58 protein-coding genes (1 of these 58 cut by a window edge) are annotated in these 56622 nt (G+C 68.9%); 48 read left to right on the forward strand and 10 right to left on the reverse strand.

Translation table 11 applies throughout. From position 1 onward, the window contains the following. Window positions 1–468: the 5' portion of an NUDIX hydrolase gene (locus A8G18_RS04890; protein ID WP_064062953.1), read on the reverse strand. Its footprint begins 243 nt before the window's first position; 468 of the gene's 711 nt are visible here — the first part of the coding sequence; the start codon lies at window positions 466–468; its stop codon lies beyond the left edge, outside the window. 82 nt (window positions 469–550) lie between these two features. Here A8G18_RS04890 and nadA point away from each other — a divergent pair, with 82 nt between their 5' ends. The 4 genes from nadA (at window position 551) to A8G18_RS04910 (ending at window position 5682) form a co-directional block, all read left to right on the forward strand. Beyond that, window positions 551–1582, forward strand: coding sequence for a quinolinate synthase NadA (gene nadA, locus A8G18_RS04895; RefSeq protein WP_064062954.1), 1032 nt, complete (start codon window positions 551–553; stop codon window positions 1580–1582). Continuing rightward, the gene (locus tag A8G18_RS04900; protein WP_064062955.1) at window positions 1579–3174 is read left to right on the forward strand and encodes an L-aspartate oxidase; all 1596 of its coding nucleotides are present in this window, start codon (window positions 1579–1581) and stop codon (window positions 3172–3174) included. The genes nadA and A8G18_RS04900 overlap by 4 nt, the downstream gene beginning before the upstream one ends. Window position 3175: 1 nt before the next feature. Continuing rightward, window positions 3176–4042, forward strand: coding sequence for a carboxylating nicotinate-nucleotide diphosphorylase (gene nadC / locus A8G18_RS04905; protein WP_064062956.1), 867 nt, complete (start codon window positions 3176–3178; stop codon window positions 4040–4042). Between the two features lie 197 nt (window positions 4043–4239). After that, window positions 4240–5682, forward strand: a complete 1443-nt coding sequence (locus A8G18_RS04910) for a WS/DGAT/MGAT family O-acyltransferase (RefSeq protein ID WP_064062957.1) — start codon at window positions 4240–4242, stop codon at window positions 5680–5682. A 52-nt stretch (window positions 5683–5734) separates the two neighbouring features. Here A8G18_RS04910 and A8G18_RS04915 read toward each other — a convergent pair whose 3' ends face one another. From A8G18_RS04915 to A8G18_RS04930, 4 genes are all read right to left on the reverse strand, one after another. Continuing rightward, entirely contained in the window at window positions 5735–6853 is a 1119-nt protein-coding gene (locus tag A8G18_RS04915; protein WP_064063030.1) for an alpha/beta fold hydrolase, read from the reverse strand. A 68-nt stretch (window positions 6854–6921) separates the two neighbouring features. After that, the gene (locus tag A8G18_RS04920) at window positions 6922–7332 is read right to left on the reverse strand and encodes a hypothetical protein (RefSeq protein WP_115311468.1); all 411 of its coding nucleotides are present in this window, start codon (window positions 7330–7332) and stop codon (window positions 6922–6924) included. A gap of 109 nt (window positions 7333–7441) precedes the next feature. Next, entirely contained in the window at window positions 7442–9196 is a 1755-nt protein-coding gene (locus A8G18_RS04925) for a PHA/PHB synthase family protein (RefSeq protein ID WP_245207777.1), read from the reverse strand. A gap of 111 nt (window positions 9197–9307) precedes the next feature. Then, window positions 9308–9691 (reverse strand): helix-turn-helix domain-containing protein, encoded by a 384-nt coding sequence (locus tag A8G18_RS04930; protein WP_064063032.1) that lies wholly within the window; start codon window positions 9689–9691, stop codon window positions 9308–9310. Window positions 9692–9813: 122 nt separating this feature from the next. On the opposite strand from A8G18_RS04930, the gene hisD reads away from it, so the two are divergent. From hisD to A8G18_RS04960, 7 genes are read left to right on the forward strand one after another with little or no spacing between them, the layout of a single operon-like run. Then, entirely contained in the window at window positions 9814–11136 is a 1323-nt protein-coding gene (gene hisD / locus A8G18_RS04935) for a histidinol dehydrogenase (RefSeq protein ID WP_064062959.1), read from the forward strand. Next, window positions 11133–12260 carry a histidinol-phosphate transaminase gene (locus A8G18_RS04940; protein WP_064062960.1) on the forward strand — a complete coding sequence of 376 codons (1128 nt, stop codon included), beginning with the start codon at window positions 11133–11135 and terminating at the stop codon, window positions 12258–12260. Before hisD ends, A8G18_RS04940 begins: the two co-directional genes overlap by 4 nt. Continuing rightward, on the forward strand, window positions 12257–12871 hold the full coding sequence (gene hisB / locus A8G18_RS04945) for an imidazoleglycerol-phosphate dehydratase HisB (protein WP_064062961.1): 615 nt from the start codon (window positions 12257–12259) through the stop codon (window positions 12869–12871). Before A8G18_RS04940 ends, hisB begins: the two co-directional genes overlap by 4 nt. Window positions 12872–12874: 3 nt before the next feature. After that, entirely contained in the window at window positions 12875–13030 is a 156-nt protein-coding gene (locus tag A8G18_RS22990; RefSeq protein ID WP_016696019.1) for a hypothetical protein, read from the forward strand. A gap of 1 nt (window position 13031) precedes the next feature. Next, window positions 13032–14189, forward strand: a complete 1158-nt coding sequence (locus tag A8G18_RS04950) for an MFS transporter (RefSeq protein ID WP_064062962.1) — start codon at window positions 13032–13034, stop codon at window positions 14187–14189. A 10-nt stretch (window positions 14190–14199) separates the two neighbouring features. Further along, window positions 14200–14835, forward strand: coding sequence for an imidazole glycerol phosphate synthase subunit HisH (gene hisH / locus A8G18_RS04955; protein ID WP_064062963.1), 636 nt, complete (start codon window positions 14200–14202; stop codon window positions 14833–14835). Further along, window positions 14832–15086: a hypothetical protein gene (locus A8G18_RS04960; RefSeq protein WP_064062964.1), complete on the forward strand. Its 255-nt coding sequence runs from the start codon at window positions 14832–14834 to the stop codon at window positions 15084–15086. The genes hisH and A8G18_RS04960 overlap by 4 nt, the downstream gene beginning before the upstream one ends. Before the next feature lie 112 nt (window positions 15087–15198). On the opposite strand, the gene A8G18_RS04965 is transcribed toward A8G18_RS04960, so the two are convergent. Next, on the reverse strand, window positions 15199–16185 hold the full coding sequence (locus A8G18_RS04965; RefSeq protein WP_064062965.1) for a helix-turn-helix transcriptional regulator: 987 nt from the start codon (window positions 16183–16185) through the stop codon (window positions 15199–15201). Window positions 16186–16247: 62 nt separating this feature from the next. Here A8G18_RS04965 and A8G18_RS04970 point away from each other — a divergent pair, with 62 nt between their 5' ends. From A8G18_RS04970 to A8G18_RS04995, 6 genes are all read left to right on the forward strand, one after another. Then, a complete protein-coding gene (locus A8G18_RS04970; protein ID WP_064062966.1) occupies window positions 16248–18527 on the forward strand; it encodes an ATP-binding cassette domain-containing protein in 2280 nt (759 codons plus the stop codon). A gap of 72 nt (window positions 18528–18599) precedes the next feature. Further along, window positions 18600–19334: a bifunctional 1-(5-phosphoribosyl)-5-((5-phosphoribosylamino)methylideneamino)imidazole-4-carboxamide isomerase/phosphoribosylanthranilate isomerase PriA gene (gene priA / locus A8G18_RS04975; protein WP_016934938.1), complete on the forward strand. Its 735-nt coding sequence runs from the start codon at window positions 18600–18602 to the stop codon at window positions 19332–19334. 3 nt (window positions 19335–19337) lie between these two features. Then, on the forward strand, window positions 19338–20180 hold the full coding sequence (locus A8G18_RS04980; RefSeq protein ID WP_064062967.1) for an inositol monophosphatase family protein: 843 nt from the start codon (window positions 19338–19340) through the stop codon (window positions 20178–20180). After that, window positions 20177–20950, forward strand: a complete 774-nt coding sequence (gene hisF / locus A8G18_RS04985) for an imidazole glycerol phosphate synthase subunit HisF (RefSeq protein ID WP_064062968.1) — start codon at window positions 20177–20179, stop codon at window positions 20948–20950. The genes A8G18_RS04980 and hisF overlap by 4 nt, the downstream gene beginning before the upstream one ends. Further along, a complete protein-coding gene (gene hisI, locus A8G18_RS04990; RefSeq protein ID WP_016935787.1) occupies window positions 20947–21312 on the forward strand; it encodes a phosphoribosyl-AMP cyclohydrolase in 366 nt (121 codons plus the stop codon). Before hisF ends, hisI begins: the two co-directional genes overlap by 4 nt. A gap of 46 nt (window positions 21313–21358) precedes the next feature. After that, entirely contained in the window at window positions 21359–21538 is a 180-nt protein-coding gene (locus A8G18_RS04995; RefSeq protein ID WP_016935788.1) for a tautomerase family protein, read from the forward strand. Between the two features lie 122 nt (window positions 21539–21660). Here the strand turns inward: A8G18_RS04995 and A8G18_RS05000 are convergent, their stop codons facing one another. Then, window positions 21661–22146: a MarR family winged helix-turn-helix transcriptional regulator gene (locus tag A8G18_RS05000; RefSeq protein WP_064062969.1), complete on the reverse strand. Its 486-nt coding sequence runs from the start codon at window positions 22144–22146 to the stop codon at window positions 21661–21663. 105 nt (window positions 22147–22251) lie between these two features. Between A8G18_RS05000 and A8G18_RS05005 the strand changes: the two genes are divergently transcribed. The 10 genes from A8G18_RS05005 to A8G18_RS05050 all read left to right on the forward strand — a co-directional run bounded on the left by A8G18_RS05005 (window position 22252) and on the right by A8G18_RS05050 (window position 32719). Further along, window positions 22252–23040, forward strand: a complete 789-nt coding sequence (locus A8G18_RS05005; protein WP_064062970.1) for a dioxygenase family protein — start codon at window positions 22252–22254, stop codon at window positions 23038–23040. Between the two features lie 44 nt (window positions 23041–23084). Further along, window positions 23085–24668 (forward strand): anthranilate synthase component I, encoded by a 1584-nt coding sequence (locus A8G18_RS05010; RefSeq protein WP_177519034.1) that lies wholly within the window; start codon window positions 23085–23087, stop codon window positions 24666–24668. Further along, window positions 24665–25330, forward strand: a complete 666-nt coding sequence (locus A8G18_RS05015) for a TIGR02234 family membrane protein (RefSeq protein ID WP_064062972.1) — start codon at window positions 24665–24667, stop codon at window positions 25328–25330. Before A8G18_RS05010 ends, A8G18_RS05015 begins: the two co-directional genes overlap by 4 nt. Window positions 25331–25421: 91 nt before the next feature. Then, entirely contained in the window at window positions 25422–26231 is an 810-nt protein-coding gene (trpC, locus tag A8G18_RS05020; protein WP_064062973.1) for an indole-3-glycerol phosphate synthase TrpC, read from the forward strand. Window positions 26232–26343: 112 nt separating this feature from the next. After that, the gene (gene trpB, locus A8G18_RS05025; protein WP_064062974.1) at window positions 26344–27606 is read left to right on the forward strand and encodes a tryptophan synthase subunit beta; all 1263 of its coding nucleotides are present in this window, start codon (window positions 26344–26346) and stop codon (window positions 27604–27606) included. Next, window positions 27603–28406 carry a tryptophan synthase subunit alpha gene (gene trpA / locus A8G18_RS05030; protein ID WP_016935009.1) on the forward strand — a complete coding sequence of 268 codons (804 nt, stop codon included), beginning with the start codon at window positions 27603–27605 and terminating at the stop codon, window positions 28404–28406. Before trpB ends, trpA begins: the two co-directional genes overlap by 4 nt. Further along, window positions 28403–29413 carry a prolipoprotein diacylglyceryl transferase gene (gene lgt / locus A8G18_RS05035; RefSeq protein WP_064062975.1) on the forward strand — a complete coding sequence of 337 codons (1011 nt, stop codon included), beginning with the start codon at window positions 28403–28405 and terminating at the stop codon, window positions 29411–29413. Before trpA ends, lgt begins: the two co-directional genes overlap by 4 nt. Then, a complete protein-coding gene (locus A8G18_RS05040) occupies window positions 29410–30324 on the forward strand; it encodes a TM2 domain-containing protein (protein ID WP_064062976.1) in 915 nt (304 codons plus the stop codon). The genes lgt and A8G18_RS05040 overlap by 4 nt, the downstream gene beginning before the upstream one ends. Before the next feature lie 92 nt (window positions 30325–30416). Further along, window positions 30417–31838 carry a pyruvate kinase gene (pyk, locus tag A8G18_RS05045; protein ID WP_064062977.1) on the forward strand — a complete coding sequence of 474 codons (1422 nt, stop codon included), beginning with the start codon at window positions 30417–30419 and terminating at the stop codon, window positions 31836–31838. After that, window positions 31835–32719 carry an acyl-CoA thioesterase II gene (locus tag A8G18_RS05050; RefSeq protein WP_064062978.1) on the forward strand — a complete coding sequence of 295 codons (885 nt, stop codon included), beginning with the start codon at window positions 31835–31837 and terminating at the stop codon, window positions 32717–32719. Before pyk ends, A8G18_RS05050 begins: the two co-directional genes overlap by 4 nt. On the opposite strand, the gene A8G18_RS05055 is transcribed toward A8G18_RS05050, so the two are convergent. Together A8G18_RS05055 and A8G18_RS05060 are read right to left on the reverse strand one after the other, a co-directional pair. Then, entirely contained in the window at window positions 32686–32883 is a 198-nt protein-coding gene (locus A8G18_RS05055; RefSeq protein ID WP_016935355.1) for a hypothetical protein, read from the reverse strand. The genes A8G18_RS05050 and A8G18_RS05055 overlap by 34 nt on opposite strands. Then, a complete protein-coding gene (locus A8G18_RS05060) occupies window positions 32880–33497 on the reverse strand; it encodes a DJ-1/PfpI family protein (protein ID WP_064062979.1) in 618 nt (205 codons plus the stop codon). The genes A8G18_RS05055 and A8G18_RS05060 overlap by 4 nt, the downstream gene beginning before the upstream one ends. A 349-nt stretch (window positions 33498–33846) precedes the next feature. Here A8G18_RS05060 and A8G18_RS05065 point away from each other — a divergent pair, with 349 nt between their 5' ends. Genes A8G18_RS05065 through A8G18_RS05080 form a run of 4 tightly spaced genes read left to right on the forward strand, consistent with a single transcriptional unit; the run spans window position 33847 to window position 37457 of the window. After that, window positions 33847–34875 (forward strand): isopenicillin N synthase family dioxygenase, encoded by a 1029-nt coding sequence (locus A8G18_RS05065; RefSeq protein WP_064063033.1) that lies wholly within the window; start codon window positions 33847–33849, stop codon window positions 34873–34875. A gap of 44 nt (window positions 34876–34919) precedes the next feature. Beyond that, window positions 34920–35756 (forward strand): MetQ/NlpA family ABC transporter substrate-binding protein, encoded by an 837-nt coding sequence (locus A8G18_RS05070; RefSeq protein ID WP_064062980.1) that lies wholly within the window; start codon window positions 34920–34922, stop codon window positions 35754–35756. Continuing rightward, window positions 35756–36775 (forward strand): methionine ABC transporter ATP-binding protein, encoded by a 1020-nt coding sequence (locus tag A8G18_RS05075; protein ID WP_064062981.1) that lies wholly within the window; start codon window positions 35756–35758, stop codon window positions 36773–36775. Before A8G18_RS05070 ends, A8G18_RS05075 begins: the two co-directional genes overlap by 1 nt. A gap of 13 nt (window positions 36776–36788) precedes the next feature. Further along, window positions 36789–37457 carry a methionine ABC transporter permease gene (locus A8G18_RS05080; protein WP_064062982.1) on the forward strand — a complete coding sequence of 223 codons (669 nt, stop codon included), beginning with the start codon at window positions 36789–36791 and terminating at the stop codon, window positions 37455–37457. A gap of 37 nt (window positions 37458–37494) precedes the next feature. Here A8G18_RS05080 and A8G18_RS05085 read toward each other — a convergent pair whose 3' ends face one another. Next, window positions 37495–38508, reverse strand: coding sequence for an iron-siderophore ABC transporter substrate-binding protein (locus A8G18_RS05085; protein ID WP_064062983.1), 1014 nt, complete (start codon window positions 38506–38508; stop codon window positions 37495–37497). Between the two features lie 351 nt (window positions 38509–38859). Here A8G18_RS05085 and A8G18_RS05090 point away from each other — a divergent pair, with 351 nt between their 5' ends. From A8G18_RS05090 to A8G18_RS22995, 17 genes are all read left to right on the forward strand, one after another. Continuing rightward, window positions 38860–39141, forward strand: coding sequence for a hypothetical protein (locus A8G18_RS05090; protein ID WP_245207778.1), 282 nt, complete (start codon window positions 38860–38862; stop codon window positions 39139–39141). Between the two features lie 79 nt (window positions 39142–39220). Beyond that, a complete protein-coding gene (locus A8G18_RS05095; protein ID WP_425337690.1) occupies window positions 39221–39619 on the forward strand; it encodes a PleD family two-component system response regulator in 399 nt (132 codons plus the stop codon). 255 nt (window positions 39620–39874) lie between these two features. Further along, on the forward strand, window positions 39875–40234 hold the full coding sequence (locus A8G18_RS05100; protein WP_016935086.1) for an NADH-quinone oxidoreductase subunit A: 360 nt from the start codon (window positions 39875–39877) through the stop codon (window positions 40232–40234). Between the two features lie 98 nt (window positions 40235–40332). Next, on the forward strand, window positions 40333–40887 hold the full coding sequence (locus A8G18_RS05105) for a NuoB/complex I 20 kDa subunit family protein (RefSeq protein ID WP_059381031.1): 555 nt from the start codon (window positions 40333–40335) through the stop codon (window positions 40885–40887). Continuing rightward, window positions 40884–41600 carry an NADH-quinone oxidoreductase subunit C gene (locus tag A8G18_RS05110; RefSeq protein ID WP_064062984.1) on the forward strand — a complete coding sequence of 239 codons (717 nt, stop codon included), beginning with the start codon at window positions 40884–40886 and terminating at the stop codon, window positions 41598–41600. The genes A8G18_RS05105 and A8G18_RS05110 overlap by 4 nt, the downstream gene beginning before the upstream one ends. Beyond that, window positions 41600–42901, forward strand: a complete 1302-nt coding sequence (locus A8G18_RS05115; RefSeq protein WP_064062985.1) for an NADH-quinone oxidoreductase subunit D — start codon at window positions 41600–41602, stop codon at window positions 42899–42901. The genes A8G18_RS05110 and A8G18_RS05115 overlap by 1 nt, the downstream gene beginning before the upstream one ends. Next, on the forward strand, window positions 42898–45084 hold the full coding sequence (gene nuoF / locus A8G18_RS22310; RefSeq protein ID WP_084421514.1) for an NADH-quinone oxidoreductase subunit NuoF: 2187 nt from the start codon (window positions 42898–42900) through the stop codon (window positions 45082–45084). Before A8G18_RS05115 ends, nuoF begins: the two co-directional genes overlap by 4 nt. Then, entirely contained in the window at window positions 45081–47552 is a 2472-nt protein-coding gene (locus A8G18_RS05125) for an NADH-quinone oxidoreductase subunit G (protein ID WP_064062986.1), read from the forward strand. The genes nuoF and A8G18_RS05125 overlap by 4 nt, the downstream gene beginning before the upstream one ends. Continuing rightward, entirely contained in the window at window positions 47549–48850 is a 1302-nt protein-coding gene (nuoH, locus tag A8G18_RS05130; protein WP_064062987.1) for an NADH-quinone oxidoreductase subunit NuoH, read from the forward strand. Before A8G18_RS05125 ends, nuoH begins: the two co-directional genes overlap by 4 nt. After that, entirely contained in the window at window positions 48850–49395 is a 546-nt protein-coding gene (gene nuoI / locus A8G18_RS05135) for an NADH-quinone oxidoreductase subunit NuoI (protein ID WP_064062988.1), read from the forward strand. Before nuoH ends, nuoI begins: the two co-directional genes overlap by 1 nt. After that, window positions 49392–50186: an NADH-quinone oxidoreductase subunit J gene (locus A8G18_RS05140; RefSeq protein ID WP_064062989.1), complete on the forward strand. Its 795-nt coding sequence runs from the start codon at window positions 49392–49394 to the stop codon at window positions 50184–50186. Before nuoI ends, A8G18_RS05140 begins: the two co-directional genes overlap by 4 nt. Beyond that, window positions 50183–50482 (forward strand): NADH-quinone oxidoreductase subunit NuoK, encoded by a 300-nt coding sequence (nuoK, locus tag A8G18_RS05145; protein WP_016935375.1) that lies wholly within the window; start codon window positions 50183–50185, stop codon window positions 50480–50482. The genes A8G18_RS05140 and nuoK overlap by 4 nt, the downstream gene beginning before the upstream one ends. A gap of 56 nt (window positions 50483–50538) precedes the next feature. Further along, window positions 50539–52431, forward strand: coding sequence for an NADH-quinone oxidoreductase subunit L (gene nuoL, locus A8G18_RS05150; RefSeq protein ID WP_064062990.1), 1893 nt, complete (start codon window positions 50539–50541; stop codon window positions 52429–52431). A 13-nt stretch (window positions 52432–52444) separates the two neighbouring features. Beyond that, entirely contained in the window at window positions 52445–54130 is a 1686-nt protein-coding gene (locus tag A8G18_RS05155; RefSeq protein WP_064062991.1) for an NADH-quinone oxidoreductase subunit M, read from the forward strand. Then, window positions 54127–55731 carry an NADH-quinone oxidoreductase subunit NuoN gene (nuoN, locus tag A8G18_RS05160; protein WP_064062992.1) on the forward strand — a complete coding sequence of 535 codons (1605 nt, stop codon included), beginning with the start codon at window positions 54127–54129 and terminating at the stop codon, window positions 55729–55731. The genes A8G18_RS05155 and nuoN overlap by 4 nt, the downstream gene beginning before the upstream one ends. Window positions 55732–55798: 67 nt before the next feature. Then, window positions 55799–56320, forward strand: a complete 522-nt coding sequence (gene msrA / locus A8G18_RS05165) for a peptide-methionine (S)-S-oxide reductase MsrA (protein ID WP_064062993.1) — start codon at window positions 55799–55801, stop codon at window positions 56318–56320. Between the two features lie 124 nt (window positions 56321–56444). Then, window positions 56445–56585: a hypothetical protein gene (locus A8G18_RS22995; RefSeq protein WP_167352073.1), complete on the forward strand. Its 141-nt coding sequence runs from the start codon at window positions 56445–56447 to the stop codon at window positions 56583–56585. Window positions 56586–56622 lie beyond the last annotated feature (37 nt).

The following is a 56622-nucleotide window of genomic DNA, read 5'->3' on the forward strand; positions in this document are numbered from 1 at the left end:
CGCGATGTTCGTGTACGACAGCTTCGCGGCCAGGCGCGCATGGGCGTTCGTCACCATCACTCCGTGGTCGAAGGACATGTCGGGAAGATCCGACACCGGATGCCAGGCGGTGTCGGACGGCAGTTGAGGATCCGAGGTCAGGGGGATCAGACCGAGATAGGTCGACGCGATGGTGCGCGGACCCGGCACGCGCGTCGGGTCGGAGAAGACCGACAACTGCTCGAGATGCGCGACCTTGCGGACGTCGACCTTCTCCGCCAGCTGGCGCCGGGCCGACGTCGTGAGGTCCTCGTCGCTGCGTAGTCGTCCGCCGGGGAGCGACCATGTGCCGGCCTGTGGATCGAGCGCCCGCTGCCACAGCAACACCCCGAGTTCGGGCTCGCCGCGGAAGGCTCCCGAGGCGTCCGGGAAGTGCCGAACCTGGAACACGGCGATGAGCACTTCGTGACGGGTGTTACCATGTGTCATGTTTTCGATCCTAAGTCGAAAACCTCGAACACGGAAATTCCGGTACAACCCGCCGGGATGACACCCTCGAAGGAGCAAGGCCATGACCACGACCGAGTGGGCGGGAGCCTCCACCATCGTCGACGGCCCCGGCGGTTACACGGGCGTCGAGGCGACGCCGGAGTGGGCCGAGGAGGTCCGTCGGTTGGCCCGTGAGCGCAACGCCACGCTGCTCGCGCACAACTACCAGCTTCCCGCGATCCAGGACGTCGCCGATCACGTCGGCGACTCGCTCGCGCTCTCGCGTATCGCCGCCGAGGCCGAGGAGGACACCATCGTCTTCTGCGGCGTGCACTTCATGGCCGAGACCGCGAAGATCCTCAGCCCGAACAAGACGGTGCTCATCCCGGACGAGCGAGCCGGCTGCTCGCTCGCCGACTCGATCACCGCCGACCAGCTGCGCGAGTGGAAGGCCGACCACCCCGACGCCGTGGTGGTCTCGTACGTCAACACCACCGCCGAGGTCAAAGGCCTGACCGACATCTGCTGCACCTCGTCGAACGCCGTCGACGTCGTGGCGTCCATCGACCCCGACCGCGAGGTGTTGTTCCTGCCCGACCAGTTCCTCGGCGCCCACGTCAAGCGCGTCACCGGTCGCGAGAACATGCACATCTGGGCCGGAGAGTGCCACGTGCACGCCGGCATCAACGGCGACGAACTCGCCGCCCAGGCCAAGGCGCACCCCGACGCCGACCTGTTCGTCCACCCCGAATGCGGCTGCGCGACATCGGCGCTCTACCTCGCCGGGGAGGGCTTCGTGCCCGACGACAAGGTCAAGATCCTGTCCACCGGCGGCATGATCGACGCCGCCCGTGAGACTGGGGCGAAGCAGGTCCTCGTCGCCACCGAGGTCGGCATGTTGCATCAGCTCCGCAAGGCCGCGCCCGGCATCGACTTCCAGGCCGTCAACGACCGCGCGTCGTGCCCCTACATGAAGATGATCACTCCCGCCGCGCTGCTGCGCTGCCTGCAGGAGGGACGCGACGAGGTCCACGTCGAGGCCGACGTCGCCGAGCGGGCCCGCCTGTCGGTGCAGCGCATGATCGCCATCGGCAACCCGGGCAGCGGCGAGTGACCACCTCCATCACGGTCGCGTGGGAGGACCACGCCGACCTGGTGGTCGTCGGGGGTGGTGTCGCCGGCCTCACGGCCGCGCGCGCCGCCTCCCGACGTGGCGCGCGTGTGCTCACGGTGAGCAAGGGTGGCCCCACCGACACGGCCACCCAGTACGCCCAGGGCGGTATCGCCGTGGTGGCGCCGGTGGGCGACAGCGTCGACGCCCACGTGGCCGACACCCTCGCCGCGGGCGGGGGGCTGTGCGAGGAGGACGCGGTGCGCTCGATCGTCACCGCCGGTCCCGATGCGGTCACCGCACTGCGCGATCTCGGTGCGGTCTTCGACACCGGGGGTGACGGCGACATCGCCCGCACCCGCGAGGGAGGGCACAGCACCCGCCGCATCATCCACGCCGGTGGCGACGCGACCGGCGCCGAGGTGCAGCGCGCCCTCGGCGTGGCGGCACAACGCGCTCTCGGCGCGGCGGGCCTGCCCGTCCTGTTCGGTGCCGCCGCTGCCCGCGTGCTCACCGACGACCGTGGTGTCACCGGACTTCTGGTCCTCGACGGCCGCGGCTTCGGCATCGTCCACGCGCCGGCCGTGCTCCTCGCGACCGGGGGCCTCGGGCAACTGTACGCGTGCAGTACGAATCCGCCCGGTGCCACCGCCGACGGTGTCGCGCTGGCCCTGACCGCCGGTGCCGGGGTCGCCGACCTCGAGTTCGTCCAGTTCCACCCGACCGTGCTGTTCGCCGAAGGCGGCACCGGACGGCGGCCGCTCATCAGCGAAGCGGTGCGCGGCGAGGGTGCACGCCTCGTCGACTCCCGCGGTCGCTCGATCACCGAGGGCGTGCACCCGCTCGGCGACCTCGCGCCTCGCGACGTCGTCTCGCGGGCCATCGCCGAGCGTCTCACCGCGCTCGGTGAGGATCACGTCTACCTCGACGCTCGTCACCTCGGCGGGTTCGCTACCCGATTCCCGACCATCACGGCGATGTGCGCCGACGCAGGCCTCGATCCCGCCCGGGATCTGCTGCCCGTCGCTCCCGCCGCGCACTACTCGTGCGGGGGTGTCGTCACCGACGTGCACGGCCGCACCCGCATTCCCGGCTTGTACGCGGCGGGCGAAGTGGCGCGCACCGGCCTGCACGGCGCGAACCGGCTCGCCTCCAACAGCCTTCTCGAAGGACTCGTGCTCGGAGAGAGGGCGGGAGCGGCTGCGGCTCTCGAGCGGGCCGGGCTGCGCTCCGAGTCCACCGGCATTCCCGGTGTCGTCTCGGTCGTGTGCGACCGCGCGCGTCTGCAACACCTCATGACGCGGCACGCGCTCGTCGTGCGCGACGCCGACGGGCTGGCCACTGCCGCAGTCGAACTCGACGGCGCGAGCACGACCGGACCGTGCGCCGACGCGGATCGGCTCGAGGACGCGGCGCTCACCGTCACCGCGCGGGCACTGCTGCTCGCGGCTCGGCGCCGCACCGAGTCGCGGGGATGTCACACCCGCAGCGACCACCGGGACACCGACCCCGCGCAGGCCCGCAGCCTCGAACTACGCCTCGATGGAAACGGCGAGTTGTCCTTCACCACACCGGAACTGACAGGAGTCAACTGAGATGACCACCGTGCTGCCCGACGGACTCGACCTCGCCGAAACCCGCGAGCTGGTCCGGAAGGCACTCGACGAGGACCTGCGCTACGGGCCGGACGTCACCACCGACGCCACCGTGCCCGCCGACGCCGTCGCCACCGCCTCGGTGGTCGCGCGGCAGGCCGGCACCCTCGCCGGTCTCGACGTCGGGCTGCTCGTCCTCGACGAGGTCATCGGCGCCGATCACTACCGCGTGCTCGACCGCAGGTCCGACGGTGAGCGGGTGTTGCCCGGGGATTCGGTCCTGACCGTCGAGGCGCCGACCCGTGGTCTGCTCACCGCCGAGCGCACGATGCTCAACCTCCTGTGTCACCTGTCGGGCATCGCCACGGCCACCTCGCACTGGGTCGATGCGGTGACGGGCACCGAAGCGAAGATCCGCGACAGCCGCAAGACCCTGCCGGGAATGCGCGCGCTGCAGAAGTACGCGGTACGGATGGGGGGCGGTGTCAACCATCGCATGGGACTCGGCGACGAGGCACTGATCAAGGACAACCACGTCGCTGCGGCGGGCTCGGTGGTCGCCGCGCTGCGCGCCGTCCGGGACCATGCTCCCGACATCGCGTGCGAAGTGGAGGTCGACACCCTCGAGCAGTTCGACGAGGTACTCGCCGAGAACGTCGAGTTGATCCTGCTCGACAACTTCCCCCTGTGGCAGACGCAGATCGCGGTGCAGCGGCGCAACACCCACGCGCCGAAGACGCGGCTCGAATCCTCCGGCGGCCTGTCCCTCGACGTCGCCGCGGACTATGCCCGCACCGGCGTCGACTACCTCGCGGTGGGCGCGCTCACCCATTCGGTGACCGTGCTCGACTTCGGGCTGGACATGTAGTGCGTAGATCGCGTGTCGCCGGACGGGCGACTCGGACGCGGCACCGGAATATTCGTCGGTGAGACGGTCCCCTTGCTCGCGTCTTCTGAGGTAGAACTGACACACATCGACGTGCCGGGACCGGTCACGTGGGGGCGGGCTCCGGTGGTGGCCGGTGCCGTGTGGGGGAGGAAGACAGAAACGCGATGCGGTTACCGATGGCACCGACCGACTCGATGTTCCTGCTCGGCGAGTCGCGCGATCACCCGATGCATGTCGGCGGTCTCCTGCTGTTCCAGCCGCCGGAAGGCAAGGACGCGAGCGACCTGCGATCGATGTTCGCCGAGGCGCTCGCCTGTGAGGAACCCGCCGGGCCGCTGTGGTGCAAGCGGCCCACCCGCTCGCTGTTCACCCTCGGGCAATGGGCCTGGGAGGACGATCCGCGTTTCTCGATCGACTACCACGTCCGGTTCAACGCGCTGCCGTCCCCGGGCACAATGGACGATCTGTGGGAACTCGTCTCCCGCCTGCACGCCTCGCTGCTCGACCGCACGCGCCCATTGTGGGAGATGCATCTGATCGAAGGGCTGGCAGACGGTCGCTACGCCCTGTACGTGAAGATCCACCACGCGCTCGCCGACGGGGTGGGGGCCATGCGTCTGATGCGCCGCGCGCTCAGCACCGACCCGGAACGCACCGACATGCCGGCGCCGTGGGCGGTCGACGACGCCCGGTCGCCGAGCCGCTCGGCGATGGGTACCGCGATCGGGTTCCCCGGTGCGGTCGTCCGTGCGGCGACCGGCGTGGTGAACGACGCGGTGAACGTGGTGTCCGAGGCGATGGCTCTGGTCCCGGCGCTCGTCGGCACCGTCGACCGGGCACTGCACAATCGCGGGGGTTCGTTGTCGCTGGGCGCTCCGAACACCATCCTCAACCGTCAGATCTCCGGATCGCGCAGGTTCGCGGCCCGGTCGTGGCCGATCGAACGCCTGCGCATGGTGGCCAAGGCGGCCGACGCGACACTCAACGACGTCGTCCTCGAACTGTCGGGTGGGGCTCTACGGGCGTTCCTCACCGAACACGATGCGCTGCCGGACGATTCGCTGGTCGCCATGGTTCCGGTGTCGTTGCGCCAGAGCACGAACTCGTCGGGCAACGAGATCGGCATTCTCATGTGCACGCTCGGCACGCAGTGCGCCGACCCGGTGGAACGGCTTGCGCGCGTGCGGGGTTCGATGATCGAGGGCAAGCATGCGATGAATTCGATGTCGAAGCTCGGTCGTCTCGCGACGAGCGCGGTGGGCGTGGCACCCCTTGCGGTGGGGGTGCTCACCGGCAACCGGGCGCTCCCACGTCCGCCGTTCAACGTGATCGTCTCGAACGTGCCGGGACCCGATTCGCCGCTGTACTGGAACGGCGCCCGCGTCGACGCGTTGTATCCGCTGTCGGTGCCCGTCGACGGACAGGCGCTGAACATCACGTGCACGAGTACCGACGACGAGATCGCCTTCGGGCTGACGGCGTGCGGCCGCACGGTGCCGGACCTCGCCCGGCTGCTCGATCACCTCGACGACGAACTCGGGGCCCTGGAATCCGCTCTCGGAGTCCGGGTGGAGGTCGACGACGAGGGGAGCGGGGAGGGCGACGCCGGGAACGACTGACCGCGTCGTTTCGAGAATCGTCGCGCCGCATCGCCGAACGGCCCGGGATGAGTCAGGACGTCGCCGCCACGCGGCGGGCGTGCGGCGTCCACACTTCGGTGAGGGTGCGGCGGCCGATGAACAGCCCGATGTGACCGGCATCGGCGACGGTGGCGGTGATCCTCTGCGGCGGGGTCGACACGTACTCCGCGAGCGCGGTGACCTGCCGGGGAGTCGCGATCGGGTCGGCGGAGCCGGCGATCAGATGGACCGGGCAGTCGACGGCCGCGAGATCGACGACGCGTCCCTCGGCCCTCAGTGTGCCGACGACGAGTTCGTTGCCCACGAACAGGTGGCGCATGATCCATGCGCGGAACGCCGAGGGGATCTCCTGTTTCCAGGCGAACCAGTGTCGTTCGGCTTCCCAACGCGCGACCTCGTCGGGGTCGTCGAGCAGGCCGAGCAGCGTCATCGCACGCTCGATCTCGCCGATCGGGTCCGTGGTCGGCATCCCCACGGCCCGCGCCGCCCCGTACCAGAAGTCGATCGTCGAGGCCGCCGCCGTGCGGGGCGCATGGGCCAGCACCGACAGCGCGGGCTGGTCGACGTGGAAGTCGATCGGTGCCCCCGCCACGGTCAACGAGTGCACGGTCCCGGGGTGCAGCGCCGCGTAGACGGTGCCGAGCCACCCGCCCTGGCTGTCGCCGATCAGGTTCACCCGGCCGCCGAGATGAGCGACGGCGTCGGCCACGACGGCCAGATGCTCGTCGATCGAGCAATCGTCCGTGGCGGTGGTCGCCGGCGCCCAATCGAGGCAGTGCAGACGGGTGAGACCGCCGGCTCTGAGGGCTTCGACCTGGCTGCGGTCGGCGGAATGGTCGACGATGCACGAATGGGTGCCGGCCTGCGGCGGCAGCAGCAGGGTGGGAATCTCGTCACGGACTGCGTCGGGTGTGCCACAGTCGCGAAGACCGCCGAGGGGCCATCGGCGCACCACCGGCCAGTTCGTGGTCCAGCGCGGCGGCGTGGCCGAGGTCAGTGCCCGGCTGTACCGGTTCGCGTCGGAGACCAACGTGCACGGTGTGGCGCCGCGTCGTACGAGGCCGGCGAGATAGGCGCTCCAACCGGCGATCGCCGCGGTCCCGAGACGAATCGGGGCCGCGGCGATCCTTGCGGGTGTCAGTGACTGCATGCACTGCACCGGAGAACGCCCGCTGATGCGGTGTTCGGGTTCGACAACTGCATCGAGGGAGTCGTCGATTACTTGAGGAGGTCGCGAGCGGTGCTCGTGACGGTGGTGGTGAGCTCGCGAGCGAAGGAGACCTGAGCCTTGGTGAGCTCGGCGACCCACTCGACGGGGGTGGCCTCGGCGACCTTCTCCTGCAGATCCAGGATGCTCGAGACGGCCTTCTCGTAGGTGTCGACGCCGAGGTTCCCGCTCTGCTTCGCAGCGTCGATGAACTTCGCGTTGAACTCCTGGAAGCGCTCGGTGGCCTCGTCGACGGTCCTGGTGAACTCGGTGGCGGCCTTGTCGGCGACCGCGGCGGCCGTCGAGGTCAGCTTCTCGGCCGACTGCTGGGCCGTTGCGGTGGCCTCGGTGGTGGCCTTGGCCGCGGCATCGGTGGCCTTGGTGCCGGCGTTCGCGGCGGTGGTCTTGGTCGGTGCGGTCATGATGTGTACCTTCCGTGGGCGCTCGTGACGGGAGCGGAACTTCCCCTGTGGGGGTGCGCTCGGATCGGCGCTGTTAGCAGGTTAGCAAGACGATAGCTAACTCGCAATATCACTCGAAGACATAGGTTCCCGGCGCATCGCACAGGGGCGGATGCTGCGCGCTGCCCATCGCCGGCGGCGCGACGAGGTCACCGGCACGCTTCGCCGACCATGCCGTCCAGTCCTCCCACCACGAACCGGTGGTGCGGGTGGTCTTCTCGGCCCAGGCCTTCGGATCCTCGGGCAGCTTCGGCAGCTCGTCTGCGTCGGGGGTGCCGACGGCGTCGAACCACGCCTTCGGACTCGGGGGATTGACCGCGCCGGCCACGTGGCCGCCGCTGGTCAGCACGTACCGGACCGAGCCACCGAGCAACCCCGTGGCCTTGTACGACGAGGTCCACGGCACGATGTGATCGTTGATCGCGCCGACCACGTAGGTATCGCACGTGATGTCCGAGAGGTCGAGGACCTCGCCGTCGAGCTCGTACACACCGCGCGCGAGCTCGTTGCGTCCGTACAGCGACCGCAGGTAGTGCGAGTGCATCTTCGCCGGCATACGGGTGCTGTCCTCGTTCCACGCCAGGATGTCGAAGGCGGCGGGCTTCTCGCCCTTCATCCATCGCGATACCCAGTAGTTGAAGATCAGATCCCGCGCGCGGATCATGTCGAAACTGCCGGCCATCTCGTTACCCGAGAGGAAGCCCTGCCTGCTCATCCGGAACTCGACGCGGTCGAGCGTCGCCGGGTCGGTGAGCAGTGCCAGCTCGCCGACCTCGCTGTAGTCGAGGAGCGTGTTGAGCATGGTGAACGCGCTGATCCGCTCGTCGCCGAGCTTGCCCATCCGGGCCGCCGTCATCGCCGCCATCGCGCCACCGAGGCAGATCGAGAGCACCTCGATTCGTGACGACCCGGTGATCTCCTCGACGACGTCGAGTGCCGCCGAAACACCCTGCCGGTAGTAGTCGTCCATCGTGATCTCGTGCATCGACTCGTCCGGGTTACGGTACGAGATCGCGAACACGGTGCGGTTGTGCTGCACTGCCCACTCGATGAGGCTGCGCTGCGGCGCGAGATCGAGGATGTAGTACTTGTTGATCCACGGCGGCGCGGCCAGGATCGGGATCTCGTGCACCTCGCCGGTCTGGGGCGCGTACTGGATGACCTCGATCAGGTCGTTGCGGAAGACGACCGTGCCCGGGGTCGCGGCCATGTTCTCGCCGAGAGTGAACGCCTCCCGGTCGACCTTGAGCGGCAGGCCCTTCCGGTGCACGACATCCTCGACGGCGTACTTCGCGCCGCGGAACAGGCTCGCTCCACCGGTGTCGAGCGCGCGCACGAGCACACCCGGGTTGATGAGGAAGTTCGACGGCGCGAGCGCGTCGAACATCAGATTCGCGAACTGGCGTGCCTTGCCGTCCTGGACCGGGTCACCTGCGCCGGCGTCGGCGAGATCCTCGACGTATTCGCGGGTGGCGAGATAACTCTGCAGTAGTGAGAAGTAGGCAGGATTCTCCTTCCACGCGGCGTCGGAGAACCGGCGATCCTTCGGATCCGGGGCGACCGGGGCCTGAGGATCGCGGGCACTCCACACGCGCGTCGCCGCCGCCGGGATGTTCGCCAGACGGTGGGCGTAGTCCGTGGTCGCCTCCGCCACGGCCCGCGGATTCTTCACGGCGCGACCGGCGACCGAAGCGACGGCCGGGCCCCAGCCGATCGGGTCGAGCGAGGAAGTGAGCTTCTTCTGCAGATGGTTGAGCACCGAGCAACTCCAGAACTGGGTGGATGGTCCGGAGCCGAGATTGACACCGCCCGCGAGGGCGCGCACCTTACCCCCAGGTACGTGCTACCTGCATGTTCGTCGCACATGCCGCGAAATCGGGCTGACCTGGATTGCTGCGTGAGGAACAGGCCTCGGCGCTACTCGATGTGAAAATGCTCACTCTTGATCGGATTCGGGTCCTCCGCTACGCCGCCGGCGCGCGACGGTCACCTCCCGGAATGCCTCGTACATCTCCTCGAGCGAACGCCGCTGGGCGTTGGTGAGGTCGGGATCCTCGCGAATCGCCCGCAGGACCGCGGACTCCGCTCCGTCGTCGGCCTGCGCGTGGGCCGCGAGGGTGTCGGCGGACAGATGCAACTGGTCGGCGATCGCTTGCAGCACACGCTCGCTCGGCGCCCGCAGGTTCCGTTCGATCTGCGACAGGTACGGATTCGAGATGCCCACCATCGACGCGAGCTGACGCATGGGAAGTTCTGCGAGCTCACGCTGGCGGCGGATCAATTCGCCCAAGGTGCTCGGGCGTGACTCGTCCTCGTCCATGCCGACAGCATAAGCACGGTGATCCGTGTCGAGAGACATCCTCACCCGGGTGCAACTTCGAACGGCACCACTCGATGCGGGATAGTAGGGGGTGATCCCTGTTCTGCGAGAGAGGACACCTCATGCTTGCCCGCACCGACCTGCGCGGTCGTACTCCCACCACTGCTGAGCTCAGGGGCGCGCTGCCCCGTGGCGGAGTGGACGTGGACGCGGTGCTCCATCAGGTCCGTCCCGTCGTCGACGACATCCGCGCTCGCGGTGCCGAGGCCGCACTCGACTACTGCGAGAAGTTCGACGGGGTCCGCCCCGCCACGGTGCGCGTTCCCGCCGCGGAACTCGAACGCGCCCTCGCCGAACTCGAACCCGCGATCCGCGCCGCCCTCGAGGAGGCCGTCGAGCGCACGCGCGTCGTGCACGCGGCCCAGCGCCGCACCGATGTCACCACCGAGGTCGTCCCCGGCGGCACCGTCACAGAACGCTGGGTGCCGGTCGAACGTGTGGGCCTCTACGTGCCCGGCGGCAACGCGGTCTACCCGTCGTCGGTCGTGATGAACGTCGTTCCGGCGCAGGCCGCGGGCGTCGAATCGCTCGTCATCGCCTCGCCACCGCAGAAGAACTTCGGTGGACTGCCGCACCCGACCATCCTCGCCGCGGCCGCACTGCTCGGTGTCGACGAGGTGTGGGCCGTCGGCGGCGCCCAGGGCGTGGCGCTGCTGTCCTACGGCGGCACCGACACCGACGGCGCCGAACTCGCCCCGGTCGACATGATCACCGGCCCCGGCAACATCTACGTCACCGCCGCCAAGCGGCTGTGCCGTGCCGTGGTCGGCATCGACGCCGAGGCGGGCCCCACCGAGATCGCGATCCTCGCCGACGACACCGCCGACCCCGTGCACGTCGCCGCCGATCTCATCAGCCAGGCCGAACACGACGTCATGGCCGCCTCGGTGCTCGTCACCACCAGCACCGAACTGGCCGACGCCGTCGACACCGCGCTCGCCGCCCAGCTCGAACTCACCAAGCACCGCGAGCGTGTGACCACCGCGCTGTCCGGCAGCCAGTCCGGCATCGTCCTCGTCGACGACATCGAGCAGGGCCTGAAGGTCGTCGACGCGTACGCCGCCGAGCACCTCGAGATCCAGACCGAGAACGCCTCCGCGGTCGCCGCACGCGTGCGCTCGGCCGGCGCGATCTTCGTCGGGCCGTGGGCGCCGGTCTCTCTCGGCGATTACTGCGCCGGATCGAACCACGTGCTGCCCACCGCCGGTTGTGCCCGGCACTCGTCGGGCCTGAGCGTGCAGACCTTCCTGCGCGGCATCCACGTCGTCGAGTACACCGAGGCGGCCCTGAAGGACGTCTCCGGTCACGTCATCACTCTCGCGAACGCCGAGGACCTGCCCGCCCACGGTGAAGCCGTCCGTCTGCGATTCGAGGCGCTCAAGTGACCCGGATCCCCGGCGCCCGCATCACCCTCGACGACCTGCCGCTGCGCGAGAACCTGCGCGGTAAGTCGCCCTACGGTGCGCCGCAACTGACGGTGCCGGTCCAGCTCAACACCAACGAGAACCCGCACCCCCCCACGCAGGCGCTCGTCGACGATGTCGCCGAGGCCGTGCGCGAGGCGGCCACGCAGCTGCACCGCTATCCCGACCGCGACGCGGTCGCGCTGCGCACCGATCTCGCCGCCTACCTCAGGCAGGCGTCCGGGGTCCCGATCGGAGTCGAGAACATCTGGGCCGCAAACGGTTCCAACGAGGTCCTGCAGCAGCTCCTGCAGGCGTTCGGTGGTCCCGGGCGCACCTCGATGGGTTTCGTGCCGTCGTACTCGATGCACCCGATCATCGCCGACGGCACGCAGACCGAGTGGCTGCCCACCTACCGGCGCGACGACTTCACCCTCGACGTCGACGCATCCGCGGCGGCCATCCGTGAGCGACGGCCCGACGTCGTCTTCGTCACCAGCCCCAACAATCCGACGGGACACAGCATCCCGCTCGACGAGTTGCGGGTGATCCTCGACGCCGCACCCGGCATCGTGATCGTCGACGAGGCGTACGTCGAGTTCTCCTCGCAGCCGAGCGCTCTGAGCCTGATCGACGAGTACCCGGCGAAGATCGTCGTCTCGCGGACGATGAGCAAGGCGTTCGCCTTCGCCGGCGGGCGCCTCGGCTATCTCGCCGCCGCCCCCGCGGTGATCGAGGCTCTGCTGCTCGTGCGCCTGCCCTACCACCTGTCGGTCGTCACCCAGGCCGCCGCGCGCGCGGCTCTGCGGCACGCCGACGACACCCTCGCGTCGGTCGCGGAACTGGCCGCCGAGCGCGACCGCGTCGCCGCCGAACTCGCCCGGTTCGGCTACGACGTGATCCCGTCCGACGCCAACTTCATCCTGTTCGGCCGCTTCGCCGATGCAGCTGCCACGTGGCAGCGGTATCTGGACGACGGGGTGCTCATCCGTGACGTCGGGATCCCCGGCTACCTGCGCACCACGATCGGCCTGGCCCACGAGAACGACGAGTTGCTGCGAGTGAGCGAGAAGCTCGCGGCCACGGAAATCGAGGAAACCCGATGAGCGACCGCACCGCACGCGTCGAACGCGCCACCAAGGAATCGAGCATCACCGTCGAGATCGACCTCGACGGCACCGGTCGCACCGAGATCTCCACGGGGATCCCGTTCTACGACCACATGCTCACCGCGCTCGGCCAGCACGGTTCGTTCGACCTCACCGTGCAGGCGCAGGGCGACATCGAGATCGAGGCCCACCACACCGTCGAGGACACCGCGATCGTGCTCGGGCAGGCCTTCGGCCGGGCCCTCGGCGACAAGCGCGGCATCCGGCGTTTCGGCGACTGCTTCATCCCGATGGACGAAACCCTCGCGCACGCCTCCGTCGACGTCTCCGGCCGTCCCTACTGCGTGTTCACCGGCGAACCCGACTACATGGTGCACTCGGTGATCGGGGGATATCCCGGCGTGCCCTATTCGACGGTGATCAACCGGCACGTGTTCGAGTCGTTCGCCTTCCACGCCCGTATCGCACTGCACGTGCGGGTTCTCTACGGCCGCGATCCGCACCACATCACCGAAGCCGAGTTCAAAGCGGTCGCCCGCGCGCTGCGCGAGGCCGTCGAACCCGACCCGCGTGTGACCGGCATCCCGTCGACGAAGGGCAGTCTCTGACACATGGATGTCGTCCTCACCTATCTGTGCTTCATCGTGGCCGGATTCGCCGCCGGCGGAACGTGGTCGATGTGGAAGGCACGCAACACGTTGTTCGCGGGTGTGCTGCTGGCTCTGACCGTGCTGGCAGCCGCCGCGGGCGTCTTCCGGTTGCTCTGACGTGGCGGAACAACAAGGGCTGTTCACCGTTCGTGGTCTGATCCCGGCATGGTCGACGTCCGCGGCGGCCTTCGGAGGCTTCTCGCTGCTGCTGCCGGTCGTGCCGTGGGCGATCGCCGAGGCCGGTGGCAGCGACACGCTCGCCGGATCGGTGACGGCGGTGTTCATGCTCACCACCGTTCTCACGCAACTCGCGATGCCGCGACTGCTGCGCGCGTTCGGTCACCGCGCGACACTCGCAGCCGGCTGCCTGTTCCTCGGGCCACCGTCGCTGCTGTTCCTCGTGTCGATCGCCCCGGCAGCGGTGCTCGGGATCTCCGGGCTCCGCGGTATCGGCTTCGGGATGATCACCGTGGCGTCGGCCGCGCTCGTCGGCGAACTGGCGCCGCCGAGGTTGCTCGGCCGTGCCACCGGCATGCTCGGCATCGCCATTGCCGCGTCGCAGACGATCGGCCTGCCCGCCGGGTTGGCGATCGCCGAGCGGTTCTCCACCACGCCGGTCTTCGTGCTCGGTGCGATCATCTCGTCCGCAGGTCTGCTCGCCGCGATCCGTCTGCCACGGCTGACCGCGAAGCAGGCCCGGACGGCGCGACGCGTGCCCCCGGTCGTGCTGCTGTTCCCGTTGGTCGCCGTGGGTGCGGGTGCGATCGCCTACGGTGGTCTCACCTCGCTGTTGCGCATCGCGGTCGCCGGCTTGCCCGTCGCGGCGGCCTTGGCCGTACTCAGCGCGTCTTCGCTGATCGGGCGGTATGCGGCAGGTTCCGTCGCGGATCGGATCGGCGCCGGCAAGCTGTTGCCCGTCGGTCTCGGCCTGGCGGGCCTGGCGATGATTCCCTTCGCCCTCGTCGCCGACGACCGAGGGGGAGCGGTCCTGCTGATCGTCGCCGCGATCGCCTTCGGTCTCGGATTCGGTGTCGTCCAGAACGAAGCACTGCTCGTCGCGTTCCGCCGTGCCGGCGCAGGCAACACCGGCTCCGCGAGCGCCGCCTGGAACATCGGTTTCGACGCCGGCACGGGTGCGGGGTCGTTCGCGCTCGGCGCGCTGGCAGCGGCGGCGGGATATCCCGTCGCCTTCACCGTGGCCGCAGTGCTGGTCCCGACGCTGCCCCTGCTCGCCCGGCTGGCCGGGCCGTCGGAACGTCCCCGTCCCACCACATAGAATCGACATCATGAGCGCAACCACGGTCGCCGTCCTCGACTACGGCTCGGGTAACCTCCACTCCGCCACGCGGGCAGTCGCCCGTACCGGCGTGCACGTGGAGGTCACCGCCGACCCGAAGATCGCGCTCGCCGCCGACGGGCTCGTCGTCCCCGGCGTCGGTGCCTTCGACGCGTGCATGAAGGGCCTGCGCAGCGTCGGCGGAGACAAGATCATCGGCACCCGCCTCGCCGGCGGACGCCCGGTGCTCGGCATCTGCGTCGGCATGCAGATCCTGTTCGAACGCGGCGTCGAGCACGGCATCGAGACCGAGGGCTGCGGGGAGTGGCCGGGCAGGGTCGAGCGTCTGGACGCGGCGGTGCTGCCGCACATGGGCTGGAACACCGTCGAGGCCCCCGCCGATTCGGTGCTCTTCGCCGGCATGGACGCCGACACCCGTTTCTATTTCGTCCACACCTACGCCGCCCGCACGTGGGAACTGGATGCCCCCGAGCGCCTCGCCCCGCCGAAGGTGACCTGGGCCGAACACGGCAGCCGGTTCGTCGCCGCCGTCGAGAACGGTCCGCTCTCGGCCACCCAGTTCCATCCGGAGAAGTCCGGCGACGCCGGCGCGCAGCTGCTGCAGAATTGGGTCAGCTCGTTGTGACCGAGCCGCGGCGCGGCCGGTCGAGTGGAGACTTCTCCTTCGGCCGTCACGCCCTGATGTCCGTCGGCACGGCGACCGTCGTGCTGCTCGTCACCGCGATCGTCGTGGTGGCGGTCCGGCCCACGCCGGTCGTCGGGCTCGTCATCGCACTCGTCGGCATCGTGGTGGCCGTCGTGGCGATGGGTGTCGTGTCGACGCGGTCGGCCCGCCGCGCCTTCGGTCCCGGCGAGGACGACCGCCCCGGAAGCTGACGCGCCGAACCGGATTTCGCCCGGCGTGTTGCGGTAGCGAACCCCGGTTGGGCGCGCGAGGTGTTCGGTAACGCAGCTGTGCAGACTCGATATCGATCTGCCGCGCCCAGATTCACCTCGCGCCGTCCTCGGAGGGGACGACGGCGTCCTGCGCCGCCGCGCGCAGACGATCGGCGAACACCGCGCAGGACCGCACGATCTCCGGGTCCGCGCGCATTCGGATGTCGGCGTCGAGGGTGGCGAGCGCGAGGACGAGCCACTGCCACGACTCGACCGCGAGGTGTACCTCGGTCCGGTCGTCACCCGTCGGGCGGATCTCGGCGTCCTGGTACTTCAGCGCGTCGGCGACGTGCGTGGCCGAGGCCGCCACGTCCAGATGTACCGGTGTCCGCCCCTGCCGGAGTCCTTGCCGCAGGTATTCCGTGGCGGACCCGGCGGGAAGCGGGCGGGGTGCGAACCGGCTGCCGGTGAGGAGCAGGTCGCGCACACGGTCGAGGCGGAAGACACGCCAGTCCTCGCGGTCGACGTCCCATCCGAGGAGGTACCACCGCAGCAGGTGGTGCACCTGCCTGTACGGCTCGACCCGGCGAGAGGTGGGCGAGCCCTGCGCGTCGACGTAGTCGAAGGTGAGCGTGTCGCACCGTGCGATTGCCTCCGCGACGGTGCCGAGCAGCTCCGCCGACACGCTGGGAGCCTGCAGCGCACTCGTCTCCACCGCGCTGCGGACGGCCGCGACTCGCGGGCGCAGCCGCGCGGGCAGGAACTGGTCGAGCTTGCCGTAGGCGCGGGTCGCGGCGTCGTCCAGTCCACCTTCGGTCGGTCCGGTCGCAGCGAGAGCGCCGAGCCCCAGCAGCACCGCGACGGCCTCGTCGTCGTCGAGCACCAGCGGCGGCATCGAGCGTCCCGACGAGAGGCGATAGAAACCGCCGGGCCCGGAACGGGTTTCGACGGGATACCCGTAGCCGCGCAGACGGTCGACGTCGCGGCGGAGCGTCCGGCGGCTCACCTGCAGCCGCCGGGCCAGTTCGTCCCCGCCGATCGCGCGTCCGGTCTGCAGGATCGACAACAACGCGAGCATCCGCTCGGTGACGTCCGCCATGCCGTCATCCTCCCACCGGTTGCGGTCAGGATCCGGCCGCAACCGGTCGTAGCGTCGAACCCATGACCACCACCGTCACGACCACCGAGGCGGCAGTGCGAGGCCGCGCGATCACGATCCGCCGCGCCCGCACCCACAACCTGGCCGACGTCGATCTGACCGTTCCGCGCAACCGGCTCGTGGTGATCGTCGGGGTGTCCGGCTCCGGGAAGTCGTCGCTCGTCTTCGACACGATCGCCGCGGAGGCCGGCTACCAGCTCAACGAGACGTACCCGCCGTTCACGCGCAATCGGTTGCCGAAGTGGACACGACCCGACGTCGACCACATCGACGGTCTGACGCCGGTGATCGTCGTCGACCAGCGCCGGCTCGGCGGCAACGCCCGATCGACGGTCGGCACCATCACCGACACCTGGACCTATCTGCGGCTGCTGTACTCCCGGGTGGGCACACCCGTCCTCGGGGAGTCGAACCGCTTCTCGTTCAACGACCCCACCGGGATGTGCCCGGCCTGCTCCGGGCTCGGCGAGATCGTCGTCAGCGCTGTCGAGCGGTTCCTCGATCTCGACAGGTCCCTCGCCGAGGGCGCGATCCTGGTGCCCGGCTTCGGCAACGGCGGGTACTGGTACTCCCAGTACGCCGACATCGGTTCCTTCGACGCGGACACACCCCTGCGCGAGTGGAGACCCGCCGAGCGGGAGGCACTGCTCTACGGCGGCGAGGCCGCCGCGGCGCTGGGCCATAAACCGCCGGACGGCTACGAGGGTGTCGTCGAGAGGTTCGAGCGCATCCACCTGCACACCTCCGACAACCTCTCCGAACGCAAACAGGACGTCATCCGGCGCTTTACCCGCGCCGAGACGTGCCCGGACTGCGCCGGAGAACGACTGAACGCGGCCGCGCGGGCGGTCACCGTGCGCGGCCGCACGATCGGGGAGCTGTCCCGCCTCGAGATCACCGAACTGCTCGAGTTCGTGCGCACGATCGACGACTCGCGCGCCGCACCTGTGGTGTCCGCACTGGTGGGCCGTCTCGAGGCGATGGTGACGATCGGCCTCGGCTATCTCGCGCTCGCCCGGGCGACCACCACGCTCTCGGGCGGCGAATCGCAACGGATCAAGTTGGTCCGGCACCTCGGGTCGAGCCTGACGGAGATGACCTATGTCGTCGACGAACCAACGGTCGGTCTGCATCCCGCCGACGTGGAGACGATGATCGACCTCCTTGAACGGCTCCGCGACAGCGGCAACACCGTCCTCGTCGTCGAGCACGACCCGAGCGTGATGGCCCGGGCCGACCAGGTGATCGAGATCGGTCCCGGTGCGGGCTCGTCCGGTGGTCGCCTCGTCTTCCAGGGCACTTTCGACCGGCTCCGAACGGCCGACACTCCCACCGGCCGATCGCTGCGGCGCGACATCGGCCGCGGTCACCCCGCCCGCGAGGCGACCGGTCGTCTCACGATCGCCGATGCGTGTCGCAACAACCTCCGCGACCTGACGGTGCGGATCTCCACCGGCGTGCTCACCGTATTCACCGGGGTCGCTGGTTCGGGAAAGTCCAGTCTCGCAGCCGAACTCGTCGATCAGTACGACGCCACGGTGATCGACCAGCGGCCGGTGAGCACCAATCGCCGCTCCACCCCGATCACCTACACCGGCATCGCACCCACCCTGCGGCGGATGTTCGCCGAACACAACGGTGTGCCGGCGAGCCTGTTCAGCGCGAACTCGGCGGGTGCGTGCCCGACCTGCACGGGGGCCGGTGTCGTGTACATCGACCTCGCCTTCATGGACGGACGCGAGGTCGTCTGCGACACCTGCCACGGCCGCCGGTTCACCGCCGAGGTGCTCGGGCACACCGTGAACGGCCTGTCGATCGCCGATGTCGACGACCTCACCGTCGGTCGCGCCATCGAGGAACTGCCGCACGCGGAGATCGCGCACCGACTGAGGGCGCTCGCCGGGGTGGGCCTCGACTACCTCCGCCTCGGACAGTCGCTCGACACGCTCTCCGGTGGCGAGTGTCAACGGGTGAAGATCGCCAAGGAACTCGGACGAGCGAAGACGCCGACCCTCTACGTCCTCGACGAGCCGACCACCGGCCTGCACGCCGAGGACGTCGGCACCCTCCTGTGCGTCTTCGACGACCTCGTCGACCGAGGGCACACCGTCGTCGTCATCGAACACCACCTCGACGTGATCCGGCACGCCGACCACATCGTCGACCTCGGGCCGGGACCTGGACGGCACGGCGGAACCGTGCTGTACGAGGGTCCCGTCGACGAGTACGCCGGCCGTCCGACCCCGACCTGCCGGGCCCTCGACGCGGCACGGTCGGCATGACGCACGGCGCTTTCCCGACGCCCCGGCCACGCGTTTGGTGATGTCACAGGTACAGGCACTAATGTGTACGCAGTGAGCCTGGTCCTTTTGCCCGCAGTCGACGTCGTCAACGGTGAAGCAGTTCGCCTCGTTCAGGGAGAGGCGGGCAGCGAGACCGGATACGGTTCGCCCCGCGATGCCGCCCTCGAATGGCAGAACGCCGGAGCCGAATGGGTGCACATGGTCGATCTCGACGCGGCGTTCGGCCGCGGCGACAACCGTGCACTCCTCGCCGACGTCGTCGGCGAACTCGACGTGAAGGTCGAGCTGTCGGGTGGCATCCGCGACGACGAGACCCTCGCCGCGGCCCTCGCGACGGGGTGCGCCCGCGTGAACCTCGGCACCGCCGCGATCGAGAACCCGGAGTGGTGCTCCCGCGTCATCGGTGAGTTCGGCGACCGGATCGCCGTGGGCCTCGACGTCAAGTTCCTGGACGGTCGGTGGCGGCTGCGCGGCCGCGGCTGGGTCTCCGACGGCGGCGACCTGTGGGAGGTACTCGAGCGTCTCGAACGCGACGGTTGCTCACGCTACGTCGTCACCGACGTGACCAAGGACGGCACGCTCAGCGGCCCGAATCTCGATCTGCTCCGCGAGGTGTGCGCGGCCACCGACGCGCCGGTCGTCGCGTCCGGCGGCGTCTCGACCGTCGACGACCTGCGTGCCATCGCGACGCTCACCGACGAGGGCGTCGAAGGCGCCATCATCGGAAAGGCGCTCTACGCGGGCCGATTCACCCTGACCGAAGCGCTCGACGCCGTCTCGCGCTGACCGATGGCCGATCCCGCCGACCTGAACCGGCTGCTCGCGATCGCGAGCGGTGTGCTCGACGAGGTCTCGGAACGGTTCGTCGCCGGGCACGGTGCGCCGCGCTCCGTCGACAAGGGCCCGAACGATTTCGCGACCGACCTCGATCTCGAACTCGAACGGCGGATCTCCGGTGCCCTCGCCGAGCGCACCGGTATCGCCGTGCACGGTGAGGAATTCGGCGGCCCGTCCGCGGAGGAGGGCACCGTCTGGTTGCTCGATCCGATCGACGGCACGATCAACTACTCCGCCGGGTTGCCGATGGCCGGGATCCTCCTCGCGCTCGTCGAGAACGGGGAGCCGATCCTCGGACTCACGTGGCTGCCCCTCACGAAGCAGCATTTCGCGGGAATCGCCGAGGGGCCGCTGCTCGTGAACGGAACGCCCACCGAACCGCTGCCGCCGGCACGGCTCGAGGACGTGATGATCGCCGTCGGAAGTTTCGACATCGACAGTCGCGGTCGCGTTCCCGGCACCCGCCGCCTCGCCGTGATCACCGAGCTGAGCCGGCGGGTCGCACGGTTGCGGATGCACGGCTCCACGGGTGCCGACCTGGCATTCACAGCGGGAGGTGCGATCGGCGGTTCGGTCGTGTTCGGCCACCACCCGTGGGACAACGCGGCCGGTGTCGCGCTGGTGCGGGCGGCCGGTGGGATCGCCACCGACTTCGCGGGCGAACCGTGGCGGATCGGGTCCGGATCGGTGGTCGCCGCAGCGCCCGGAGTGCACGGCGAGATACTGGAGATTGTGCAGTCGGCGACGGAACGGTCCGTGGCCGAGCAGTCGGGTTCCGAAGGAGATCGAACATGACACTGGCCGTGCGGGTCATCCCGTGCCTCGACGTGGACGCGGGGCGGGTGGTCAAGGGTGTCAACTTCGAGAACCTGCGCGATGCGGGTGACCCGGTCGAACTCGCCGCGCTCTACAACGAGCAGGGTGCCGACGAACTGACCTTCCTCGACGTCACCGCGTCGAGCGGCGACCGGGGCACCATGCTCGACGTCGTCACGCGCACCGCCGAGCAGGTGTTCATCCCGCTCACCGTGGGAGGTGGCGTCCGTACCGTCGAGGACGTCGACCGGCTGCTGCGTGCCGGCGCCGACAAGGTCTCGGTCAACACCGCGGCCATCGCCCGGCCCGAGGTGCTGCGCGAGATGTCCGGGCGCTTCGGCTCGCAGTGCATCGTGCTGTCGGTCGACGCGCGCACCGTGCCCGCCGGTCAGGAACCGACGCCGAGCGGCTGGGAGGTCACCACGCACGGCGGTCGCCGCGGTACGGGGATCGACGCGGTCGAGTGGGCCCGGCGCGGCGAGGAACTCGGGGTCGGCGAGATCCTGCTCAACTCGATGGACGCCGACGGCACGAAGAACGGATTCGACCTGAAGATGATCGAGGCCGTGCGCGGGGCCGTGCACGTGCCCGTCATCGCTTCCGGGGGTGCCGGAGCCGTCGAGCATTTCGCGCCCGCCGTGCAGGCCGGTGCCGACGCGGTGCTCGCCGCGAGCGTCTTCCACTTCCGGGAGCTGACCATCGGCGAGGTCAAGGACGCGATGCGTGCGGAAGGGATCACGGTTCGATGAGCAGCGACATCCTGAATCCGGCGATCGCCGCCCGGCTGAAGCGCAACGACGACGGTCTGTTCGCCGCCGTCGTGCAGGAGCGGGCCACCGGCGCCGTGCTGATGATGGCGTGGATGGACGACGAGGCGCTCGCCCGCACCCTGGCGACCCGCAAGGCCACCTACTACTCGCGGTCGCGGCAGCAGTACTGGGTCAAGGGCGAGACGTCCGGGCACACCCAGTACGTGCACGAGGTGCGCCTCGACTGCGACGGCGACACGGTGTTGCTGGTCGTCGACCAGGTCGGTGCCGCCTGCCACACCGGCACGCACACCTGCTTCGACACCGACGTCCTGCTCGAAACGCCGCAGATCGCCGAATAGCCGGGACCGATCGGCGGGTCGTGCGGCGGGCTGCGACAATGCCCGCATGCCTCTCATCCAGATCAGTCAGACGCCGGGCCTGTCCGACGAGCAGAAGGCCGAGGTGATCTCCGCGGTGACCCGCGCGTACGCCGAGGCCTCGGGCAAGAATCCGTCGTCGGTGTGGGTGACGATCACCGAGGTGCCCCGCGAGAACTGGGGTGTGGGCGGAACTCCGCTCGGCTGAACACCATCGGTTACGAGGTCACCGACGCGAGCGGTGCCGTCCGGGACGAGCGCAGCCACGACCCGACCATGTCGTTCCGGGACGTACCGAGGAGTCGCCCCACCACGTGACGGTGGGACGGCTCAGGCCTTGCCGATACCGCCGGCGATTCCCTCGTCGATCTGCTCGACCAGAGCGGAACCGAGACGCGCGAGCGCGCGCACCTGCTGGTCGTCGAGACCGTCGAACACCAGCCTGCGCACCGCGTCGACATGGGTCGGCGCCGCCTCGGCGACGGTGTCGTAGCCGGTCTCGGTGAGCACGGCGTACGAACCGCGACTGCCCGGAACCGGTTCGCGTCGCACCCAGCCGCGCTTCTCGAGGCGGGTGACGACGTGGGACAGCCGCGACAGCGACGCGTTGGCCTCGGCGGCGAGGGCGTTGAGACGGAGCCTGCGCTCGGGGTGCTCGGAGAGCAGTGCGAGGACGAAGTACTCGAAGTGGGTCATGTCGGAGTCGCGCTGCATCTGGGTGTCGAGCGCTGCCGGCAATCGCGTGATGACGGAGACGAGTGCGCGCCAGGCGTTCTGCTGCGTCGGATCGAGCCACCGGGGGTCCTCGTTGCTCATGCGTTCTCCTCGCTCGTTCGGTCTCGCCGCCGCCCCCGGGAACAGAATGCCCTCAGGGCGGGTTGTCCTTCATAATACTTGAAGCTTCAACCCGAAAGGGATGTCATGAGCACCGATTCCGCGACCACGCCCGCCCTGTTCCTCAGTCACGGCGCTCCGCCGCTCGTCGACAGCGAGCTGTGGGTCTCGCAGCTGCAGCGCTGGGCGGCCGACCTGCCGCGCCCCACGGCGATCCTCGTGGTCTCGGCGCACTGGGAATCCGCACCGCTGACCATCGGCTCGACCACGCCGGGCACCCCGCTCGTGTACGACTTCGGGGGATTTCCGCGGCGCTTCTACGAGGTGACCTACACCAGCCCCGGGGCGCCCGATCTCGCCCGGCAGGTCGCGGCACTGATGCCCGACGACGAACCGGTGGTGCAGCAGCCGAACCGAGGACTCGACCACGGTGCCTACGTGCCCCTGACCGTCATGTACCCGGACGCCGACATTCCGGTGCTGCAGATCTCCCTGCCCACTCTCGATCCGGGACGGCTGCTGCACCTCGGCGCCCGGCTACGCCCGCTGCGTGAGCAGGGCGTACTGATCATCGGCTCCGGGTTCACCACTCACGGTCTGCCCTTCCTGCGCGACCCGCGGCCCGAGGCCGCCGCGCCGGGCTGGTCGTCGGAGTTCGACCACTGGACCGCCGAGCAACTCGCCCGCGGCGACGTCGACGCGCTGCTCGATTTCCGGAACCGCGCACCGGGTATGCCGTACGCGCACCCGACCGTCGAACACTTCGCGCCACTGTTCGTCACCCTCGGTGCTTCGGAGACTCCGGATCGCGGCATCGACCAGGTCGTCGACGGGTTCTGGATGGGTCTGGCCAAGCGGTCGTTCCAGGTCGTCTGACCGCGGCTGCATCGCCGGACACCGCCCCTGGGATGATGGGGCGCATGTCCGGCGAGCCCACCACCATTCCCGCAGCCACAACCGACCCCTCCGGCGGCAGCCGGTCCGATTCGACGACCACCCGCGAGCAGTTCCGTCAGCTGGCCGCCGAGCACCGCGTGGTCCCGGTGACCCGCAAGGTGCTCGCGGACGCGGAGACCCCACTGTCGGCCTACCGTAAGCTCGCGGCCGACCGCCCCGGGACCTTCCTGCTCGAGTCGGCGGAGAACGGCCGGTCGTGGTCGCGGTGGTCGTTCATCGGCGCCGGGAGCCCGGCGGCGCTGACCGTCGTCGACGGCGGTGCGGCCTGGTACGGGCACGTTCCCGCCGGCGCCCCGACGGGCGGCAACCCCGTCGACGTCCTCGGTGAGACGCTGCAGCTGCTCCACACCGACCGCATCCACGGACTGCCGCCCCTGACCAGCGGCATGGTGGGTTACCTCGGCTACGACGCCGTCCGCTATCTCGAGAAGCTGCCGACGCTCGCCGAGGACGACCTGCAGATCCCCGAGATGGTGATGCTGCTGGCCACCGACCTCGCGGCCGTCGACCATCACGAGGGCATGATCTGGCTCATCGCCAACGCCGTGAACTGGGACGGCTCGGACGAGCGCGTCGACGAAGCCTACGACGACGCGGTGGCCCGTCTCGACCGCATGACCGAGGCGCTCGCCGCGCCTGCTCCGGCCACCGTCGCGACCTACTCGCGGCCCGAGCCCGACTACCGCCGTCAGCGCACCACCGAGTCGTTCTGCACGGACGTCCGCAAGCTGATCGGCGACATCGAGGCCGGTGAGGCCTTCCAGGTGGTGCTCTCGCAGCGATTCGAGATCGACTGCGAGGCAGCACCGATCGACGTGTACCGGATGCTCCGCGCGTCCAACCCCAGCCCGTACATGTTCCTGCTCCACATTCCCGGCCCGGACGGCGAGACGGCCTTCTCGATCGTCGGATCGAGTCCCGAAGCGCTCGTGACGGTCTCGGACGGGGTGGCCACCACCCATCCCATCGCCGGGACCCGGTGGCGCGGCGCGGACGAGGAGGAGGATCTCCTGCTCGAGAAGGACCTCGTCCACGACGAGAAGGAGAACGCCGAGCACCTCATGCTCGTCGACCTCGGCCGCAACGATCTCGGCCGGGTGTGCGCACCGGGCACCGTCGAAGTGCACGACTACCGGCACATCGAGCGGTACAGCCACGTGATGCACCTGGTCTCCACGGTCACCGGACGGCTCGCGGAGGGCAAACACGCCCTCGACGCCGTCACCGCGTGTTTCCCCGCCGGCACCCTGTCGGGCGCGCCGAAGGTACGCGCGATGGAACTGATCGAGGAACTCGAACCCACCCGCCGCGGTATCTACGGCGGCATCGTCGGCTACCTCGATTTCGCAGGCGACGCCGACACCGCGATCGCGATCCGTTCCGCTCTCGTCAAGGACGGCATCGCCTACGTACAGGCAGGTGCGGGCATCGTCGCAGACTCCGATCCTGAGGCCGAGGACACCGAGGCCCGGAACAAGGCCATGTCCGCACTCGCCGCCGTGGCCGCCGCGTCCACACTCATCACCTACGGCGGTGACGCGCGGTGACCGAGAAGACGCCGGACGCCGGCTCCACCCCCGTACGCCGGCGCAGACCGACGGTGATCGCCGCTCTGCTGCTCGGGCTCGGCGCCGCCCTGCTGTGGGCCTCGGGCCGGATGACATGGGTCACCGCGGTCTCGTCGGACGGTCTCGGCATCGACCGCGTCGACGACCTCGAGGGAGGCCGCTGGGCGGCGGCACTGACCCCGCTCGCTCTCGTGCTGCTCGCGGCGGTCGCCGCGGTCTTCGCCGTGCGCGGGTTCGCATTACGTCTCGTGTCGGTCGTGGTCGCGATCGTCGCCGTGGCAGCCGCGGTCCCCGCGGTACGGTTGCTGACCGGGGACCCCGACCCCGAGACGGCGGCCGGGGTGGCCGCGTTGCCGGACCGCGCGGAGGTGACCGGCATCGAGACGTATCCGCTGCCCGCGATCCTCGTGATCGTCGGTGCCGTCGCCGTCCTCGCCGCGGCGGTGACCCTCTGGCGCACCCCGCGCGAGCAGGCCGGACTGTCGTCGAAGTACGACGCCCCGGCGGCGCGCCGCGAGGCTGCGGCCCGGCGCGCCGAGAGCGACGAACCGCTGTCCGAACGCGGCCTGTGGGACGCGCTGGACGCAGGTGAGGATCCCACGGACGACGGTGGTGAGGGTGATACGGACACCCGCCGGTGACTGCTGTAAACCAGTTCACTACTCTTCTACACAGATCCGATGAGCTTGATCACATCGGGATTGAGCAGGGTGGGAAAGGACTCGAGCCACGATGACAGTTCTCGATTCGATTCTCGAAGGAGTGCGAGCCGACGTCGCCGCCCGTGAGGCGGCCCTCGATCTTGCCTCCGTGAAGGCTGCTGCTGCGAGTGCGCCCCCGCCGATCGACGCCAAGGCCGCGCTGCGCGAGCCCGGCATCGCGGTCATCGCCGAAGTGAAGCGTGCCAGTCCCTCGAAGGGTGCTCTCGCCGACATCGCCGATCCCGCCGAGCTCGCCGCGGCCTACGAGTCCGGAGGGGCTCGTGCCATCAGCGTCCTCACCGAGGAACGCCGGTTCCACGGCAGCCTGGCCGACCTCGACGCCGTGCGTCGTGCGGTCCGCATTCCGGTGCTGCGCAAGGATTTCGTGGTCGGTCCCTACCAGATCCACGAGGCGCGTGCGCACGGCGCCGACATCGTGCTCCTCATCGTCGCGGCCCTCGAACAGACCGTGCTGACGGCCCTGATCGACCGGGTCGAGTCGCTCGGGATGACGGCGCTGGTCGAGGCGCACACCGAGGAGGAGGCCGACCGCGCCCTCGAGGCCGGCGCGACCGTCATCGGGATCAACGCCCGCAACCTCAAGACCCTCGAGGTCGACAAGACGACATTCTCGCGCATCGCGCCGGGCCTGCCCAGCAACGTGCTCAAGATCGCCGAGTCCGGTGTCCGCGGGCCGGCCGATCTGCTCGCGTACGCGGGTGCCGGCGCCGACGCGGTGCTCGTCGGAGAGGGCCTGGTGACCAGTGGGGATCCGCGTCAGGCGGTCGCCGAGCTGGTGACGGTGGGTACGCATCCGTCGTGCCCCAAGCCTGCACGCTGACCGTGCCGGCCGGTCCGGACCCCCATGTGATCCGCGTCGCGTGGTGGGGCAGACTGGACGCGTGACTGCAGACGATTCCGCACTTTCCGCCAAGGGCCGGGGGCTTCCCTCGATGAGCGAAGCCCTCGCCACTCCGACCGCGCACGAACCCGACGTCCGCGGCCACTTCGGAGCCTTCGGTGGCCGCTATGTGCCCGAGGCGCTCATGGCGGTGATCGAGGAGGTCACCGCCGCCTACGAGAAGGAACGCGTCGACCCCGGCTTCCTCGCCGAACTCGATCGGCTGCAGCGCGAGTACACCGGTCGCCCGTCCCCGGTCTACGAGGCCACTCGTCTCAGCGAACACGCCGGAGGCGCGCGCATCTTCCTCAAGCGCGAGGATCTCAACCACACCGGCTCGCACAAGATCAACAATGTGCTCGGGCAGGTGCTGCTCGCCAAGCGCATGGGCAAGACCCGCGTGATCGCCGAGACCGGCGCCGGCCAGCACGGCGTCGCCACCGCGACCGCGTGCGCCCTGTTCGGTCTCGAATGCCGGGTCTACATGGGCGAGGTCGACACCGAGCGGCAGGCGCTCAACGTCGCGCGCATGCGTCTGCTCGGCGCCGAGGTCATCGCTGCCAAGACCGGCTCGCGCACCCTCAAGGACGCGATCAACGAAGCGATGCGCGACTGGGTCACCAACGCCGACAACACCTATTACTGCTTCGGCACCGCCGCCGGTCCGCATCCCTTCCCGGCGATGGTCCGCGACTTCCAGCGCATCATCGGCCTCGAGGCACGCGTCCAGATCCGCGAGCTCACCGGTCGTCTGCCCGACGCCGTCGTCGCCTGCGTCGGCGGAGGGTCGAACGCGATCGGCATCTTCCATCCGTTCATCGACGACCCGTCCGTCAAGCTCGTCGGCTGCGAGGCCGGGGGAGACGGGGTCGAGACCGGACGCCACGCCGCCACCATCGGCGGCGGCACCCACGGTGCTCTGCACGGCGCGTACTCGTACCTGTTGCAGAACGAGGACGGCCAGACCATCGAATCGCATTCGATCTCCGCGGGGCTCGACTATCCCGGCGTCGGCCCCGAGCACGCCTGGCTCGCCGACACCGGCCGGGCCGAGTACCGCGCCGTCACCGACAGCGAGGCGATGGACGCTTTCGCGTTGCTGTGCCGCACCGAGGGCATCATCCCCGCTATCGAGTCGGCCCACGCCGTCGCCGGTGCCGTGAAGCTCGGCCCCGAACTCGGCAAGGGCGCCATCGTCCTCGTCAACCTGTCCGGTCGCGGAGACAAGGACGTCGACACCGCCGCCAAGTGGTTCGGTTACCTGCCGACCGACGAGTCCGCCGACAAGACCGGCCCCGAAGGAGCAGCCCAGTGAGCGCCCCGCACGAACGCCTGACCGAGATCTTCGCGACCTGCCGCGCCGAGAACCGCGCCGCGCTGGTCGGCTACCTCCCGGTCGGCTATCCGACCGTCGAGCGTTCCGTCGAGGCGATGAAGGTCCTCGTCGAGGGTGGCTGCGACCTCGTCGAGGTCGGCATCCCGTACAGCGACCCCGTCATGGACGGCACCACCATCCAGAACGCTGCGTTCGAGGCGATCGCCAACGGCGTCCGGGTCCGCGACGTCTTCCCCGCGGTCGAAGCGATCACCGCCGCCGGTGGCGCCGCAGTCGTGATGACCTACTGGAATCTCGTGAGCAAGTACGGCGTCGAGAACTTCGCGCGCGACCTCGCGGCGGCGGGCGGACTCGGCATCATCACACCGGATCTCGTGCCGGACGAGGCCGAGGAGTGGATCGCCGCCGCCGACAAGTACGGGCTCGGCCGGATCTTCCTGGTCGCACCGTCGTCGACCAACGAACGCCTCGCGATCACCCTCGACAAGTGCCGTGGCTTCGTCTACGCCACGTCGACGATGGGTGTCACCGGCGCTCGCGACAGTGTCGACAACCGCGCGCCGGAGATCGTCGCCCGGGTGCGCACGCACTCCGACATCCCGGTCGGCGTCGGCCTCGGTGTGCGCAACGGTGCACAGGCCGCGGAGATCGCGGGTTACGCCGACGGCGTGATCGTCGGTTCGGCGCTGGTCTCCGCAGTCGCGGAGGGACACGACGCGCTGCTCGCCCTCACACAGGATCTCGCGAAGGGCGTTCGCTCCGCTAACGTGCACTCGTGACATCCACTGCGTCTGTTCTGGCATATCTGCCGAGTCCGCCGCAGGGCGTCTGGTACCTCGGGCCCTTCGCCCTCCGTGCCTACGCCCTGTGCATCATCGTCGGGATCGTCGTAGCGATCTGGTGGGGCGACCGCCGCTGGGTCGCACGCGGCGGGCAGGCGGGCACCGTCCTCGACATCGCCGTGTGGGCGGTGCCCTTCGGCCTGATCGGCGGGCGGCTCTATCACGTCGCCACCGATTGGCAGAAATACTTCGGAGCCGGGGCGGACCCGGTCGACGCCCTGAAGATCTGGGAGGGCGGCCTCGGTATCTGGGGCGCCGTCGCGTTCGGTGCGCTGGGTGCGTGGATCGGGTGCCGCCGGCGCGGGATCCCGCTGCCCGCCTTCGGGGACGCGCTCGCCCCGGCGATCCTGCTGGCGCAGGCCATCGGGCGCCTCGGCAACTGGTTCAACCAGGAACTCTACGGCCGCGAGACCACGGTCCCGTGGGGACTCGAGATCTACGAGCGGCGCAACGGCGCGGGACAGGTCGCTCCCGGGCTGGTCGACGGTGTGTCCACGGGTGAGGTGGCCTTCGTCGTGCACCCGACCTTCCTCTACGAACTGCTGTGGAACCTCGCCGTGGTGCTGTTGCTGGTGCTCGTCGACCGGAAGTTCACGATCGGCCACGGACGACTGTTCGCCCTCTACGTGGCCGGGTACTGCGCGGGCCGGTTCTGGATCGAACTCATGCGCACGGACGCCGCCACCGAGATCGCGGGCATCCGGATCAACACGTTCACCTCGGGCATCGTGTTCGTGCTCGCGGTCGCGTACTTCGTCCTCGCGCGCAAGGGTCGCGAGGAGCCTTCGACACTGAATCCGGGGGCGGCAGCGCACGCGGCCGACCCGGCGGCCGAGGACGAGACGGCCGGGACCTCGCCTGCCGCCGGCACCGCCGGCCCCTCGCCTGCCGCCGGTAGAGTCGACGAGGCGACGTCCGGAGACAACAAGGGGGATCACTCGTGACCACACAGGACCCGGGAGCTGCGGGAGCACCCGATTCGGAGCCTGCCAAGCCGGACCTGACGAAGCGGACCGGGTCCGGACCCGGCGCGGACGCCCCGGATCGGTCGGAGAGCGACCAGACGCCGCCGCCCGATCTCGGGCGCGCCTTCGACTACGACGCCACCGCGCAGGCCTCGCTGTCGGCGCAACCGCCCACCCTCGACTCCCTCGGTGGTGCCACCGGCACTCCGGGGCCCGGATGGGACACCTATTCCGGTGTCGGCAACGGACCGGGTTGGGGCAACACCCCGAGTTACCCGCCGCCGGCCGAGCACCAGTCCGACTATCCGCCCCCGGGCGACTACCCCTACGGCGAGCATCCGGGCCGGACCGAGTCCGGGGCCGGGCCGGTCTACGGGACACCCGATCCGCACTTTCCGATCGGGTCCCCGCAACAGGACCCTTCGCAGGGCGGGTACACCGGTCCGCAGGGATCGCACCAGGCGCAGGGATACGGCCCGCCGCAGGGTGGGTACACCGGTCCGCAGGGATCGCACCAGGCGCAGAGTTACGGCCCGCCGCAGGGTGGACAGGGATACGGCCCGCCGCCCGGTTACGGGGTGATGCCCGCCTACGGCTACCCCGACCCGTCGAACCCGTACGGTCGCGACGCCGCAGCGCCCTTCGGACGCGATCCCTACACCGGCGAGCCGTACTCCGACAAGAGCAAGGTCACCGCAGGTGTGCTGGAGATCCTGCTCGGCGCCTTCGGTGCCGGACGCTTCTATCTCGACCAGCCGGGCGTGGCGGTCGCGCAGATCGCCGTCACCTGGCTCACCTGTGGTATCGGTGGCATCTGGCCGTTGATCGACGGCATCCTGATGCTCACCGGCAAGGTCCGCGACAAGAACGGACGTCAACTTCGTCCGTGATGCCCCGGCATCGCCCGTCTCACGGGCACCCCGGCGACACGCGCCGGGGTGCTGAGATGGAGGGTCCGGGCGTCGAGGGCTAGGCTCGAACCGTGACCCGACGCACCAAGATCGTTTGCACTATGGGGCCGGCCACCGCCGACCCCGATGTCCTGCGGAATCTCGTCGACGCCGGAATGGACGTCGCCCGCCTGAATTTCAGCCACGGCGAACACGCCGACCACGAGGGCCACTACAACCGGGTCCGCGCTGCGTCGGAGGCCTCCGGGCACGCCGTAGGCATCCTCGCCGATCTCCAAGGGCCGAAGATCCGGCTCGGACGATTCGCAGAGGACCGCACCGTATGGGAGCACGGTGAGGTCGTCCGCATCACCGTCGACGACGTGATGGGCGACCACGACCGCGTCTCGACCACCTACAAGGAACTCGCGCAGGACGCCGTCGCCGGCGACCGGCTGCTCGTCGACGACGGCAAGGTCGGATTGGTCGTCGAGGCCGTCGAAGGCAACGACGTCGTCTGCCGGGTCATCGAGGGCGGACCGGTCAGCAACAACAAGGGTGTCTCCCTGCCGGGGATGAATGTTTCCGTTCCGGCCATGTCGGAGAAGGACATCGAGGATCTCGAGTTCGCGCTCCGTCTCGGTGTCGACTTCATCGCCCTGTCGTTCGTGCGGTCCCCGGCCGACGTCGAACTCGTCCACGAGGTGATGGACCGGGTCGGCCGGCACGTGCCGGTGATCGCCAAGCTCGAGAAGCCCGAGGCCGTCGAGAACCTCGAGGCCGTGGTCCTCGCCTTCGACGCGGTCATGGTGGCGCGCGGCGATCTCGGCGTCGAGCTGCCGCTCGAGGAGGTCCCGCTCGTGCAGAAGCGCGCAATCCAGATTGCGCGCGAGAACGCCAAGCCCGTCATCGTCGCGACGCAGATGCTCGAGTCGATGATCGAGAACTCGCGTCCCACCCGCGCCGAGGCCTCCGATGTCGCGAACGCGGTGCTCGACGGCGCCGACGCTGTGATGCTCTCGGGTGAGACCTCCGTCGGGAAGTTCCCGGTCGAAACGGTCCGCACGATGGCGCGCATCATCACCGCCGTCGAATCCGATTCGACGGAAGTGCCTGCGCTGACGCACGTTCCGCGTACCAAGCGCGGTGTCATCTCGTACGCCGCCCGCGACATCGGCGAGCGTCTCGACGCCAAGGCGCTCGTCGCCTTCACCCAGTCCGGCGACACCGTGCGCCGACTGGCGCGTCTGCACACGCCGCTGCCGCTGCTCGCCTTCACGCCCGCCCCGCACATCCGTAACCAGCTGGCACTGACGTGGGGCACCGAGACCTTCTCGGTCGAACCGGTCGACACCACCGATCAGATGGTCGAACAGGTCGACGCCGCCTTGTTGTCGCTGGGCCGGTACCAGCGCGGCGACCTCGTCGTGATCGTCGCCGGTGCGCCCCCCGGACGTTCGGGTTCGACCAACCTCATCCACGTGCACCGGTTGGGTGAGAAAGACACCCGGTGACGCGTTCGGACACAAAGGATCTCGACGTTCTCCTCGGACTGCTCGACCTGGAGCAGGTCGAGGAGAACGTCTTCCGTGGCGGTCATCCCCCGCAGGTCGGCAGCCGCACCTTCGGCGGTCAACTCGTCGCGCAGGCGCTCGTCGCGGCCGGGCGCACCGTCGGTGATCGACCCGTGCACGCGATCAACGCCCATTTCATCCGGGGCGGCGACGTCAAGCGACCCATCGACTACCACGTCGTCACCCACCGGGACGGCCGGGATTTCGCCAACCGGATGGTCACCGCCTGTCAGGACGAGCAGGAACTGTTCGTCATGCTCGCCGCTTTCCAGCGATGGGGCAAGGGACTCGAACATTCGGTGACCGTCCCCGAAGTTCCACTGCCCGAAGCGCTTCCACCCATCGGCGAACGTCTGCGCGGCTTCGAGGACCAGCTGCCGCACTTCGTCGGCGCACTCAAGCCGATCGACATGCGGTACGCCAACGACCCCGCCTGGGTGTTGCGGGGAACGGGGGAGAAGCTCGGCCACAACCGCGTGTGGATGCGCGCCGACGGGCAACTACCCGACGCTCCGCTGCTCCACGTCGCCACGCTGGCCTACGCGTCCGACACGACCGTCCTAGACTCGATCCTCACCACGCACGGCCTCTCGTGGGGACTCGACCGGATCGTGGCGGCGACGGTCAACCATTCGATCTGGTTCCACCGTCCGCTCCGCTTCGACGAATGGCACCTGTACGCCACGGAATCCCCGGTGGCGGCCGGTTCCCGTGGTATGGCGACGGGACGCTACTTCACCATCGAGGGCGAACTCGTCGCGACCGTCGTGCAGGAAGGGCTCATCCGTCACTTCCCGCCGCGTCGTCCGTCGGGGAGCTGATCGGCCGATCGGTCGACCGCGGCGGACAGTGCGCGCATGCCCTGCACGATCGTCATCGGGGCTTCGACGCCGGTCTCGTCGCACGGTGCGCGTGCAGCGTCGGCATGGGTCGGACCGATCGCGGAGACCGCGCCGAGCAGGTCCGTCTCGCGGTGTTCCGTCACGACCCGGACGCCATGAGCTCGCAATAGCCTCGCGGGTCGCGCTCGCCGTAGAGGGCGTACCAGGCGTCGAGGACACGCGGTTCGTACATGTCGAGCCGCGCGAAGATCGCGCGGGCGAAGTCGACCGGGGCGATGCCGCTCGCGGTGATGAGATCACCGTCCGTGACCGCGGGCTCGTCCCGGTACAGCCCCGCGCCGCCGTATCCGACACCCTGCAGGAACTCGAGGGCGTTGCTCGTATGGGGCCGCTCGTCGAGCAGTCCGGCAGCGGCGAGCGCACCGGTCGCGCCGCAGACCGCGGCCACCGGTACGCCGGCGTCGAGGAACTGCCGGGCCTTGTCGACGAAGGGGGCGTAGGCGTCGGTCGACCAGATGTCGTTGCCCGCGAGGATCAGCATCGCGCTGTCCTCCGGCGTCGCATCCGCGAGCACGGTGTCCGGGACTATCCGCAGTCCGCCCTTCGTCGTGACCGGCTCGGCGGAGACGCCGACCGTGCGGACGCGGTACCGTCCGGGATTCCGCTGCCATTCGGGATCCGCGATGTGCGCCGTGACGTATCCGATCTCCCAGTCCGCCAGGGTGTCGTACACGGCGACGTGAACCGTTTCCACCATGACAGTATGGTGGCAGGAACGTACTGTGCCGGCAACGGGCCTCGTTGCCCGTCGGGGGTGATTTGCCCGGTGGTCGCGGAGGCGATTAGCCTTGATCAGGACCACGTCGTGGCGCCACTGTCGTCGAAGGTCGCGCGCGGCCTCATCGGAGGAGAACATGGGCAACACTCACACGCAGACTGTGAGCACACGCGCTCGGGGCGCCGTGGCTCCTGCGTGTTGTCGTTGCCGCTGATCTCCCTGCCCGGGCAGCTCGTCCTGCCCTCACGATTTCCCTGAGTCCGCCGCGACCGACGGTCCGGCAAGCGACCGGGAATCCTCGCATCCGATGCGGTTCGAAAGGCACATCATGTCCGATTCGGCGGTATTACCCGTCGTCGATCTGTCCGATCTCGACGGCGACGACACAACACGTACTGCTCTGCTCGATCGTCTCCGGGTCGCCACCCACGAGATCGGGTTCTTCCATCTCGCCGGCCACGGGATCGACACCGTGCTCGCGGACGACCTCGTCGCCGCGGCCCGCGAGTTCTTCGCCCTTCCCGAGGCGGACAAGCTCGCCGTCGAGAACATTTACTCGCCTCACTTCCGCGGCTACACCCGCGTCGGTGGCGAGCGCACCCAGGGCAACGTCGACTGGCGCGAACAACTCGACATCGGTCCGGAGCGCGACGCCGTCGCCGAGATCGGCCCCGACCGTCCCTGGGAGGTGCTGCACGGCCCCAATCTGTGGCCGGAGCGGATCCCGCGACTGCGCGAACTGGCACTGCGCTGGATCGACGAGGCCGGCAACGTCGGACGCCGGCTGCTCGGTGCCTGGGCCGAATCGCTCGGCGCCCCGGCCGATCACTTCGAGAAGGCCTTTGCCGATCCCGACCCGCTGCTCAAGATCGCGCGCTATCCCGGGCACGACCGGTCGGTCACCGACCAGGGAGTAGGCAGTCACAAGGACGTCGGTGCGTTGACGCTGCTGTATCCCGAACCCGGCAGCACCGGATTCCAGGTCGAACTCGACGGTAGCTGGGTCGACATCGACCCGCTCCCAGGGCATTTCATCGTCAACATCGGGGAACTCCTCGAGGTCGCCACCGGTGGTTACCTCCAGGCGACGGTCCATCGGGTGCTGCCCCCGCCCGCGGGCACGGACCGCGTGTCGTTGCCGTTCTTCCTCAATCCCGGCCTCGACCGGGCACTCCCGCCGGTGGAGTTGCCCGCAGAACTCGCAGCAGCCGCCCGCGGTGTCGGTCCCGACGCGCACGGCGGTACCCTGCACGCCGTCTACGGCCTCAACGCACTCAAATCCCGCCTCCGGGCACACCCGAACGTGGCGGAGCGTTTTCACGCGGATCTCCTCGCCCGCTTCGCTGCACCCCGATAATCGATTCTGTCCGTCCCGCAATCCCTACGGAAGGTATCCACCCGATGTCACTGCGTCGTATCGTCGTCGCCTCCGCTGCGCTCACCCTCGCGGTGGGTCTCGCGGCCTGCTCGTCGTCCGAAGAGGACGGCACCACCCTCCGGATCTCTGCATCGTCCACTCCGCACGTCGAGATCCTCGACCACGTCGTGAGCACCGGGGCGCTGGGCGACTACACGCTCGACATCGTCGAGATCACCGGTGAGGTCGATCCCAACGAATTGCTCGAGGCCGGCGACGTCGACGCGAACTATTTCCAGCACGAGCCCTACCTGACGGACTGGCAGAAGCAGAAGGGTGTCGACGATCTCGTCGCGGTCGCCGACGTGCACCTCGAGCCGATCGGCCTGTACTCGAACAAGATCGGCTCGCTCGACGAGCTGAAGGACGGCGACACCGTCGCCGTGCCGCGCGACACCACCAACTACGCCCGCGCGCTGTACCTGCTCGAATCGGCCGGGCTGATCGAGATGGACGTGCCCTTCGAGGACGCCGACCTGTCGGTGGTCACCGAATCGAACATCACCGCCAACCCGAAGAACCTGAACCTCGTCGGCATCGAGCGTCCGCAGCTCGCCCGTCAGCTCGACGACGCGCAGATCACCGCCGCCGTGATCAACTCCAACTACGCGCTCGAAGCCGGCCTCGATCCGGCCGACGACGCCATCGTCACCGAGAAGGTGGAGAACAACCCCTTCTCCAACCTGCTCGTCGTGCGGGCCGAGAACGAGAACGACCCGGCCGTCACCGCTCTCGCCGAGGCTCTCGAATCGCCCGAGACGGCTGTCTGGATCGAGGAGACCTACTCCGGCGCCGTGCTTCCGGTTCACCCGACGAACTGATGATCGTCGTCGAGAACCTCGTCAAGACCTTCCCCGGAGCCGGGCGCTCCGGGGAGGTCGCGGCGCTGCGAGGGGTGTCGCTCGAGATCCCGGACGGCGAGATCTACGGCATCGTGGGCCCGTCCGGATCCGGCAAGTCCACCCTGTTGCGCTGCCTGAACCTGCTCGAGCGGCCCACCTCGGGACGGATCCTGCTCGGCAAGGACGATCTGTCGACGTTGTCCGGAGCCGATCTGCGTGCGGCCCGTCGCCGGATCGGGACGGTCTTCCAGCAATTCAACCTGCTGCATTCGCGCACGGTGATCCGGAACGTGGAGTTCCCGCTAGAGGTAGCCGGGGTGAGCAAGGAGCAGCGACGGAAACGAGCCCTGGAACTGCTCGATCTCGTCGGCCTGGTGGGCAAGGGGGAGAGCTTCCCGTCGCAGCTGTCCGGTGGTCAGCAACAGCGTGTGGGTATCGCCCGCGCACTCGCGGCCGAACCGGAGGTACTGCTGTGCGACGAGGCCACGAGCGCCCTGGACCCCGACACCACCGATCAGGTTCTCGATCTCGTCGCCGAGGTGAACAGACGACTGGGTGTCACGGTCGTGGTGATCACGCACGAACTCGGGGTGCTGCGCCGGATCTGCACCTCGGCCGCACGTCTCGCCGCAGGGCAGGTCGTCGAGACCGGCCGGATCGTCGATCTCGTCGCCGATCCCGAATCGGCACTCGGGCACGCACTCGTCCCGGTCGGCACCGACCCGTCGGCGGGATCGGGTGCGGACACGGCTCTGGTCACCGCAATCGGCGATGCCGCACACGGACCGTGGCTCGCGGAGATGATCCGTGCCCTCGACACCGATGTCGCAGTGGTCGGCGGCCGGGTCGAACAGGTCGGCAGCGTCACCGTGGGCCGGATGCGCCTGCGGTTCACGGCGGGCACCGACCGGGCACGCATCGAGGGATTCGTGGCCGAACGCCCGTACCTGAGCCTGGCCTGGGGGACGGAAGGCGAACTGGAGGGACTCACGGAATGACGGTGCAGGCGCGATGAACAAGCTTCAGTGGTACGACGCCTTCCCGGAAGTGTGGGAAGCCACCCTCGAGACGCTCTACATGGTTGCCGTGTCGTTCCTGCTCACCATCGTCGGTGGTGTGCTGGTCGGGATCGTATTGCAGTTGACCTCACCGTCCGGACTGTGGCCCCGCAGGACGCTCAACACCGTTCTCGGTGTGATCGTCAACCTGTTCCGGTCGCTGCCCTTCCTCATTCTGCTGATCGCCCTGATCGGGTTCACCCGCTTCGTCGTGGGCACCGCGATCGGGCCCACTGCGGCGATCGTGCCGCTCACCATCGGCGCGATCCCGTTCTTCGGCCGGATCGTCGAATCCGCGTTGCGGGAGGTGCCGCGCGGCCGGGTCGAGGCGGCCCAGGCGATGGGAGCCACGAACCTCCAGATCGTGCGCAAGGTGCTGCTGCCGGAGGCGTTGTCGCCGCTGATCGCCGGAGCCACCCTCACGCTCGTGCTGCTGGTGGGCTACTCGGCGATGGCCGGCGTCATCGGTGGTGGCGGTCTCGGCGACTTCGCGATCGTCTACGGCTACCAGCGGTTCAACACGCCGGTGCTGCTGGTCGCGGTGGTCGTTCTCATCGTGATGGTGCAGATCGTGCAGTCCATCGGTGATCTGATGATCCGCAGGCTCGCGCACCGGCGGTGACACCCGGGAGCCGGGCGCACCACCGGTGGCGTCCGGCTCAGCGGTCGAGCTTCGCGATCGCCTCGTCGATGAGCGGGATGTAGCGGTCGATCGCCCACGGCACGGTGAGCGGATTGATGATCGACGAGCCGGTGACGAAAGGTTGTTCCTTCGGCGCGACCAGCGACCCGCGGGCGACCGCCGGGATCTGCCGGTAGACCGGCTGGGCTTCGATCTCGGCGCGGTTCGCCGGGTCGGAGTAGAAGGTGAAGATCAGGTCCGATTCGGACAGCAGGCCGGCGTTCTCGAGACCGATGACCGCGGAGTCGGTGCCCTCGGTCTCCTCGAGCGTCTCCGCGACCGGGTCGACCGTCAATCCGAGTCCGCGGACCATCGCCACCCGTTGTTCATCGGGCATGAACACCCCGAGCGTGCCGGGTCCGGTGTTGTAGATGTAGGAGAACGTCACGTCGGTGTACTCGGGATGGGCAGCCGCGGCGGCCTCGAAGGTGTCCTCGATCTCGGTGATCAGGCCGAGGGACTCCTCGTGCCGGCCGAGGGCGGTGCCGATGGTCTCGATCTGGTCCTGCCAGGTGATCGTCCACGGCAGTTCGGGATAGGCGACGGTCGGGGCGATCGCGGACAACAGGTCGTACTGTTCCTGCGTGATCCCGGACCACGGAGCAAGGATGACGTCCGGCGCGAGTCGGGCGATCGCCTCGACGTCCACCTCGGCTCCGCCGGTGAACTGTTCGGGCAGCGGCTCGTCACGCTCGGTCAATTCCTCGTGGATCCAGGGCAGATATCCCGTTTCGTCGCTGCCCCAGGGATATTCCTCCACACCGATCGGGGTGACACCCAATGCGATCGCCGTCTCGGCCGAGCCCATCCCGAGCGTGACGACCCGTTCGGGTTGCGCGTCGATCTCGGCGGTCCCCAGTGCGTGTTCGATCACGACGGGCTCGAATTCGCCGGTGAGTGAGTCGTTCGGCTCGATGTCGGCTCCGGACGAGCAGGCCGTGAGGGCGACGGCGGCGGCGACCAGCACGGCGGTCGCGCGCGGAATGCGCATCAGGGCTACCGGGCGAGGCTCGCGGCCGGGGCGCAGGGATCGGAGTTTCATGGGTACCTCTCGGCGATGGGGGCAGATCAAGAGGTGAGCCTAACCTTCTTTCGAGCCCGTCGGTGACCGGCAGATTTCAGGGTGCCTGTCGGATTCGTGATGTCCCACAAACAGATCACGAGACGCATGTCACATTTGATAGTATTCTGTTATCGAAACCGCTCACGGCCCGAGCGGAGAAGGGAATGGCCGTAACCGGCTCCCGCGGGGGTTCGCTCGTCACCGACAATTCGTCGACAGGGATGGTGAGTGGACGCGGGAGTGCGGGAGGGGTCGTTCCGGGGAGGAACGGAGATGCTCATGGTTGCATCCACAGGCAAGAGGCCCGATTCGATACCACGCTCGAGTCGGCGAATTCTCGCGATCATCGCGCTCACGGGAATGCTCACGATCGGTTTCCTGGCGGCGGTGTTCACCGGGTCCTATCTGATCGGCGGTGCGTTCGCCATGCTGACCGGTGCGTGCATCGTCCTGGCGCACCTGATGATCGCGCCCGCCTCGATCATCCACGACGACGAGGCGGAGACGGCTGCCCGTTCCGATGTCCGGGGGCGGTGGCATCTTCTCGGAAGCGGATCCTGATCTCGGGCTCCGTCTCCGTACCGCCCCGCGACACGCGGGTTCCCCGGGCGAACCACCGGCCTCGGCTAGCATCGTGCCCGTGACCGACTCGCTGCGCATCCTCGTCTACAGCGACGATGCGACCGTGCGGCAGCAGGTTCGTGATGCCCTCGGTACCCGCCTGCACCCGGATCTGCCCCCGCTCGACTATGTGGAGGTCGCGACACCACCGGTCGTCGTCGAACGCATGCATGCCGGCGACATCGATCTCGCCGTGCTCGACGGTGAATCCGCTCCGGCCGGCGGGATGGGGATCGCGAAGCAGCTCGAGGACGAACTCGACTCGTGTCCGCCGATCGTCGTCCTGATCGCCCGCGCCGACGATGAATGGCTGGCCCGCTGGTCGGGCGCCGAGGTGGCGCTGCGGCATCCGGTCGACCCGATCCGGCTCGGCCGGCAGGTCCTTGCTCTGCTCACCCCCCGCTCCCGCCACTCCTGACCCTTCGGGCGCGGCCGGCAGACCGCGAACCTGTATGAGGGGAGGGGAATCTACCCTCCTTCCCGGTGCGGAGCAGCCCGACACGCCGCCCCGAATCGGGGGTGTGAAATCGCGACAAGTCCGACGCGAACACCACTAGTGTGTGCCGTAACTCACATGCCGGCCCTGGGGCGAGGACCCCCGGTGCACGGCGGAGTGGGTGCGCGGGCGACGAGAAGGCCCGCGGCCGGATTCGCGCGAGGAACCGGAGGTGGCATGAACGCCTATGTACCGATCCTGGTACTCGGTGGCATCGCGCTGGCCTTCGCGGTTTTCTCCGTCGCGGTGGCGAGCCTCGCGGGTCCGAGCCGATACAACCGTGCCAAACTCGACGCCTACGAGTGCGGCATCGACCCGACGCCCCAGCCGGTGGGTGGTGGCCGCTTCCCGGTGAAGTACTACCTCACCGCGATGCTGTTCATCATCTTCGACATCGAGATCGTCTTCCTGTACCCGTGGGCGGTCCACTTCGACGCGCTCGGCGTCTTCGGTCTGGCAGCGATGGCGCTGTTCATGTTCAACGTCTTCGTCGCCTACGCCTACGAGTGGAAACGAGGAGGCCTGACATGGGACTGACGCCCTACATGCCCGCCCGGACCTGTTGTACCCGAAGCGGTTACGCGACCCGTCCGGCGGTCGTCCGGTCCGTCCGACTCCGGGGGGAGTGACAGGTCATGGGCATCGAGGAGAAGGTTCCCAGCGGTTTCCTGCTCAGCACCGTCGAGACACTCGCCGGGTTCGCACGCAAGGGTTCACTGTGGCCCGCCTCCTTCGGGCTCGCGTGCTGTGCCATCGAGATGATGGCCACCGCGGGCGGACGCTACGACATCGCCCGATTCGGCATGGAAGCGTTCCGGGCCTCGCCGCGGCAGGCCGACGTGATGATCGTCGCCGGGCGCGTCAGCCAGAAGATGGCCCCCGCGCTGCGCCGCGTCTACGACCAGATGGTCGAACCGAAGTGGGTGCTCGCAATGGGGGTGTGCGCCTCGTCCGGCGGGATGTTCAACAACTACGCGATCGTCCAGGGTGTCGACCACGTCGTCCCCGTCGACATCTATCTCCCGGGCTGTCCGCCCCGGCCCGAGATGCTCCTCCACGCGATCCTGACACTGCACGAGAAGATCGCACAGATGCCTCTCGGCGTGAACCGGGCCGAGGCGATCCGCGCCGCGGAGGAAGCCGCCCTGGCCCAGCGTCCGCTCATCGAACTGACGGTGCCGCCGCGATGACCGGTCTCGAACGGACCGGATCCGACCACGACGACCGCGCCGACGAGGTGATCGCGGTCCGCCGCGGCATGTTCGGGGTGCGTGGATCCGGTGACACCAGCGGCTACGGACGCCTCGTGCGCCGGGTGACGCTGCCCGGCAGCACCGACCGTCCCTACGGCGGGTACCTCGACGACCTCGTCGACACCCTCGAGGACGTACTCGACGAACGCTCCGGCGACACCGCGGTGGGTTACGCCGACGCGGTGGAGAAGATCGTCGTGCACCGCCACCAACTGACCGCCTTCGTCCGCCGCGAGCAGCTGCCCCTCGTGGCCGGCACCCTGCGCGACCATCCCGCGCTCCGATTCGAGCTGTGCCTCGGGGTGTCGGGCGTGCACTATCCGCAGGAGACGGGCCGGGAACTGCACGCGGTGTATCCACTCGTCTCGATCACCCACAACCGCCGCATGCGTCTCGAGGTCGCGATCCCCGACAGCGACCCGCACGTCCCGTCGCTGTACCGCATCTACCCGACGAACGACTGGCACGAACGCGAGACCTACGACTTCTTCGGGATCGTCTTCGACGGTCATCCCGCGCTCACGCGCATCGAGATGCCCGACGACTGGCGCGGGCACCCCCAGCGCAAGGACTACCCTCTCGGCGGAATCCCCGTGGAGTACAAGGGAGCCCGGATCCCGCCACCCGACGAACGGAGGGCGTACACGTGATGAGCGAACCCGCCGGCGAGACCGTCTTCGACGCCGTCGGACGCGACTGGGACGACATCGCCGCCGCCGTGCGCGACAGCGGTGAGGACCACATCGTCGTCAACATGGGACCCCAGCACCCGTCCACCCACGGCGTCCTGCGCCTGATCCTCGAGATCGACGGCGAGACGGTCACCGAGGCGCGTTGCGGAATCGGGTATCTCCACACCGGAATCGAGAAGAATCTCGAATACCGCAACTGGACCCAGGGCGTCACCTTCGTCACGCGCATGGACTACCTCGCGCCGTTCCACAACGAGACCGCCTACTGCCTCGGTGTCGAGAAACTCCTCGGCATCGAGGATCTCGTCCCCGAACGCGCGCAGGTCGTGCGGGTGATGCTGATGGAACTCAACCGCATCTCCTCGCATCTGGTGGCGCTGGCCACCGGCGGCATGGAACTCGGTGCGACGACACCGATGCTGTTCGGATTCCGCGAGCGCGAACTGATCCTCGACGTCTTCGAGACGATCACCGGACTGCGGATGAACCACTCCTACATCCGGCCCGGCGGACTCTCCCAGGACCTGCCCGACGAGGCCGTGCCGATGATCCGCGACCTGCTCGCCGTGCTGCCCGCCCGGCTCGCCGATCTCGAAGCGTTGTTCACCGACAATCCGATCTTCATCTCGCGCACCCGAGACATCGGCTGCCTCGATCTCACCGGATGCATGGCCCTCGGCGTCACCGGCCCGATCCTCCGATCGACCGGACTGCCCTACGATCTGCGCCGCGCCGAACCCTATTGCGGTTACGAGACCTACGAGTTCGACATCGTCACCGCCGAGGGATCCGACTGCTACGCGCGCTATCTCGTGCGGATCGGGGAGATGCGCGAGTCGCTGAAGATCGTCGAGCAGTGCCTCGACCGGCTCCGTCCCGGCCCGGTGATGGTGCAGGACGGCAAGATCGCCTGGCCGTCGAAACTCCGGCTCGGACCGGACGGGCTCGGCAACTCGCCCGACCACATCCGCCACATCATGGGCGAATCGATGGAGGGCCTGATCCACCATTTCAAACTCGTCACCGAAGGTATCCGAGTCCCGGCGGGACAGGTCTACATCGGTGTCGAATCGCCGCGCGGCGAGCTCGGCGTCCACCTGGTCAGCGACGGTGGCACGCGGCCCTACCGCGTGCACTACCGCGATCCCTCGTTCACGAATCTGCAGGCCGTCGCGGCGATGTGCGAGGGCGGCATGGTCTCCGACGTCATCGCCGCCGTCGCCAGCATCGACCCGGTGATGGGGGGAGTGGACCGATGAGCACCGAATTCGTGCGGGCCCCGGGCTCGGAGACCGTCGGCACGGCGGGCACGAGCGAGACGTCCGCCGCCGTGCCGATGACCGAACCCGCTGCGCGCGAACCCGTCCTCGTCCCGCTCGGGCCGCGCCCCGACGAGGACACCTATCTCACCCCACCCGATGCGCCGCGCCACTATCCCGACGACGTGCGCGCCCGTCTCGACGCCGACGCCGATCGGATCGTCGCACGCTACCCGCAGCCACGATCGGCGCTGCTACCGCTGCTGCATCTGGTGCAGGCGGAGGACGGCTACATCACCCCCGCCGGGATCGAGTTCTGTGCCCGGCGGCTGGGGCTCACCGGCGCCGAGGTCGCCGCCGTCTCGACGTTCTACACCATGTACCGCCGCTCGCCGACCGGCCGCCACCACGTCGGGGTGTGCACGAACGCGCTGTGCGCGACGATGGGCGGCGACGAGATCTTCTCCGCCCTGTGCACCCGGCTCGGCATCGGACACGACGAGACCACCGCCGACGGCGCGATCACCCTCGAACACATCGAATGCAACGCGGCGTGCGACTACGCCCCGGTGATGACCGTCGACTGGGAACTGTTCGACAACCGCACCGTCGACTCCGCGATCGAGCTCGTCGACGACCTGCTCGCCGGCGGCACGCCCGCACCGACGCGCGGCGCCCCGCTGCGCAACTTCCGCGACACCGCACGCCTGCTCGCGGGGATCCCCGACGACCGGCCCGGTGCGCTCGAAGCCGCCGGTACCGCCGGACCGGCCTCCCTGGCCGGACTCGGGGTCGCCCGCGAGCACGACATGCGGGCACCGGAACCGCCGGAGAAGGACGAGGCCGTCGTCACCGTCGGGAAATTCCCGACGGGTCTGACCCCTGTGCTCACCCGTTACTGGGACGAGGAGCGGGCGTGGACCTTCGATGCCTACCGGCGGCACGGCGGCTACGAGGCCCTGCCCATCGCGCTCGGTACGGATCCGGACGCCGTCATCGCCGCGGTGAAGGACTCCGGGATCCGCGGCCGCGGCGGTGCCGGATTCTCCACCGGAACCAAGTGGTCGTTCATCCCGCAGGGCGACGACAAGCCGCACTACCTCGTCGTCAACGCCGACGAATCCGAACCGGGTACCTGCAAGGACATCCCGTTCATGCTGGCCACCCCGCACGCCCTCGTCGAAGGCGTCATCATCGCCGCCTACGCGATCCGCGCCCGGCACGCGTTCATCTATCTGCGCGGAGAGGCCGTCCCGGTGCTGCGGCGCCTGCACGCCGCGGTTGCCGAGGCCTACGAGGCCGGTTATCTCGGACGCGACATACTCGGTTCCGGATACGACCTCGAACTCGTCGTCCACGCGGGTGCGGGCGCGTACATCTGCGGCGAGGAAACCGCCCTGCTCGACTCCCTCGAGGGCCGACGCGGCCAGCCTCGTCTGCGCCCACCCTTTCCCGCCGTCGCGGGCCTGTACGCGTGCCCGACCGTCGTCAACAATGTCGAGTCCATCGCCAATGTCCCGCTCGTCATCCGCAACGGTGTGGACTGGTACCGCTCGATGGGCACCGAGAAATCCCCGGGCTTCGCGATGTTCTCCCTGTCCGGGCACGTCAGCACCCCCGGTCAGTACGAGGCCCCGCTCGGCATCACACTGCGGGAGCTGCTCGGCTACGCCGGGGGTGTGCGCGCCGGCCACCGGCTCAAGTTCTGGACACCCGGCGGTTCGTCGACCCCGATCTTCACCGACGAACATCTCGACGTCCCTCTGGACTACGAGAACGTCGCCGCCGCCGGGTCGATGCTCGGGACCCGGGCCCTGCAGATCTTCGACGAGACCACCTGCGTCGTCCGCACGGTGCTGCGCTGGACGGAGTTCTACGCTCACGAATCGTGCGGCAAGTGCACCCCCTGCCGCGAGGGCACCTGGTGGCTCGTGCAGATCCTCGACCGGCTCGAACACGGTCGGGGTACCGAAGCCGACCTGGAGAAACTGCTCGACATCTCCGACAACATCCTCGGCCGGGCATTCTGCGCGCTCGGTGACGGTGCGACCAGCCCGATCACCTCGTCGCTGAAGTACTTCCGCGACGAGTATCTCGCGCACTTCGAACACGGCGGCTGCCCGTTCGACCCGCACCTGTCGACGCTCGCCGCCGACATTCCCGCGGAAGGAGGCGAGCGATGACCGCCGTGTCCGGTGCCGGTGCGGAGAAGTCCGAGACCACCGACCTGGTGAACGTCACCATCGACGACACCGGGATCGCCGTACCCAAGGGCACTCTCGTGATCCGCGCCGCCGAACTGATCGGGGTGCAGATCCCACGGTTCTGCGACCACCCGCTGCTCGAGCCGGTCGGCGCGTGCCGGCAGTGCCTCGTCGAGGTCGAGGGCCAGCGCAAACCGCTCGCGTCGTGCACCTCGGTGGTCACCGACGGCATGGTCGTCCGCACCCAGTTCACGTCGCCGGTGGCCGACAAGGCCCAACGCGGCGTGATGGAACTGCTGCTCATCAACCATCCGCTCGACTGCCCGGTGTGCGACAAGGGTGGCGAGTGCCCGCTGCAGAACCAGGCGATGTCCAACGGCCGCGCCGAGTCCCGCTTCGAGGACACCAAACGCACCTATCCGAAACCCATCGCGATCTCCTCACAGGTGCTCCTCGACCGCGAACGGTGCGTGCTGTGCGCCCGATGTACCCGCTTCGCCGATCAGGTCGCGGGCGACCGGTTCGTCGACATGCTCGACCGCGGAGCGCTGCAGCAGGTCGGCATCTACACCGAGGAACCCTTCGAGTCGTATTTCTCCGGCAACACCGTCCAGATCTGCCCGGTCGGTGCCCTCACGGGCGCCGCCTACCGGTTCCGCGCCCGCCCGTTCGACCTGGTCTCCACACCGAGCGTGTGCGAACACTGCGCGAGCGGTTGCGCCCAACGCACCGACCACCGTCGCGGAGCCGTGCTGCGCCGCCTCGCCGGAGACGACCCCGAGGTCAACGAGGAATGGAATTGCGACAAGGGACGCTGGGCGTTCACCTACGCCACCGCCGACGACCGCCTCACCACGCCCCTCGTCCGCGACCACACGGGAGCGCTCGTCCCCGCCTCGTGGATCGAGGCGCTCGGGGTCGCCGCCCGCGGGCTGGCGGCGGCACGTGGCAGGGCCGCAGTCCTGACCGGCGGCCGGCTCACCGTCGAGGACGCCTACGCCTACGCGAAATTCGCGCGTACGGCGCTCGGCACCAACGACATCGACTTCCGCAGCCGCGCCTTGTCGGACGAGGAGACGGCCTTCCTCGCCGCGCGGGTCGCCGGACGGCACCTCGAGGTCACCTACCGCGACCTCGACCGCGCGCCGGCGGTGCTGCTCGTCGGATGCGAACCCGAGGAGGAATCGCCGATCGTCTTCCTGCGGCTGCGCAAGGCGGTCCGGCGGAACAGGCTGCAGGTCTTCACGATCGCGCCGTTCACCTCGCGCGGCGTGCACAAACTGTCGGGGCGACTCGAGCAGTGCGTACCGGGCGACGAGGCGCGTGCACTCGACGCGATCCGCACCGGATCGTCCTCCGACGCGGCCGCCGCGCTGCGAACTCCCGGTGCGATCGTGCTGGTGGGGGAGCGCGCTGCAGTGTCGCCCGGTGCACTGTCCGCCGCGGCGGCCCTCGCCGATGAGACCGGAGCCCGCCTGGCGTGGATCCCGCGGCGCGCCGGTGATCGCGGCGCCCTCGAAGCGGGTGCGTTCCCGACCCTGCTGCCCGGGGGCCGCCCGGTCGACGACCCGCAGGCCCGTCGCGACATCGAGTCGGCCTGGGGTCTTGCGGCCGACACCCTGCCGTCCCGGCCGGGTCGCGACACCGCGGCGATCCTGGCCGCAGCCACCGAGGGCGCGCTGGGCGCGCTCGTGGTCGCCGGGGTCGAACCCGCCGACCTGCCCGATCCCGATGCCGTACATGCCGGCCTCGACGGCGCCGGGTTCGTCGTGAGTCTGGAAGTGCGGCGCAGCGCGGTGACCGACCGCGCCGACGTGGTCTTTCCCGTCGCGCCGGTAGCCGAGAAGGCCGGGAGCTTCCTCGACTGGGAAGGGCGCGAGCGGGTGTTCCCGATCGCGCTCCGCGACACCGGGGCACTGCCCGATCACCGGGTGCTCGCGGCGATCGCCGATGCTCTGGATCTCGATCCCGGACTCGACGGTCCCGGCTCCCACGACGTCGACACTCTGCGCCGCGAACTCGCGGCCCTCGGGCGATGGACGGGCGCCGTCCCCGAGACACCGGTGACGTCTCCGCGACCTGCACCACGTCCCGTTCTCGGGGAGGCGGTCCTCGCCACCTGGCGGATGCTCCTCGACGCGGGCCGGTCGCAGGACGACGAACCCCACCTCGCCGGGACGGCGCACGAACCCGTCGCCCGCCTGTCGGCCGCGACAGCAGCGGAGATCGGGGCGGCCGACCACCGTTCGCTCACCGTCTCCACCGGACGCGGGTCGATCACGCTTCCGCTGGTGATCGACGAGCTGCCCGACCGTGTCGTCTGGTTGCCCACCGCCTCGCCGGGTTCGATGGTGCACCTCGATCTCGGCGTCACCGCCGGTGATGTGGTGCGGATCCGAGCCGCCGCGACGACGAGCACGGGATCGGCCGAGGAGGATCCGCGATGAGCGTCACCGCCCAGCAGTCCGTGGACCTGTCGATGTTCGGTATCGATCCGTGGTGGCTCGTCGTCGTGAAGGCCCTCGCGATCTTCGCGTTCCTGGTTCTGACCACGCTCGTGATGATCCTCGCCGAACGCAAGATCATGGCCTGGATGCAGATGCGGGTCGGACCCGACCGGGTGGGACCGAAAGGACTGTTCCAGACCGTCGCCGACGGCCTGAAACTCGCTCTCAAGGAAGGCATCATCCCGACCGGGGTGGACAAGCCGATCTATCTGCTCGCCCCGATCATCGCGACGGCCCCGGCGTTCATGGCGTTCGCGGTCGTCCCGTTCGGACCGGAGGTGTCGATCTTCGGAACTCGAACGCCGCTGCAGCTCACGGATCTTCCCGTCGCGGTCCTCTACGTCCTGGCGATCACCTCCGTCGGCGTCTACGGCATCGTGCTCGCCGGCTGGGCCTCCGGCTCGACCTACCCCCTGCTCGGTGGCCTCCGCTCCACCGCGCAGGTCATCTCCTACGAGATTGCGATGGGACTCGCGTTCGCCGCGGTCTTCCTGCAGGCGGGCACGATGTCGACCTCGGGGATCGTCGCCGCGCAGAACGACCTGTGGTTCGTCGTGCTGCTGCTCCCGTCGTTCCTGGTGTACTCGGTGTCGATGGTGGGGGAGACCAACCGCGCTCCCTTCGATCTTCCCGAAGCCGAAGGCGAACTCGTGGGCGGCTTCCACACCGAGTACTCGTCGCTGCGGTTCGCGATGTTCATGCTCGCGGAGTACGTCAACATGGTCACTGTCTCCGCGCTCGCGACCACCTTGTTCCTCGGCGGCTGGCACGCGCCGTGGCCGCTGACGCTGTGGAGCGGCGCGAACTCGGGCTGGTGGCCGCTGCTGTGGTTCGTGATCAAGGTGTGGGTCGTGCTGTTCGTCTTCGTCTGGCTGCGCAGCACTCTGCCGAGGCTGCGATACGACCAGTTCATGGCCCTGGGCTGGAAACTGCTCATCCCCGTCTCGGTGGTGTGGGTGATGGTCGTGGCCGTGCTGCGCCTCCTCGACGGCCACGACGTGCTTCCCGGCACCGCGAGTCTCATCGTCGCCGGTGTGCTGTCCACGGCGCTGCTGTTCGGCTACCTGTCCCTGCGCGCGCGGCGGACCCGGCGTACCGCACAGGCGATCGAGCTGCCCGGACCCGACGAGGAATTCGACGCCATGGCCGGTGGATTCCCCGTGCCGCCACTACCTGCCCGGTCGGGCACCCGACCGAGCCCGCCCGCTTCGGCGGGTCGTCTCCCAGGAGGATCGTGATGGTCGAATTCCGCGGCCCGCTGGCCGGTTTCGGTGTGACGCTCACGACGATGTTCAAGAAGCCCAACACCGAGCAGTATCCGGAGCAGAAGAGACCCACCGCACCCCGCTATCACGGACGCCACCAGCTCAACCGGTATCCGGACGGGCTCGAGAAATGCATCGGCTGCGAACTGTGCGCGTGGGCGTGCCCGGCCGACGCCATCCACGTCGAGGGCGCCGACAACACCGATCAGGAGCGGTACTCGCCCGGGGAACGGTACGGACGTGTCTACCAGATCAACTACCTGCGGTGCATCGGCTGCGGACTGTGCATCGAGGCGTGCCCGACCCGCGCGCTGACGATGACGAACGAGTACGAGATGGCCGCGGACAACCGCACCGACATGATCTACGAGAAGGACCGGTTGCTCGCCCCCCTCGAATCCGGGATGCAGCCACCTCCGCATCCCATGGCGCCCGGCGCCACCGACGAGGACTACTACCGGGGCACGATCCCGGTGCCCGAGCACGTGTCCGCCGCCGACGGGGAGGAACACCGGTGACCACCGTCCTGCTCGCCGCCGAACTCGTCACGACCTCCACCGGGGAGGCCGTGCAGTTCTGGATCCTCGGCGCCGTCGCGGTGCTCGGGGCGCTCGGCGTCGTCGTCGCCCCGAAAGCCGTGTATTCGGCGCTGTTCCTCGCCATGACGATGATCGTGCTCGCCGTCTTCTACATCGCGCAGGACGCCGTGTTCCTCGGTGTGGTGCAGGTCGTGGTCTACACCGGCGCGGTCATGATGCTGTTCCTGTTCGTGCTCATGCTCGTCGGCATCGACTCGTCCGATTCCCTCGTCGAAACCATCAAGGGCCAGCGCGTTCTCGCGATCGTCGTGGCGATCGGATTCGCGGTGATGCTCATCGGCGGCATCGGGAACACCGCTGTGTCCGGATTCGCGGGACTCGACGCCGCCAACGCCGGCGGCAACGTCGAGGGTCTGGCGGTGTTGCTGTTCATCGACTACGTCTGGGCGTTCGAACTCACCGGGGCGCTGCTCATCACCGCCACCGTGGGTGCGATGGTGCTCGCCCACCGGGAACGATCGGAGCCCAGGAAGACCCAACGCGAACTCGCCGCACGCCGGTTCCGAGAAGGAGAACGGGTCACTCCGCTGCCGGCTGCGGGTGTCTACGCCCGCCACAACGCCGCCGACGTTCCGGCCCTGCTCCCGGACGGCTCGTTCTCCGAACTGTCGGTCGGTGAGCTGCTCGGCCGCATCGGCCGCGACTGGGACCACACCGAGCTCGGCCTGCGCGAACCCGGCGGTGACGACGCGAGGAAGGATCGGCGATGAACCCCGAGAACTACCTCTACCTGTCGGCACTGCTGTTCACCATCGGCGCAGTGGGAGTTCTCGTCCGCCGCAACGCCATCGTCGTGTTCATGTGCGTCGAACTGATGCTCAACGCCGCCAACCTGGCCTTCGTCACCTTCGCGCGGATGCACGGCAACCTCCACGGCCAGGTGTTCGCCTTCTTCACGATGGTCGTCGCGGCCGCCGAGGTCGTCGTCGGTCTCGCCATCATCGTGACGATCTTCCGGACGAGGCGATCCGCCTCCGTCGACAACGCAGACCTGCTCAAGTACTGACAACCCACGAGGACGGTGAGTGTGAGAGCCCACGACGAACCGAGAGGACACGCGACATGACGTCGTTCCTGAACTCGGCGCTGTGGACGATACCGGCACTGCCCTTGGCCGGCGCGTTCGTACTGCTGCTCCTCGGGCGGCGCAGCGACAGCTGGGGACATCTGCTCGGATGTGCCACTGCGATCGCCTCGTTCGTCGTCTGCGCCGTCATGTTCGCCGGGTTGCTCGGACTCGACGCGAACGCCCGGCTCGCACAGCAGACCGTCTTCGCCTGGGTGCCGGTCGGCGAGCTGCAGGTCGATCTCGGCCTCCGGCTCGACGCGCTGTCGATCTGCTTCGTGCTGCTCGTCACGGGCGTGGGATCGCTGATCCATCTCTACTCGATCGGGTACATGGCACACGATCCGGAACGCCGGAAGTTCTTCGCCTATCTCAACCTGTTCCTCGCGGCGATGCTGGTGCTCGTCCTCGCCGACAACTTCCTCGTCCTGTATCTCGGGTGGGAGGGGGTCGGTCTCGCCTCCTACCTGCTCATCGGCTTCTGGCAGTACAAGCCCACTGCCGCGACCGCCGCGAAGAAGGCGTTCGTCGTCAACCGCGTCGGCGACATGGGGCTGCTCATCGCTCTCATGATCATGTTCGCGACCTTCGGCAGCCTCGACTACGACACGGTCTTCGCCTCGGTCCCCGCCGCGACCGAAGGCACGGTGACGGCGATCGGCCTGTGTCTGCTCCTGGCCGCGTGCGCGAAATCCGCTCAGCTGCCGCTGCAGTCGTGGCTCGGCGACGCGATGGAGGGTCCCACCCCGGTCTCGGCGCTCATCCACGCCGCGACCATGGTCACCGCCGGCGTCTATCTCGTCGTCCGGGCGAACGCGATCTTCGACGCCGCACCGGCCGCACGACTCGCGGTGGTGATCGTCGGTGCCGCGACCTTGCTCTTCGGCGCGATCATCGGCTGCGCCAAGGACGACATCAAGAAGGCGCTCGCGGCGTCGACGATGAGCCAGATCGGCTACATGGTGCTTGCCGCCGGACTCGGTCCCGCCGGGTACGCCTTCGCGATCCTGCACCTGCTCACCCACGGCTTCTTCAAGGCCGGGTTGTTCCTCGGCGCCGGCTCGGTGATGCACGCGATGAACGACGAGACCGACATGCGCCGCTTCGGCGGTCTCCGCGCGGTCATGCCGATCACGTTCGCCACCTTCGGGCTGGGCTACCTCGCGATCATCGGGATCCCGCCGTTCGCCGGCTTCTTCTCCAAGGACAAGATCATCGAGGTGGCCTTCGCCGCCGGCGGTGTCGAAGGTCTCGTGCTCGGTGTCGTCGCGCTGCTCGGTGCGGGGCTGACCGCCTTCTACATGACCCGCGTGATGATCCTGACCTTCTTCGGCGACCGGCGATGGGCGCCCGACGCCGTCCCGCACGAGTCGCCGGCCTCGATGACCCGGCCGATGATCGCCCTCGCCGTGGGCTCCGTCGGCGCCGGCGGGCTGCTGGTGCTCGGCGGCGCGCTGCAGCACTGGCTCGAACCCGTCGTCGGCTACGACCATCACGAAGGTGGTCTGCCCGTCTGGCTCGTCACCACCGTCACGCTGGCGGTCGTGCTCGCCGGTGTCGCCGTCGCCTACCGGCAGTACGTGCGCGAACCGGTGCCCGAGACGGCACCGGAGGCGGTGTCGGCGCTGACCGTCGCCGCGCGCCGCGACCTCTACGGCGACGCGGTGAACGAAGCGGTGTTCATGCGTCCCGGCCAGGGCATGGTGCGCACCCTGGACGCCGTCGAGTCCACGGGGATCGACGGCTCCGTCACCGGTGCGGCCACCGGGATCGGTGCGCTCTCGCGCGGACTGCGCCGATTGCAGACCGGCTTCGTCCGTTCGTACGCGTTGTACATGTTCGCCGGCGCGACCGTCGTGGTCGGCGCGCTCGTCCTGGTGACGCTGTGATGGGGGTGTACCGGTGACCACCGTTCCCTGGTTGACGATCCTGTGGGTGCTCCCGCTGCTCGGCGCCGCCGTGATCGCGGCCCTGCCCGCACGACAGAGCTCCGCCGTCAGGGCGCTCGCCCTCGCGGTATCGATCGCCGTCCTGGTGGTCGCGGTGATCGTCGCCGTCGGGTTCGACCGCGCGGGCGAGCGATTCCAGTTCGTCGAGTCGCACGACTGGATCCCGTCGTTCGGTGCCGGTTACCGGCTCGGCGTCGACGGGATCGCCCTGGTGCTCGTCCTGCTCACCGCCGCACTCGTGCCGTTGCTCCTGGCCGCCGGGTGGCACGACCACCGCGTCGCCGACGAGGAGGCCGGTTCGGCGCGCCCCCGATCCGCCCACACCTATGTGGCTTTGATCCTGCTCGTCGAGTCGATGGTGCTCGTGTCGTTCACCGCCCTCGACATCCTGCTGTTCTACGTCTTCTTCGAAGCGATGCTCGTCCCGATGTACTTCCTCATCGGCGGATTCGGCTCCCCGGGAACACCGCGAGCCGACCGGGCGCGCGCCGCCGTGAAGTTCCTGCTGTACAACCTGCTCGGCGGGTTGGTGATGCTCGCCGCGCTGATCGGCTTGTACGTGGTCACCGCCCGATCCGGGTTGGGGGAGACCGCGGGTGTCGGCACCTTCGACGTCCGGACCGTCACCGCGGCGGCCGTCGCCGGCGATCTCGACGCGACCCCCGCCGTGCTCGGCGCCCTGTGTTTCGGTTTCCTCGTCGCCTTCGCGGTGAAGGCCCCGCTGTGGCCGCTGCACGGATGGTTGCCCGACGCGGCGGTGCGGACCACCCCGGTCGCCGCGGTGCTCATGATGGCCGTGGTGGACAAGGTCGGCACGTTCGGGATGCTGCGCTACTGCCTGCAGCTCTTTCCCGACGCCTCGGTGACCTTCGCGCCGGTCGTGGCGACCCTCGCCGTCATCGGCATCGTCTACGGCGCCATGCTCGCGATCGGCCAGACCGACGTCATGCGCCTGATCGCCTACACGTCCATCTCACACTTCGGGTTCATCGTCCTCGGTATCTTCGCGCTGACGGCGCAGGGGCAGGCCGGCTCCACCCTGTACATGGTCAACCACGGAATCTCCACGGCCGCACTGTTCCTCATCGCCGGATTCCTCGTCTCGCGGCACGGCGACCGCACGATCGCGGCGTACGGCGGCGTACAGAAGATCGCGCCGGTCCTCGCCGGGACCTTCCTCGTCGCCGGGCTGGCGACCCTGTCCCTGCCCGGACTCGCCCCGTTCGTCAGTGAATTCCTCGTCTTCGTCGGCACCTATCCCCGCTATCGGGTGGCGGCGGTGATCGCGACGCCGGCGCTCGTGCTGTCCGCGCTCTACGTGCTGTGGCTCTATCAGCGCATGATGGGAGGCCCCGTGCGCCTACCCGGCCGGGACCACGACGGGGACGACGGCGCCGAGCACACACGCAGGCTCTCCGATCTCGTGCCGCGGGAGATCGCGGTGGTCGCGCCGCTGCTCGCGTTGCTGCTCGTACTGGGGATCTATCCGAAACCGGCGCTCGATGTCATCACCCCCGCAGTCGACGACACGCTCGTCTCGATCGACATCTCCCGGCCGGAGCCGGTGGTGCCCGCCGAGCGTCCGATCGCCGAGAGTGACGTTCCGGCCCACGGTTCCGAGGAAGGTGAAGCCGAATGAACCCCTCCGAGGGCATCGTCGTTCTTGCCGCGTCCCTCCCCGCCCCGGCGATCGACTACGGCCTGATCGCGCCCATCCTGATCGTGTTCGCCGCGGCCGTCGTCGGCGTACTCGTCGAATCCTTCGTGCCGGCCTCGGCGCGCTATCCCGCCCACGTGGTCCTGACGACGGTCGCGCTCGTGGCGGCGTTCGTCGCGGTCGTGATGCTCGCCGGAACCCGCGCGACCACCCTGTCGGGGGCGGTCGTGATCGACGGCCCGGCGCTGTTCCTGCAGGGCTCGGTCCTGATCGTGTCGTTGCTGTCGGTCGCGCTGGTCGCGGAACGCAGCATCGAACCGGCTCGTGCACACTCCGTTTCCCGCACGGCGGTCGGTGCGCATCTCGACGCGTTCGCACCTCAGGCGTCGGCGATCCCGGGTACCGCCGCCGAACGACAGGCACTCGCGGCGGGCGGCGCACGGACCGAGGTCTTCCCGCTCCTGCTGTTCGCGGTGGGTGGGATGCTCGTGTTCCCCGCCTCGGACGACCTGCTGACGATGTTCGTCGCACTCGAAGTGCTGTCGCTGCCGCTGTACCTTCTGTGCGGGCTCGCGCGGCGCCGACGGTTGCTCTCGCAGGAAGCCGCGCTGAAGTACTTCCTGCTGGGAGCGTTCTCGTCGGCGTTCTTCCTGTACGGGGTGGCGATGCTCTACGGCTACGCCGGCACTGTTCACCTCGGAGGTATCGCCGCAGCGATCGACACGGGTGCGGGCAACGAGACCACAGCGCTCGTCGGGGTGGGCCTGCTGGCCGTCGGCCTGCTGTTCAAAGTCGGCGCGGTGCCCTTCCACTCGTGGACCCCGGACGTCTACCAGGGGGCCCCGACCCCCGTCACCGCATTCATGGCCGCCGCGACGAAGATCGCCGCGTTCGGCGCCCTGCTGCGCGTGCTCTACGTCGCGGTCCCCGGTTCCGCCGACCAGTGGCGGCCGATCCTGTGGGCCGTCGCGATCGCGACGATGGTCGTCGGCGCGGTCCTGGCGGTGACGCAGAACGACATCAAGCGCATGCTCGCGTACTCGGCGATCAGCCACACCGGATTCGTGCTCACCGGCGTCGTCGCCGGCACTGCGTCCGGCGTGTCGTCGACACTGTTCTACCTGCTCGTCTACGGCATCGGAACGGTCGGTGTGTTCGCCGTCGTGACCCTCGTCCGCGACCCGGACGGTGAGGCCTGGGAGTTGTCGCGGTGGGCCGGCCTCGGACGGCGCTCGCCGCTGCTCGGAGGGGCCTTCGCACTGTTCCTGTTGTCACTGGCGGGCATTCCGCTCACCAGCGGGTTCATCGCCAAGTTCGCGGTCTTCGGTGCCGCGATCGCGGGAGGCGCGGCTCCACTCGTGATCGTCGGTGTGCTCGTCAGCGCGGTCGCGGCGTACTTCTACGTACGGGTGATCGTGCTGATGTTCTTCACCGAGCCGACCGCCGACGCCCCGCAGCTCGCGACCTCCACCGTGGCGACGAGCGCCGCGATCGCGTTCGCGGCGGTGGCGACGGTGCTGCTCGGCATCCTGCCGCAACCCGTCCTCGACCTCGCCGAGCAGGCGGCGATGTTCGTACTCTGACCAGGAACAGAGTGCGCGGTGGGAATGCCCGGGCTCCCGTATCGGTTCCACCACCCGAGGAGGCGTAATGACCGATACACGCACGGCGATTCTGGCAGGCGGATGCTTCTGGGGCATGGAGGAGCTGATCCGGCGGCAGCCCGGGGTGGTGTCGACACGGGTCGGCTACACCGGTGGGCAGAACGATCACCCCACCTACCGCAACCATCCGGGGCACGCGGAGTCCGTCGAGATCGTCTACGACCCCGCACGCACCGACTACCGGGCACTGCTCGAGTTCTTCTTCCGGATCCACGATCCGACCACCGTGAACCGGCAGGGAAACGACGTCGGAGCGTCCTACCGTTCGGCCGTCTTCTATCTCGACGACGAGCAGAAGCAGGTCGCGGTGGACACCATCGCCGACGTCGAGGCGTCCGGTCTGTGGCCCGGCAGGGTGGTCACCGAAGTGACTCCCGCGAGCACCTTCTGGGAGGCCGAACCCGAGCACCAGGACTATCTCCAGCGCTACCCGAACGGGTACACCTGCCACTTCCCGCGGCCGGGCTGGAAGCTGCCGAACAGCCGCATCGTCGACGCGCCGAACTGAATCGCGCGCACGGGCAGTTCCACGGAACTGCCCGTGTCGCCGACGGCGACTACTCCTCGGCGTTTCCGCGTCCGTATCGTGGAAGTACCAGTTCTGATGACATACGGAGGAGTACTCGATGGGAATGTTCGGTAAGGCTATGAAGAGCGCCGCCGCGGTCAAGGCGATCCAGGTCGTCCGGCGTGAGGCGGCCAAGCCGGAGAATCAGCGCAAGGCCAAGGAGATGCTCGCGAAGCTGCAGCAGAAGCGTCGCGGTTCCCACTGAGCTGCCGCTCGATATGTGAGACCCGCCGGACAGGCGG

The sequence above is a fragment of the Rhodococcus gordoniae genome (genome assembly GCF_001646655.1).
Classification (GTDB): Bacteria; Actinomycetota; Actinomycetes; order Mycobacteriales; family Mycobacteriaceae; genus Rhodococcus; species Rhodococcus gordoniae.

Coding starts and splice junctions, on each gene's coding strand:
- nadA (WP_064062954.1), top strand. CDS start 551: ATGACCACGACCGAGTGGGCGGGAGCCTCCACCATCGTCGACGGCCCC.
- nadC (WP_064062956.1), top strand. CDS start 3,176: ATGACCACCGTGCTGCCCGACGGACTCGACCTCGCCGAAACCCGCGAG.
- A8G18_RS04910 (WP_064062957.1), top strand. CDS start 4,240: ATGGCACCGACCGACTCGATGTTCCTGCTCGGCGAGTCGCGCGATCAC.
- A8G18_RS04915 (WP_064063030.1), bottom strand. CDS start 6,853: ATGCAGTCACTGACACCCGCAAGGATCGCCGCGGCCCCGATTCGTCTC.
- A8G18_RS04920 (WP_115311468.1), bottom strand. CDS start 7,332: ATGACCGCACCGACCAAGACCACCGCCGCGAACGCCGGCACCAAGGCC.
- A8G18_RS04930 (WP_064063032.1), bottom strand. CDS start 9,691: ATGGACGAGGACGAGTCACGCCCGAGCACCTTGGGCGAATTGATCCGC.
- hisD (WP_064062959.1), top strand. CDS start 9,814: ATGCTTGCCCGCACCGACCTGCGCGGTCGTACTCCCACCACTGCTGAG.
- hisB (WP_064062961.1), top strand. CDS start 12,257: ATGAGCGACCGCACCGCACGCGTCGAACGCGCCACCAAGGAATCGAGC.
- A8G18_RS22990 (WP_016696019.1), top strand. CDS start 12,875: ATGGATGTCGTCCTCACCTATCTGTGCTTCATCGTGGCCGGATTCGCC.
- hisH (WP_064062963.1), top strand. CDS start 14,200: ATGAGCGCAACCACGGTCGCCGTCCTCGACTACGGCTCGGGTAACCTC.
- A8G18_RS04965 (WP_064062965.1), bottom strand. CDS start 16,185: ATGGCGGACGTCACCGAGCGGATGCTCGCGTTGTTGTCGATCCTGCAG.
- A8G18_RS04970 (WP_064062966.1), top strand. CDS start 16,248: ATGACCACCACCGTCACGACCACCGAGGCGGCAGTGCGAGGCCGCGCG.
- A8G18_RS04980 (WP_064062967.1), top strand. CDS start 19,338: ATGGCCGATCCCGCCGACCTGAACCGGCTGCTCGCGATCGCGAGCGGT.
- hisF (WP_064062968.1), top strand. CDS start 20,177: ATGACACTGGCCGTGCGGGTCATCCCGTGCCTCGACGTGGACGCGGGG.
- hisI (WP_016935787.1), top strand. CDS start 20,947: ATGAGCAGCGACATCCTGAATCCGGCGATCGCCGCCCGGCTGAAGCGC.
- A8G18_RS04995 (WP_016935788.1), top strand. CDS start 21,359: ATGCCTCTCATCCAGATCAGTCAGACGCCGGGCCTGTCCGACGAGCAG.
- A8G18_RS05000 (WP_064062969.1), bottom strand. CDS start 22,146: ATGAGCAACGAGGACCCCCGGTGGCTCGATCCGACGCAGCAGAACGCC.
- A8G18_RS05005 (WP_064062970.1), top strand. CDS start 22,252: ATGAGCACCGATTCCGCGACCACGCCCGCCCTGTTCCTCAGTCACGGC.
- A8G18_RS05010 (WP_177519034.1), top strand. CDS start 23,085: ATGTCCGGCGAGCCCACCACCATTCCCGCAGCCACAACCGACCCCTCC.
- trpC (WP_064062973.1), top strand. CDS start 25,422: ATGACAGTTCTCGATTCGATTCTCGAAGGAGTGCGAGCCGACGTCGCC.
- trpB (WP_064062974.1), top strand. CDS start 26,344: ATGAGCGAAGCCCTCGCCACTCCGACCGCGCACGAACCCGACGTCCGC.
- A8G18_RS05060 (WP_064062979.1), bottom strand. CDS start 33,497: ATGGTGGAAACGGTTCACGTCGCCGTGTACGACACCCTGGCGGACTGG.
- A8G18_RS05065 (WP_064063033.1), top strand. CDS start 33,847: ATGTCCGATTCGGCGGTATTACCCGTCGTCGATCTGTCCGATCTCGAC.
- A8G18_RS05070 (WP_064062980.1), top strand. CDS start 34,920: ATGTCACTGCGTCGTATCGTCGTCGCCTCCGCTGCGCTCACCCTCGCG.
- A8G18_RS05075 (WP_064062981.1), top strand. CDS start 35,756: ATGATCGTCGTCGAGAACCTCGTCAAGACCTTCCCCGGAGCCGGGCGC.
- A8G18_RS05080 (WP_064062982.1), top strand. CDS start 36,789: ATGAACAAGCTTCAGTGGTACGACGCCTTCCCGGAAGTGTGGGAAGCC.
- A8G18_RS05085 (WP_064062983.1), bottom strand. CDS start 38,508: ATGCGCATTCCGCGCGCGACCGCCGTGCTGGTCGCCGCCGCCGTCGCC.
- A8G18_RS05090 (WP_245207778.1), top strand. CDS start 38,860: ATGGTTGCATCCACAGGCAAGAGGCCCGATTCGATACCACGCTCGAGT.
- A8G18_RS05100 (WP_016935086.1), top strand. CDS start 39,875: ATGAACGCCTATGTACCGATCCTGGTACTCGGTGGCATCGCGCTGGCC.
- A8G18_RS05105 (WP_059381031.1), top strand. CDS start 40,333: ATGGGCATCGAGGAGAAGGTTCCCAGCGGTTTCCTGCTCAGCACCGTC.
- A8G18_RS05110 (WP_064062984.1), top strand. CDS start 40,884: ATGACCGGTCTCGAACGGACCGGATCCGACCACGACGACCGCGCCGAC.
- A8G18_RS05115 (WP_064062985.1), top strand. CDS start 41,600: ATGAGCGAACCCGCCGGCGAGACCGTCTTCGACGCCGTCGGACGCGAC.
- nuoF (WP_084421514.1), top strand. CDS start 42,898: ATGAGCACCGAATTCGTGCGGGCCCCGGGCTCGGAGACCGTCGGCACG.
- A8G18_RS05125 (WP_064062986.1), top strand. CDS start 45,081: ATGACCGCCGTGTCCGGTGCCGGTGCGGAGAAGTCCGAGACCACCGAC.
- nuoH (WP_064062987.1), top strand. CDS start 47,549: ATGAGCGTCACCGCCCAGCAGTCCGTGGACCTGTCGATGTTCGGTATC.
- nuoI (WP_064062988.1), top strand. CDS start 48,850: ATGGTCGAATTCCGCGGCCCGCTGGCCGGTTTCGGTGTGACGCTCACG.
- nuoK (WP_016935375.1), top strand. CDS start 50,183: ATGAACCCCGAGAACTACCTCTACCTGTCGGCACTGCTGTTCACCATC.
- nuoL (WP_064062990.1), top strand. CDS start 50,539: ATGACGTCGTTCCTGAACTCGGCGCTGTGGACGATACCGGCACTGCCC.
- nuoN (WP_064062992.1), top strand. CDS start 54,127: ATGAACCCCTCCGAGGGCATCGTCGTTCTTGCCGCGTCCCTCCCCGCC.
- msrA (WP_064062993.1), top strand. CDS start 55,799: ATGACCGATACACGCACGGCGATTCTGGCAGGCGGATGCTTCTGGGGC.
- A8G18_RS22995 (WP_167352073.1), top strand. CDS start 56,445: ATGTTCGGTAAGGCTATGAAGAGCGCCGCCGCGGTCAAGGCGATCCAG.